Raw genomic sequence first — 55,731 nt, 5'->3', positions numbered from 1 at the left:
CCACGCAGAAATCGTCGCCGACTTCAGCGCGTACGGCCTTCAACACTTCCAGGCCGAATTTCATGCGGCCTTCGAAGCTGCCGCCCCATTCGTCGGTACGCTTGTTGACCCGCGGGCTCCAGAACTGGTCGATCATGTGCTGGTGAACGGCGGACAGCTCGACGCCGTCGAGGCCTCCGGCCTTGGCGCGCTTGGCGGCGCTGGCGTAATTGCCGATCACCCGCCAGATTTCCTCCGGTTCTATGGTCTTGCAGGTCGCACGGTGCACCGGCTCACGCACGCCGGACGGCGACATCAGCGTTGGCCAGTTGAAACCGTCCCAGCGTGAGCGACGGCCCATGTGGGTAATCTGGATCATGATCTTGGCGCCGTGCTTGTGCATGGCGTCGGCCAGGTTCTGGAAGTGCGGGATGATGCGGTCGGTGGACAGGTTCACCGAACTCCACCACTCCTGCGGGCTGTCGATGGCAACCACCGACGAGCCGCCGCAGATCGCCAGGCCGATGCCGCCCTTGGCCTTCTCTTCGTAATACTTCACGTACCGGTCGGTGGTCATGCCGCCGTCGGTGGCGTAGACCTCGGCGTGCGCGGTGCTGAGCACGCGGTTGCGGATGGTCAGCTTGCCGATCTGGATCGGCTGGAACATTGCTTCAAAAGCCATGGCGCAATCCTCGACTTACAACGGCTTGACGATGAACAGGCCGTCGTCGTGGCCTTCTTCCGAACCGCCATAGACCTGCTCGGCCACGGTGCGGATCTTGCTGCCGCGAGCGGCGAGGATCTGGTCCATCGCGCCGGCGAACCAGCCGGTGAACATGTAGTCGACCTTGCGCCCGACCTTGCCGTACACATAGACGAATGCCGAGTGTTCGAGCGTGACGCTGGCGGTGCCTTTGTCCAGGTCGATGTCCTGGATCTTGAACAGGCCCCAGCCACGCTGGGACAGGCGCTTCATGTAGTGCTCGAACACCGCGACGCCTTCCAGGCCGTGGCATTCAGCTTCTTTCTCGCACCAGTGCCAGGCGGATTTGTAGCCGGCCTTGTAGAGGATCTCGGCGTAGGCGTCGGCGCCCAGCACTTCCTCGATACCCATGTGGTTGTTAACGAAGAAGTGCCGCGGCACATACAGCATTGGCAAGGCGTCGGAGGTCCAGACACCGGTTTCGCTGTCGACTTCGATAGGCAGTTGCGGGGCGATCTTGGCCATGAAAATTTGACTCCGGATATTCGTGATGTGCCTGCGGCGCGAATGGCCGCAGGTAAAGGATTCAGTGATACAGCAGGGTTTATTCGCCCCAGACGTCTTTCAAAACGTTGACCCAGTTCTCGCCCATGATCTTGCGTACCACACGCTCAGGATGGCCGCGCTTGAGCAGCGTTTCGGTCAGGTTCGGGAACTCGCCCACGGTGCGGATGCCCAGGGGGTTGATGATCTTGCCGAAGCTGGTCAGGCGGCGGGCGTAGCCCTTGTCGTGGGTCAGCATTTCGAAGAAATCCTGGCCGTGACCCTGGGTGAAGTCGGTGCCGATGCCGATGGCGTCTTCGCCGACGATGTTCATGGTGTATTCGATGGCTTCGGCGTAGTCGTCGATGGTCGAATCGATGCCCTTGGCCAGGAACGGCGCGAACATGGTCACCCCGACGAAACCGCCATGGTCGGCGATGAACTTCAGTTCTTCATCGGATTTGTTGCGCGGGTGCTCCTTCAGGCCGGACGGCAGGCAGTGGGAGTAGCAGACCGGTTTCTTCGATTCAAGGATCACCTCTTCGGAGGTCTTGGAGCCAACGTGGGACAAATCGCACATGACGCCGACGCGATTCATCTCGGCAACGATTTCGCGACCGAAGCCCGACAGGCCGCCGTCGCGCTCGTAGCAGCCAGTGCCCACCAGGTTCTGGGTGTTGTAGCACATCTGCACCACGCCGACGCCGAGCTGCTTGAATATCTCGACGTAGCCGAGCTGGTCTTCAAAAGCGTGGGCGTTCTGGAAGCCGAAGATGATGCCGGTCTTGCCCTGCTCCTTCGCGCGACGGATGTCGGCGGTGGTCTTCACCGGGATCACCAGGTCGCTGTTCTCGCGGATCAGTTTCTGGCTGGCAACGATGTTATTGATGGTGGCCTGGAAACCTTCCCACACCGACACGGTGCAGTTGGCTGCGGTCAGGCCGCCCTTGCGCATGTCTTCGAACAGGTCGCGGTTCCACTTGGCAATGATCAGCCCGTCGATAACGATGCTGTCGGCGTGCAATTCGGCTGGGCTCATCAGGCAGTCCCCTTGTTAGCGATTCATGCGCCGAATCGTGTGCCGGCGCTTTGGGGCCAGCATATGCCTGAGGGCCGTCGCGACCGGGTGCAAAAACGACAGGGGAATTGCCGAAAGCGTCAATCCGCGACAATGGGCTGCGACAGGTCCACCCTGCCCGTCTGTTCTTTACCCGACGCTTGCGCCAGAATCCGCCGCATCACTGGTTTTTACTGGACTTGAGCGGCAACGCGATGAAATCAATCTTCCTGGCTTTGGCATTGATCAGCACCCTGGCACACGCAACCGAAGACACCGAGCCCAATCCCTGCGACGAAGTCGAAAACGACGTCCAGACCCTGGCATGCTCGGCCTACGGCAAAACCGCCGCCGAGCAATTGCTCAGCGAAAACCTGCAGAGTCTCCTTGAGCGCCTGCAAACCCGCTACGCCAGCGACAAGGCCCAGCTCAACGACATTACCGCCAAGGTCAAGGCCGCCCAACAACTGTGGCAAAAACAGCGCGACGCCGACTGCGCCATCGCCGCCTTCCCGGCCAAACCCGGCAGCGACGCCTACAAAATCGCCGAAAACGACTGCATGGCCCAGGTGAGCGATGACCGGTCGGAGTTTTTGGAGTCGATTGGGCAGGAGTGAGAGCAATATTCAGACATCTTTCACGCGTTGGCCCTGGACGGGATATAAGTCAGGATTCGCAAATCTTATAAAAGACTTATATCCTTCCATGAACACTATCCACTGGACCAGAAAAGCCGTTAAGCAGCTTTTGAAATTGCACTCCGTCCATCAGGTTCAGGTTCGGGACGCCGTTACGGCGCTCGCCCAGATGCCTGACGTGGTGAATGTCAAAGCACTTGTTGGCCATGGCTATGCGTACCGCCTGCGGGTAGGTAGCTATCGAGTCATGTTCGATTGGGACGGGGCGATCAAGGTCGTCAGCATTCAAGAGGTCAAGAAACGCGATGAACGAACCTACTGATATCCAGATCATCAACGACGCAGACGGGAACCCGGCATTCGTGGTCATTCCGTATGCAAAATACGTTGCGCAAAAACTAGAACCGGATCTGATTCCTCATGAGGTAGTCAGCCGTATCGTCGACGGTGCGACACCGATTCGCGCCTGGCGCGAACATCTGAGTTTGACCCAGGAGGAGGTTGCCCGTCGTCTGGGCATCTCCCAACCGGCGTTTGCCCAACAGGAATCAGTCGGCAAGCCGCGCAGGGCGACCCGCGAAAAAATTGCCGCTGCTTTTGGTATCCGTGCCGATCAGCTGGAACTGTAAAACCTCAAAAGCGACAAACCAGCAACGTCGTCTAAACTGGCTACATACCCGTCCGAGCCCGGCTGTACAGACGAGTCACACACGACGATCAAAAGGATTTTCGTATGCACTCTCTTACCGCCTTGCCCTTCTATGGGTTAGCCATCTTTATCGCCATCGTGCTCGGCATCGAAGTCGGTCGTCGGGTCGGCAACCGTCACTTGGCCCAGGACCCGGACGGCGCCCGCCAGGGCATCGGCGCCATTGAAGGCGCGGTGTTCGGCCTGCTGGCGCTGTTGATCGCCTTTACCTTCTCCGGCGCGGCCTCGCGCCTGGACCAGCGTCGCGCGCTGATCGTCGCCGAAACCAATGCCATGAGCACTGCCTGGCTGCGCCTGGCCCTCCTGCCCTCCAGTGAACAACCCAAGATCCGCCAGGCGTTCCGGGACTATGTTGATGCGCGTATCGAGTACTACCGCGACCTGCGCGAAGACGAAGTCGACGAGGCCGCTCATGACCGGGCCAATGGTTTGCAGCAGACCATCTGGGAACTCACCGTCGCCGCCCTGAAACAGATGCCCACCCCAACCCTGGGCACACCCGTGCTACAGGCGCAAAACGAAATGATCGACATCACCACCACTCGCGCCGTGGCCCACGAAACCCACCCGCCCCTGACCATTTACCTGATGCTGGTGACAATGACCCTAATCAGCGCCCTGCTGATCGGCTACGGCATGGCCGGTACAAAGCGGCGCAACTGGCTGCACAGCCTTGGATACGCGGCGGTGATGGTCTGCGTGCTGTATGTGATCCTGGATTTCGAGTACCCGCGCTTTGGCGTGATCCGTGTCGACTATTTCGACAAGATCATGCTGGACCTGCGCGCGAGCATGAATTGATCAAGGTGGATAGACTGAGGCTCCAGACATCCGGAATCCAAGGCCACTCATGATCATCTGCGGCATCGAAATCAAAGGCAGCGAAGCGATCATCGCCCTCGCCTCGCTGGATCAACAAGCGTTGAGCCACGTCCCATTGAGTATCAAGAAAATCGCCCTGGACGACGATGACGAAGCCGCCAACGTCAAGGCTTTCGCCGCCCAGGTGAGGGCATTCGTGGCGGACAACGGCATTGAACGCATCGCCATCAAGAAGCGCAGCAAGAAAGGCGAGTTCGCCGGTGGGCCGACCACGTTCAAGATCGAAGGGGTTTTCCAGTTGCTGGAAGGTTGTGAGGTAACGCTGCTGTCGCCGCAGACCATCAATGCACAGAGCAAGAAACATGACTTCGCCCTGCCGGCGACGCTGAACAAGTATCAGCACGAGGCCTATAAAGCAGCCTGCTCGGCGTTGATGAAGAAATAGATTCTCTACCAATGCCCAACCAGACACCGTGACTGTGGCGAGGGGATTTATCCCCGTTGGGCTGCGCAGCAGCCCCAACAGCAGCTATTAAATTTATCTGACACTCCCGAGTCGCCAGGTTTTGGGGCCGCTTCGCGCCCCAACGGGGATAAATCCCCTCGCCACAGGTTCTTTGCCCGAGGATTGGATGGTCTGGGTACCGGGTACGACTGCGCTTCCCATGTTCTTCAGCGCCTTGCCCACCGCCTCCAGCGTTGAATCGATGAAGGGTGCGAAAGGCTCGTTGTATAAAACCCTGTCAAACCACCTCTCGCTCATCCCCCTGCCGCCGCCGATCCTCCCGCGGACACCGCACAAATCTTGCCCGATAACTGCGGGTGAAATACGACGGCGACTCAAACCCGCAGGCGATGCTCACTTCCAACACACTCATGTCGGTCTGGCGCAGCAGTTGCCGGGCTTTTTCCAGGCGCAGGCGCAGGTAGAAGTTGCTCGGGGTGTCGTTCAGGTGCAGACGGAACAGGCGTTCGAGCTGGCGTCGGGTGACGCCGATGGATTCGGCCAAGGCCAAGGTGCTCAGCGGCGGTTCGCTGTGGGTTTCCATCTCGCCGATCACCTGCACCAGCTTCTTGTTGCGTATGCCATAGCGGCTGGCAACTTCCATGCGTTGGTGATCTTTGCGTGGACGAATCCGACCCAGCACGAATTGTTCGCTGACCTGGATCGCCAGTTCCGGGCCATGGGCCTGGCCGATCAGGTCGAGCATGAGGTCGATGGACGCGGTGCCGCCCGCGCAGGTGATGCGGCGGCGGTCGATTTCGAAGAGTTCCTGGGTCACGCTGAGCTGTGGATAGGACTCCTTGAACGCCTCGATCGCTTCCCAATGCAGCGTCACCCGATGCCCTTCCAGCAGTCCCGCCTCGGCCAGGACCACACTGCCGGTGTCGATGCCGCCCAGGATCACGCCTTCGCTGTCCAGCCGATGCAGCCAGCGCTCAAGCACCGGGCCGGCGTATTTCAACGGATCAAAACCCGCCACCACCCAGAGCGTCGCGCCTTTCTTCAGCGGCTCCAGCGCGGCATCCGCGTTGACCGACATGCCATTGCTCGCCAAAACCGCCCCACCATCGGCGCTCAACACGTGCCAGCGATACAGCTCGCCACGAAAACGGTTGGCGACCCGCAAGGGCTCGATGGCCGAGATGAAACCGATGGCCGAAAAACCCGGCATCAACAAGAAGTAGAAATCCTGGGACATGGCGCGCTCGGTGGTCGGGTAGCGTGCGGACCTTGATACGCCAGTTGCAACGCCCCTTCAAGAGGACAGGTCGCTGCAGTGCAAGAGCACGTCGCCGCTGTGCGCTTTGAGCAGGCCCTGGCTGCGTAACTTGGCATCACCGGCGCACAGACACCGGAACCCCCATAACAATAAAAACTGCCGAGGAACCCGACATGAAACGACTGATCAGCTCTTGCGTGCTTGCACTTAGCGGTACGACTCTCCTGAGCCCGTTCGCCATGGCAGCCGAGCCCGCCACATGCCAGAACGTGCGCCTGGGCGTGGTCAACTGGACCGACGTCATCGCCACCAGCGCCTTGACCCAGGTGATGCTCGACGGCCTCGGCTACAAGACCAAACAGACCAGCGCTTCCCAACAGATCATTTTCGCCGGGATCCGCGACCAGCGCCTCGACCTATTCCTGGGCTACTGGAACCCGCTGATGACCCAGACCATCACGCCGTTCGTCGAAGCCAAACAGGTCAAGGTGCTGGAGCAACCGAGCCTTAAGGACGCCCGCGCCACACTGGCCGTACCGACTTACCTGGCCGATAAGGGCCTGAAGACGTTTTCCGACATCGCCAAGTTCGAAAAAGAGTTGGGCGGCAAGATCTACGGCATCGAACCCGGCTCCGGCGCCAACACCCAGATCAAGGCGATGATCGCCAAGAACCAGTTCGGCCTGGGCAAGTTCCAGCTGGTGGAGTCCAGCGAAGCCGGCATGCTCGCCGCCGTGGACCGCGCCGTGCGGCGCAAGGAAGCCGTGGTGTTCTTCGGCTGGGCGCCGCACCCGATGAACGTCAACGTGCAAATGAGCTACCTCACCGGCAGCGAAGGCGCCCTCGGCCCGAACGAAGGCATGGCCACCGTCTGGACCGTCACCGCGCCGGACTATGCGCAGCGATGCCCGAACGTCAGCCAGCTGCTGAGCAACCTGACCTTCACCGCCGAAGATGAGAGCCGGATGATGCAACCCCTGCTCGATCACAAGGATCCGCTCGAATCGGCCCGGCAATGGCTCAAGGATCACCCGCAAGACAAACAGCGCTGGCTCGAAGGCGTCACGACGTTCGATGGCAAGCCGGCTGCCGACAACCTGAAACTCACCAGTAACTGACCAAACGTTAAACCCTCTGCGCAGCACTAAAGAGCTGCGCGGTGACTCATCACGCCTGAAGGAATCCGCACCATGAACCACGACGTCATCATCACCTGCGCACTCACCGGTGCTGGCGACACGACCGCCAAAAGCCCTCACGTGCCGGTCACCCCAAAACAGATCGCCGCGGCTGCCGTCGAGGCTGCCAAAGCCGGTGCGACCGTAGTGCACTGCCATGTTCGCGACCCACAGACCGGCAAGTTCAGCCGCGACGTCGCGCTGTACCGCGAAGTGATGGAGCGCATCCGTGAGGCGGACGTCGACATCATCGTCAACCTCACCGCCGGCATGGGTGGCGACTTGGAGATCGGTAGCGGCGAGAACCCGATGGAGTTCGGCCCCAACACGGACTTGGTAGGCCCGCTGACCCGTCTCGCCCATGTCGAGGCGCTGTTGCCGGAAATCTGCACCCTGGATTGCGGCACCCTGAACTTCGGCGACGGCGACACCATTTACGTCTCTACCCCAGCGCAACTGCGGGCCGGTGCCAAGCGCATCACCGAACTGGGGGTCAAGGCCGAGCTGGAGATCTTCGACACCGGTCACCTGTGGTTCGCCAAGCAACTGATCAAGGAAGGCTTGCTTGACAACCCGCTGTTCCAGCTCTGCCTGGGCATTCCGTGGGGCGCGCCGGCGGACACCACCACCATGAAAGCCATGGTCGACAACCTGCCAACCGACGCGGTGTGGGCCGGGTTTGGCATCGGTCGCATGCAAATGCCGATGGCCGCCCAAGCCGTGCTCCTGGGTGGCAACGTGCGGGTCGGGCTGGAAGACAACCTGTGGCTGGACAAAGGCGTGCTCGCCACCAACGGCCAACTGGTGGAACGCGCCGGCGAAATCCTCAGCCGCCTCGGTGCCCGGTTGCTGACCCCGGCAGAAGGCCGCAAGAAAATGGGCCTGGCCCAGCGCGGCTAACCAGATCAAACCTCGAATATGAATCATTGAACCCTCAGGAAATCACCATGCGTTTCATCACTGACATCAAAACCTTCGCCGCCTTGGGCAGCGGTGTGATCGGCAGCGGCTGGGTCAGCCGCGCCCTGGCCCATGGCCTGGACGTGGTCGCCTGGGACCCGGCGCCCGGTGCCGAGGCAGCCTTGCGCAAACGCGTCGCCAACGCCTGGGGCGCCCTTGAGAAACAAGGCTTGGCCGCCGGAGCCTCGCAGGACCGGTTGCGCTTCGTCGCGACCATCGAAGAATGCGTGCGCGATGCCGATTTCATCCAGGAAAGCGCCCCCGAGCGCCTGGACCTCAAACTCCAGCTGCACAGCCAGATCAGCGCCGCCGCCAAGCCCGACGCCCTGATCGGTTCAAGTACCTCGGGCCTGCTGCCAAGCGAGTTCTACGAGGGTTCAACCCATCCGGAACGTTGCGTAGTCGGGCATCCGTTCAACCCGGTCTATCTGCTGCCCCTGGTGGAAGTAGTGGGCGGGAAAAACACCGCGCCCGAAGCCGTGCAAGCAGCAATGAAAGTGTACGAATCCCTCGGCATGCGCCCATTGCATGTGCGCAAGGAAGTCCCCGGTTTCATCGCTGACCGTCTGCTCGAAGCGTTGTGGCGCGAGGCGTTGCACCTGGTCAACGACGGCGTAGCCACCACCGGGGAAATCGACGACGCGATTCGTTTTGGCGCCGGTCTGCGTTGGTCGTTCATGGGCACGTTCCTGACCTACACGCTGGCCGGCGGTGATGCCGGGATGCGCCATTTCATGGCCCAGTTCGGCCCGGCGTTGCAACTGCCTTGGACCTACCTGCCCGCGCCGGAACTGACCGAGAAACTGATCGATGATGTGGTGGACGGCACCAGCGAGCAACTCGGCCGCCACAGCATTTCGGCGCTGGAGCGCTATCGTGATGATTGCCTGCTGGCGGTGCTGGAGGCGGTGAAAGCCACCAAGGCCAAACATGGCATGGCCTTCAGCGAATAACTGATCACGCTCGGAGACAGCCATGCCCACCCTCACCACTTACCAAACCCGCATCCTCCCCGAATGGGTCGACTACAACGGCCATTTGCGCGATGCCTTCTACCTGCTGGTCTTCAGCTACGCCACCGACGCGCTGATGGACCAGCTCGGTCTCGACAGCCAGAGCCGCGAAGCCAGCGGCCACTCGCTGTTCACCCTCGAACTGCACCTGAACTACCTGCATGAAGTGAAGCTCGGCGCCGACGTCGAGGTGCACACGCAGATCATCGGCCACGACGCCAAGCGCTTGCATCTTTATCACAGCCTGCACCTGGCGGGTGGTGACAAGGAGCTGGCCGGCAATGAGCAGATGCTGTTGCACGTCGACCTGGCAGGCCCACGCTCCGCCCCCTTTACCGTACAGACCCTCGCCCGCCTCAAAGCCATGCTCGACAGCCAATCCGACCTGCCGTCCCCGGCGTACATCGGTCGGGTGATCGCCCTGCCACCGGCTCGTTGAGCTGCCTGGCGGGTGAATCAACCTTGCGCATCGACGGGATGGACCTGCGCCAACGAGGTCAATTTCTCCTGCAAGCAGGCAAAAAAATCCCCGATCAAGCCGTGACAGGATCGGGGCAGGAGCGTTACTGGAGGAGCTGTTGCGCGAGGGTGACCAAACCATCGTGATTCAGCTTGGGGTCAGTGTGCCCACTCCAGGGCCCGGCGAGTTAGCCGAAAACGACGCGCTCATAGTCATTCATGACACAACGACGATTTGCCCTTGCCGCCGCTTCGGACGGCTACCAGAATCCAGTCACGACCCCAATCCCTGAACAAGGAAAAGCGTCATGATGTACGCCGATTTGATCGACCAAGAAGACCTGTTGGGCCAGCTCAAGGCCTTGGGACTGCAGATACCCAGCGGCACCACCGCCGAGCAGGCCTGCGAGTGCGCGGTGCGCGGCCTGGACACGGCCCGGGCGAATGAGCTGCGCAAGATGGTCAAGGATATGTACACCAGCAGCGCGACCATCCTGCCGGCGGTGCGCCAGGCAATCGACAAGCAACTGTTACCGGCACTGGCGCAATACCAACAGAACCACAACTGACCCTGTGGCAAGGGAGCCTGCTCCCTCGCCCCAAAAGCCCTCTGTTTTAGAGTCTCACACTGGCAAACGTCGATTCGTTGCGCGCCTGGCTCAGGGCCGATAGCGGGCCGGACAGCGGCGACAGGACGAGGGCCTGCGGCAGCGGCATCATCGCCACCTGTTGCGTGGTGTTGGAGCCAACGCGCTCGTCGCGCGGTGGAATGCCGAAGTATTCGCGGTAGCACTTGGAGAAGTGCGGCGTGGAGACGAAGCCGCACACCGAAGCCACTTCGATGATCGACATCGGCGTCTGCTTGAGCAGCTGCCGCGCACGAATCAGCCGCAGCTTGAGGTAATAGCGCGACGGCGAGCAGTGCAGGTATTTCTGGAACAGGCGCTCGAGTTGACGCCGGGACACGGCGACGTACACCGCCAGTTCGTCCAGGTCGATCGGCTCCTCGAGGTTGGCCTCCATCAGCGCGACGATTTCCTGCAACTTCGGCTGGTTGGTGCCGAGCATGTGCTTGAGCGGCACGCGTTGGTGATCCTGCTCGTTGCGGATGCGCTCGTAGACGAACATTTCCGAGATCGCCGCCGACAGCTCACGGCCGTGATCGCGGCTGATCAAGTGCAGCATCATGTCCAGCGGCGCGGTGCCGCCGGAACTGGTGAAGCGGTTGCGGTCGAGGGTGAACAGGCGCGTGCTCATCGACACCCGCGGGAAGGCTTCCTGCATCGCCGCCAGGCATTCCCAGTGCACGCTGCAATCGAAACCGTCCAGCAGGCCGGCGCACGCCAGGGCCCAACTGCCGGTGCAGACCGCGCCGAGGCGACGGGACTGACGGGCCTGGCTTTGCAGCCATGAGACATGTTCGCGAGTGACGGTGCGCTGGATGCCGATGCCGCCGCACACAATGACAGTGTCCAAGGCCGGCGCTTTGTGCATGGAGGCATCCGGGGTGATCTGCAGACCGTCACTGGCCCAGACTTGCCCGCCGTCTACGGTAAGGGTGGTCCAGCGATACAACTCGCGACCGGAGAGCTGGTTGGCCATGCGTAGCGGTTCCACCGCGGACGCCAGGGAAATCAGCGTGAAATTGTCCAGCAGCAAAAAGCCGATGGATTGAGGCGCACGGTTCTGGGGTTGGGCCCCGGAGTTGGACGTCGTCATCGCGGTATCTCCTCACACAAAGCGGGTGATGGCCTCAGGCGGAGGCTCTTGTTATTGACCCATCAATCTCTTGCGCGAGACGGGGCTTTATCGGGATAGAGCAATTGCCATGCCTAAATTTGAATGCGTGTTCAATAAATCCTGAAAACGACATGGCGCCTGTCTATATAAGGCGCTCGTCGGGGCGAGGTTGAAGTGCCATCAATGGCGCCAGGCAAGCGCCACGGTGGGCTGTGAGCAGTTCGGTAGCACTTGTGGTTACTGGGCTGCGGGGTTTTCGCGGCGGTTGTCACCACCAGCGCGGGGACGGACGGTAGCGCGGCGGACAAAGGCGTGACCAATAAGTCACGCCTTATCTGTTTGCGACGCGCTAAAAGGTGGCGTGTTTTTATGCTGGTGTGCATTTTACGAGCGATTTTCTAGATACCCGTGGCGAGGGAGCTTGCTCCCGTTGGCTGCGAAGCAGCCCTGAGTCAGGCACCTTGATCGGGTCAGAAAAAAAGCAAAGGGGCGCTTCGCGCCCCAGCGGGAGCAAGCTCCCTCGCCACAGGATTTTGCGGCTCCTAAATCAGCACTCCACCGCACTCACCGCCAAGCCACCGCGCGATGTCTCTTTATATTTGTCATGCATGTCGGCACCGGTGTCGCGCATGGTGCGGATCACTCGGTCGAGGGAGATAAAATGCTGGCCGTCACCGCGCAGGGCCATTTGCGCGGCGTTGATGGCTTTCACTGCGGCAATCGCATTGCGCTCGATGCACGGCACCTGAACCAGGCCGCCGACCGGGTCGCAGGTCAGGCCAAGGTTATGCTCCAGGCCGATTTCCGCGGCGTTGCACAGCTGCTCCGGCGTCGCTCCGAGGATTTCCGCCAGCCCCGCCGCCGCCATGGCGCAGGCCGAGCCGACTTCGCCCTGGCAGCCGACTTCGGCGCCGGAGATCGAAGCGTTCTTCTTGCACAGGATCCCCACCGCCGCTGCCGCAAGGAAGTAATCCACGACGTTGGCATCGGTCACCACTTCACTGAATTTCATGAAGTAATGCAGCACGGCGGGAATGATCCCTGCCGCGCCATTGGTCGGTGCCGTGACCATTCGCCCACCGGCGGCGTTCTCTTCGTTTACGGCCAAGGCAAACAGGTTGACCCATTCCATGGCGCTCAAGGTCGAGCCGATCACGTTCGGTTTGTTCAGTTCCTGCAGGCTGCGGTGCAGCTTTGCCGCGCGCCGACGTACATTCAGACCGCCAGGCAGGATGCCTTCATGCTTGAGGCCTTGCTCGACGCAATCCTGCATGGCCCGCCAGAGTTTCATCAAGCCGCTGCGGATTTCTTCCTCGGAACGCCAGACTTTCTCATTCGCCATCATCAATTCGGCCACCCGCAGATTGTGCGTGCGACACAGGCCGAGCAGTTCTTCGGCACTGGAAAAATCGTAAGGCAACCGGGTGTCATCCAGATCCACCACGCCGCTGGACGCCTGGGCCTGGTCGACGACAAAACCGCCGCCCACGGAATAATAGGTGTCCCGATGCAGTTCGCCGCTTTCACCTTCGGCCACCAACGTCATCGCGTTGGGGTGGAACGGCAGGTTTTCATCGATCAGGCGCATGTCGCGGTCCCAGACGAAAGGCACCGGCAGGCGGCCGTCCAGCAAGAGGGTCTGGGTTTCGCGCAACAACTGGATGCGCGTGCCGATTTGCGACGGATCGATCGCGTCGGGCCATTCGCCCATCAGACCCATGATCACCGCGTTGTCGCTGCCGTGGCCGATGCCGGTGGCCGACAGGGAACCGAACAATTGCACCTCGACCCGGCGCACATCGTGCAGCAGCGCCTTGGCCCGAAGTGCTTCGACAAACAACGCTGCGGCGCGCATGGGCCCCACGGTGTGGGAACTGGACGGGCCGATACCAATCTTGAACAAGTCGAATACGCTGATGGCCATTGCCTTGGATCTCCAGAACGGGCACATCCGGGCGCGGGAGCGCCCGGTGGCGCAGCTGCTACGCTCAACGCCGGGATGGCCGCATCATCCGGCTTTTGAATCGGCTTTCGACGTCTGACACCGACGCAATCATGCCCACCAGCGCCGCGGCCCTTTTGCCCGGGTTAACGACGTTTTTTTGCGTGTCAGAAGCCAGCCGAGGGCAGAAAAAATCTGTAAACGACGTCACCAACACTGGATGCGACCCTCCCTGTACTGGATACGACGCACCCTGTAGGCGTCAGATTTGCACTGGTACATGATCGGTTACGGCTCGTTTGCAAGGCCGCGTGTCACCCAGAGTGCCCACGCGCCACCAACCGCAACTTAAAAAAAGCAAAAAAGCGCGGTTGTCCCGACCGGACACTGCCGATAAAACACCAGGAGTCCACCCATGAAAGGTTCCAAGCCGTTGTTGTTGGCCGCCATGCTGAGTCTTCCGATGCTGGCCAACGCTGCAGAACCCGCACAGTGCAGCACCGTCAACTTCTCCGATGTCGGCTGGACCGACATCACCGTCACCACCGCTACCACCAGCGTCGTCCTCGACGCCCTCGGCTACAAGACCAAGACCACGATGATTTCAGTGCCAGTGACTTACAAATCCCTGGCCGACGGCAAGAACATGGACGTCTTCCTCGGCAACTGGATGCCGACCATGGAAAACGACATCAAGGCCTACCGCGAAGCCGGCACCGTGGAAACCGTGCGCGCCAACCTGGAGAACGCCAAGTACACCCTGGCTGTTCCCGAAGAGCTTTTTAACAAGGGCCTGAAGGATTTCGCCGACATCGCCAAGTTCAAGAAGGAACTGGACGGCAAGATCTACGGCATCGAACCTGGCAACGACGGCAACCGCTTGATCCAGAGCATGATCGACAAGAACGCCTTCGGTCTCAAGGACGCTGGCTTCAAGGTCGTCGAATCCAGCGAAGCCGGCATGCTATCTCAGGTCGATCGCGCCCAGCGCCGTAACACCGCCGTGGTGTTCCTGGGCTGGGAACCGCACCCGATGAACACCCGCTTCAAGATGAAATACCTCACCGGTGGCGATGAATTCTTCGGTCCGAACTTCGGCCAGGCAACCATCTATACCAACACGCGCAAGGACTACGCCCAGGAGTGCGGCAACGTCGGTCAGTTGCTGAAAAACCTGGTCTTCACCCTCGACATGGAAAGCACGCTGATGGGCAACGTCCTGGACGACAAGATGAAGCCTGAAGCCGCCGCCAAGGCCTGGCTGAAGAAAAATCCACAGGTGCTCGACACCTGGCTCGCCGGCGTCACCACCATTGACGGCAAGCCTGGCCTGGAGGCCGTGAAAGCCAAGCTCGCGCAGTAACAAGCTTATGCCGGACGGGTTCGCCCGCCCGGGCTGTTTATTCCTTGCATGCGGAAGTTCACTACCATGCTTATTGATCAGAAAATACCCTTGGGCCAGTACATCGCGGGCTTTGTCGAATGGTTGACGCAAAACGGCGCCGACACTTTCGACGCCATCGCGATGTTTCTGGAAACGATGATTCACGGCGTGACGTTTGCGCTGACCTGGTTCAACCCCCTGGCCCTGATCGGCCTCATCGCCTTGCTGGCGCATTTCATCCAGCGCAAATGGGGCCTGACCGTTTTTGTCGTCGCCTCCTTCCTGCTGATCCTGAACCTGGGTTACTGGCAGGAGACCATGGAAACCCTCGCCCAGGTACTCTTCGCGACCCTGGTCTGCGTATTGATCGGCGTGCCGCTGGGCATTGTTGCCGCGCACAAGCCGATGTTCTACACCATGATGCGTCCGGTACTCGATCTGATGCAGACCGTGCCGACCTTCGTCTACCTCATTCCTACCCTGACCCTCTTCGGCCTGGGTGTGGTCCCCGGCCTGATCTCCACGGTGGTGTTCGCGATTGCCGCGCCCATCCGCCTGACCTACCTGGGCATCCGCGACGTTCCGGACGAACTGATGGACGCCGGCAAAGCCTTCGGCTGCTCCCGTCGCCAACTCCTCTCACGCATTGAATTGCCCCATGCCATGCCGAGCATTGCCGCCGGTATCACCCAGTGCATCATGCTGTCGCTGTCGATGGTGGTCATCGCGGCGCTGGTCGGTGCCGACGGCCTGGGCAAACCCGTGGTCAACGCACTGAACACCGCCGATATCGCCCTGGGCTTCGAAGCCGGCCTGGCGATCGTATTGCTGGCGATCATGCTCGACCGAATCTGCAAACAACCCGACGCCAAAGTAGGGGGTGACGCATGAGCATCATCCGCTTCGAAGAGGTCGACGTGATCTTCTCCAAAGATCCACGCGAAGCCCTCAAGCTGCTCGACAAGGGCATGACCCGCAACGAAATCCTGAAGCAGACCGGGCAGATCGTCGGCGTGGAAAAGGCCAGCCTGGATGTCGAAAAAGGTGAGATCTGCGTACTGATGGGGCTCTCCGGCTCCGGCAAGTCGAGCCTACTGCGCTGCATCAACGGCTTGAACACGGTGAGTCGCGGCAAGCTGTTCGTCGAACACGAAGGCCGGCAGATCGACATCGCCTCCTGCACCCCCGCAGAACTGAAGATGATGCGCACCAAACGCATCGCCATGGTGTTCCAGAAGTTCGCCCTGATGCCCTGGCTGACGGTGCGCGAGAACATCAGCTTCGGCTTGGAAATGCAGGGTCGACCGGAGAAGGAACGCAGGAAGCTGGTGGATGAAAAGCTTGAGTTGGTGGGTCTGACCCAATGGCGCAACAAGAAGCCCGACGAATTGTCCGGCGGCATGCAGCAACGGGTCGGCCTGGCCCGCGCCCTGGCGATGGACGCCGACATCCTGCTGATGGACGAACCGTTCTCGGCCCTCGACCCGCTGATTCGCCAAGGCCTGCAAGACGAACTGCTGGAACTGCAGCGCAAGCTGAGCAAGACCATCGTATTCGTCAGCCATGACCTGGACGAAGCCCTGAAACTGGGCAGCCGTATCGCGATCATGAAAGACGGCCGGATCATCCAGTACAGCAAGCCGGAACAGATCGTGCTGAACCCGGCGGACGACTATGTGCGTACGTTCGTCGCCCACACCAACCCGCTCAACGTCCTGTGCGGTCGCAGCCTGATGCGTACCCTGGACAACTGCAAGCGCATCAACGGTTCGGTGTGCCTGGACCCGGGCGGCGATTCCTGGCTCGACCTGGCCGAAGGCAACACCATCAAGGGCGCCCGGCAGAACGGCGTGGCCCTGGACCTGCAAAACTGGGCGCCGGGCCAAGCCGTCGAAGGACTCGACCGCCGCCCGACCCTGGTGGACTCCAACATCGGCATGCGCGACGCGTTGCAAATCCGCTACCAGACCGGCAACAAACTGGTGCTCCACGATAACCAGAAAGTCGTCGGAATCCTGGGCGACAGCGAGCTGTACCACGCGCTGCTCGGCAAAAACCTGGGCTAAGCAAGCCCACGCACACCAAAACGCCGCGAGATGATCGCGGCGTTTTTGTGTGTGCAAGACCAGCTACCAGGCGCATTCGGCCTACATGCCAACCAACGAGTGTTATAAAGACATCCCCAAAAGTCCTCGCCCCGGCAAATAGCGACGACATGTCATAGAACTTATTTTTTGTTGATTGAACGTTCAATCAAAACAAAATAGACTGGCCCTCACCATGGCGGACTGCACTCGTCTGTCTGTGGGCCTAAGGAGATGTGCTAGATGCCCAAGGTCGGTATGCAACCCATCCGCCGCCAGCAATTGATCGAAGCCACTTTGCAGGCTGTCGATCAGGTCGGAATGGGGGACGCCAGCATTGCGCTGATTGCCCGTTTGGCCGGTGTTTCCAACGGCATCATCAGTCACTACTTTCAGGACAAGAATGGCCTGATTGCAGCTACGGCCCAGTACCTGATGAGCGTCTTGAGCGAGAACGTCACCGCGCGGCGTCAAGCGCTGACGGACCCGAGCCCGCGATCTCACCTGAAGGTGATCATCGAAGGCAACTTCGACGCCAGCCAGGTCAACGGCCCGGCGATGAAAACCTGGCTGGCCTTCTGGGCCACCAGCATGCACCACCCGTCTTTGCACAGGTTGCAGCGGATCAACGATCACCGTCTGTATTCGAACCTGTGTTGCCAGTTCCGCCGCGTGTTGCCCGTTGACCAGGCACGCAGCGCGGCACGGGGCCTGGCCGCGCTGGTTGACGGTTTGTGGCTGCGCGGGGCGCTGTCGGGAGACGCGTTCGATACCGCCCAGGCACACCAGATCGCTTACGAATACATGGATTTCCAACTGGCCAAGGCAGGAGAACCAGAGCACGGAGAACCGCTCGACTCCTGAACCGCCACCGAACCGCGTAGTCAGCTATAAACGACACGCCCGGTGGCCAAGCCAACCACTTATGCACTTGCGAGGACTTTATGGCCCGTTTCGAACTGCAAAAACTCTACATCGATGGCGCGTACAGCGATGCCAGCGGCGACGCCACCTTCGAAGCCATCAACCCGGCCAACGGTGAAGTACTCGCCCTGGTGCAGCGCGCGACGAAAGAAGATGTCGAACGCGCCGTGGTCAGCGCCGAAAAGGGCCAGAAAATCTGGGCGGCGATGACCGCCATGCAGCGTTCGCGCATCCTGCGCCGCGCCGTGGACATCCTGCGCGAGCGCAACGATGAGCTGGCGGCCCTGGAAACCCTGGACACTGGCAAGTCCTTCTCCGAAACCAAATACGTCGACATCGTCACAGGCGCCGACGTGCTGGAATACTACGCTGGCCTGGTGCCTGCCATTGAAGGCGAGCAGGTTCCGCTGCGCACCACGTCGTTCGTCTACACCCGCCGCGAGCCCCTGGGCGTGGTGGCCGGCATCGGCGCGTGGAACTACCCGATCCAGATCGCCCTGTGGAAATCCGCACCGGCCCTGGCCGCTGGCAACGCAATGATTTTCAAGCCAAGCGAAGTCACCTCCCTGACCACCCTGAAACTGGCCGAGATCTACACCGAAGCCGGCGTCCCAGCAGGCGTGTTCAACGTACTCACCGGCAGCGGCCGCGAAGTCGGCACCTGGCTGACCGAGCACCCGCGCATCGAGAAAATCTCCTTCACCGGCGGCACCGACACCGGCAAGAAAGTCATGGCCAGCGCGTCGAGCTCATCGCTCAAGGACGTGACGATGGAGCTGGGCGGCAAGTCGCCGCTGATCATCTTCGACGACGCCGACCTGGATCGCGCCGCCGACACCGCGATGATGGCCAACTTCTACAGCTCCGGCCAGGTGTGCACCAACGGTACTCGCGTGTTCGTGCCGAGCCACCTGAAGGCTGCCTTCGAAGCCAAGATCACCGAACGCGTGGCGCGCATCCGCATCGGCAATCCGGAAGACGAAAACACCAATTTCGGCCCGCTGGTGAGCTTCGCCCACATGGAAAGCGTGCTGGGCTACATCGAGAAAGGCAAAGCCGAAGGCGCGCGCCTGCTGTGCGGCGGCGGTCGCTTGACCGATGGCGACCTGGCCAAGGGCGCATTCGTCGCGCCGACCGTATTCACCGATTGCACCGATGAGATGACCATCGTGCGCGAAGAAATCTTCGGCCCGGTGATGAGCATCCTCACCTATGACACCGAAGAAGAAGTGATCCGCCGCGCCAACGACACCGACTTCGGCCTGGCCGCCGGCGTCGTGACCCGCGACCTGAACCGCGCCCACCGGGTGATCCACCAGCTCGAAGCCGGCATCTGCTGGATCAACGCCTGGGGCGAATCGGCGGCGGAAATGCCGGTCGGTGGCTACAAGCAATCGGGCGTGGGCCGGGAGAACGGCATCAGCTCGCTGAACAACTTCACCCGCATCAAATCGGTACAGGTCGAAATGGGCGATTACGCCTCAGTGTTCTGAGGAGCTTCGAGCGGAAAGCTTCGAGCTGCGAGTAAAAGCAGTTCGGGTTTGCCGTTGCTCTCATATACACCGCTCGCTGCTTTTTCTTGCAGCTTGAAGCTTGGAGCTTGCAGCTCCCCGGAGAACCTATGACTACAGAATACGACTACATCATTGTGGGCGCCGGTTCAGCAGGCAACACATTAGCCACCCGCCTGACCGAAGACGAAGGCGTGAGCGTCCTGCTGCTCGAAGCCGGCGGCCCGGACTATCGCCTGGACTTTCGCACGCAAATGCCCGCCGCCCTGGCATTCCCGCTGCAAGGCCGCCGCTACAACTGGGCCTACGAGACCGATCCGGAGCCACACATGAACGGCCGCCGCATGGAATGCGGTCGCGGCAAGGGCCTGGGCGGTTCTTCGCTGATCAATGGCATGTGCTACATCCGCGGCAACGCCTTGGACTATGACAACTGGGCCAAGCTGCCGGGTCTGGAAGACTGGACCTACCTGGATTGCCTGCCATATTTCCGTAAAGCCGAAACCCGCGACATCGGCCCGAACGACTACCACGGCGGCGAAGGCCCGGTCAGCGTGACCACGCCAAAGCCTGGCAACAATCCGCTGTTCCACGCCATGGTCGAGGCCGGCGTGCAAGCCGGTTACCCGCGTACCGACGACCTCAACGGCTACCAGCAGGAAGGTTTCGGCCCGATGGACCGCACCGTGACGCCCAACGGCCGCCGCGCCAGCACCGCGCGCGGTTACCTGGACATCGCCAAGAAGCGCTCCACACTGACCATCGTCACCCACGCCCTGACCGACAAGATCCTGTTCGAAGGCAAGCGCGCGGTCGGCGTGCGTTACCTGGTGGGCGCCGCTGAGGAGCGCGTCGAAGCCCGGGCGCGCAAGGAAGTGCTGCTGTGCTCCGGCGCCATCGCCTCGCCGCAGATCCTGCAGCGCTCCGGCGTCGGTCCGGCAAAATTGCTCGAAAGCCTCGACATCCCGGTGGTCCACGACCTGCCGGGCGTCGGTGAAAACCTGCAGGATCACCTTGAGCTGTACCTTCAATACGCCTGCACCCAGCCGGTTTCGCTGTACCCGTCGCTGCTCTGGTACAACCAGCCGGCCATTGGTGCCGAATGGCTGTTCAACGGCACCGGGATCGGCGCCAGCAACCAGTTCGAGGCCGGCGGTTTCATCCGCTCCCGTCCTGATTTTGAATGGCCGAACATCCAGTACCATTTCCTACCGGTGGCGATTAACTACAACGGCAGCAACGGTGTGAAGGAACACGGTTTCCAGGCGCACATGGGCTCCATGCGCTCGCCGAGCCGAGGACGGATCCAGGCCAAGTCCAAAGACCCGCGCCAGCACCCGAGCATTCTCTTCAACTACATGGCCACCGAGCAGGACTGGCAGGAGTTTCGCGATGGCATCCGCCTGACCCGCGAGATCATGCAGCAACCGGCGCTCGACCCGTTCCGTGGTCGCGAGATCAGTCCGGGCATCGAAGTGCAGACGGACGAGCAACTGGACCATTTCATCCGCGAACACGCCGAAACCGCGTTCCATCCGTCCTGCTCGTGCAAGATGGGCACCGACGACATGGCAGTGGTGGATGGCGAAGGCCGTGTGCATGGCATGCAGGGATTGCGCGTAGTCGATGCTTCGATCATGCCGATCATCACCACCGGCAACCTGAACGCCCCGACGATCATGATCGCCGAGAAAATCGCCGACAAGATCCGTGGTCGCCAGCCCCTGCCGCGCAGTGCCGCACCTTATTACGTGGCGGGCGATGCGCCGGTGCGCGGCAAGCCATTGCGTGAAGTGGCGCCCGGCGCGCAGTAAGATGCTTGACCGCCATCGCGAGCCTGCTCGCGATGGCATCCAGGCTCCCCCGTCTTTGTTCCCTTCTGCCTTGATCCCTCCCAGCCCCAGGCCTACTCTAGAGCCGCCGCGTCAACGCGCCGCACCTCGCTGCACCGCCACTCCAGACAAGGAGGTTCCATGTTCGATTTCCACCCCCAGCTCAAGCAGCGGTTTGCTGCGCTGCGCACGGGCGCCGAGTTCTTCTCCTTGCGTTATGTCCGCGAGTCCGGCCAGCACCTGTCGGTGCGCAAGAATGTCGCCGAACCGCCCAGCCTGAGCCGCGACGAAGGCGCGATGCTCACCGCGCGAGTCAACGGCGTCGAGGCTTATGCGGCCACCAACGACTTGTCCCAGGCCGGTCTGCAAGCGGCGCTGGCACGGGCCGAGCAACAGGCCCGCCAGCTCAAGCCCCACGCCTTGCTCGACTTGCGCGAGCAATCGGTGTCCAGCGACCGCGCCGATTATTTCTCTCCTCATTTCGACCAGGCCTTCCCTCCACTGGGCGATTGCTTCCAGTTGCTTGGCGACGAGTCGGCGGCAGTGCCGGCGGACGAGCGCCTGGTGAACTGGCAAGTGAGCATTGGCCTGACCCAGGTCGAACAGATCTACCTCAACAGTGCCAGTGCCGAACTGCGCCAGGCCCAGCGTTACATTTACCCGGCTTTGGACGTGACCGCTTTCGACGGGCAAGACAGCCAGACCCGAACCTTGGGCCGCGAGAACTTCGGCCAGCAAGGCGGCTTCGATGTCATCCGCCGCTGCGGCCTGATCGGTGCCGGCCCGAAAATCGCCGGCCAGGCGCTGCAACTGCTGATGGCGCCGAACACCCCGCAAGGGCCGCGCGACCTGCTGCTCATGCCCGACCAGATGATGCTGCAGATCCATGAATCCATCGGTCATCCGCTGGAACTGGATCGCATCCTGGGGGACGAGCGCAATTACGCCGGCACCAGCTTCGTCAAGACCAGCGATTTTGGACAGCTGCAATACGGCTCCAATCTGCTGAACGTGACCTTCGACCCGGACATTCCCGAAGAACTGGCCAGTTACAGCCATGACGACGACGGCACCGCCGCGAGCAAGCAGTTCCTGATTCGAGAAGGCCTGTTGCTGCGACCCTTGGGCGGCGCGTTGTCGCAGTTTCGCGCCGGCCTCGACGGTGTCGCCAACAGCCGCGCCTGCGGTTGGAATCGGCCGCCCATCGACCGCATGGCGAACCTGAACATCGAGCCCGGCGACCAGACCCTGGAGCAATTGATTCAGGGCATCGAGCACGGTGTGCTGATGCGGACCAACCGCTCCTGGTCGATCGACGACGCTCGCAACAAATTCCAGTTCGGCTGCGAATGGGGCCAATTGATCGAGAACGGCGAGCTCAAGGGCGTGGTGAAGAACCCCAACTACCGAGGCATCTCCGCGCAATTCTGGAAGAGCCTGAAGGCGGTGGGCGATTCCAGCACGTCGCAAGTCCTGGGCACGCCAAACTGTGGCAAGGGCGAGCCGAACCAGGTGATCCGCGTCGGCCACGCGTCGCCGGCCTGTGTGTTCAGCAATGTCGATGTGTTTGGGGGAGACGCCTGATGAGTACGGTCACTAATGAGTCAGGGGCGTTCAAGGCGTTGGTCGATTGGTTGCGCAATGCGTTGCACGGCCCTGAACAATTCACCCTGGGCTATGCCGCCGAATCCTCGGCTTTCGTGCGTTTCAACCACGGCAAGGTTCGCCAGGCCGGACAGGTGCAGCAGGCCAACGTCAGTCTCAAGTTGATCGACGAGGGCCGTCATGCCGACTTGCAGATCACCTTGTCCGGCGACACCGAGACCGACCTGCAACGCTTGGCCGAGGGCTTGCAACAATTGCGCGACACCTTGCCTCTGCTGCCAGCCGATCCCTACCTGCTGCTCAATCACAATCACTGGCAGAGCAACAATGTGCAGGATCATTCGCTGCCCGAGACCGCGCAGGCCGTCGCTGAAATCACCCGCGCCGCCGAAGGCCTGGACCTGGTCGGTTTTTACGCCGCCGGCCCCATCAGCCGTGGCTTCGCCAGTTCCTCGGGGGCATTTGGCTGGCATCAGGCCAACAGCTTCAATTTCGACTTCAGCTTGTTTCATGACAACGGCCAGGCCGTAAAGGCAAGCTATGCCGGACACGCATGGAGCAGTGAGGAATTCGCCCGGCGCTTCGAGCAAGCCCGCGAACAATTGACGTTTCTTGGCCGGCCACTGCGCACGCTGCCGCCTGGCGAGTACCGCGCCTACCTGGCGCCGGCTGCGCTGGAGGAAATCATGGGCATGCTCAGTTGGGGTGGGTTCTCGGCGCGGGCAATCGCCAGCAAGCAAAGCCCGCTGCAGAAGTTCTATGCCAACGAAGCCAACTTCAGCCCCAACGTGTGGCTGACGGAGCAGGTCAGCGGCTCCTTGAGCCCGGCATTTTCCGACGAAGGCTATCCACGCGATGACCTGGCGCTGATTGCCAAGGGCACGGCCAATGCCCGGTTGGTCAATTCCCGCAGCGCCGCCGAATACGGCGTCACCGCCAACGGCGCCAGCAGCTACGAATACCCGACAGCGCTGGAAATGAAAGAAGGTCACTTGGAGCAAAGGCATGTGCTTGAGGAACTCGGCACTGGCTTGTACATCAGTAACCTGTGGTATCTGAATTATTCCGACCAACCGGCCGCGCGCCTGACCGGCATGACCCGCTTCGCCACGTTTTGGGTCGAGAACGGCCAGATCCAGGCACCGGTCAGCACCATGCGTTTCGACGACAGCGTCTACAGCCTGCTCGGTTCGCAACTCGAAGGCCTGACCCAGGAGCGGGAACTTCTTCTCTCGGCCAGTACCTACAGCCAGCGGGCGACGGCCTCGATGTTGTTGCCGGGGGCGTTGGTGAAGCGCTTGACGTTGACGTTGTAGCACCAAGAAGATGGCTTCACCCTCCTGTGGCGAGGGAGCTTGCTCCCGCTCGGCTGCGAAGCAGTCGTAATCCAGGCGACGCGATCTTTCAGGCATACCGTGTTGGCCGGTTGGGGGTGCTTCGCCCCCCAGCGGGAGCAAGCTCCCTCGCCACAAGAGCGTCCTTGCCACAGGTAATTGTTCAATTTTAATGCAAGAGGTCCCATGCCCAACCGCGCCCCACTCGACGCCGTCACCGCCCGCTGGCTTCCGTGGGTCGTGGCGATTGCTTTCTTCATGCAGTCCCTGGACGGGACCATCCTCAACACCGCCCTGCCTGCCATGGCCAGCGACCTGGCGGAGAACCCGCTGCGCATGCAAGGCGTGATCATCGCCTACATGCTCACGGTGGCCCTGCTGATCCCGGCCTCGGGCTGGATCGCCGACCGCTTTGGCACCAAGAAGATTTTCTTCGGCGCGATCCTGCTGTTCAGCTTCGGCTCGTTGCTGTGCGCCTTGTCCAATTCGTTGAGCATGCTGATCGGCGCCCGGGTCGTCCAGGGCCTGGGTGGCGCGCTGATGCTGCCGGTGGGCAGGCTGGTAGTTCTACGGGCGTACCCGCGTTCGGAGCTGGTGCGGATCATGGGTTTCATCACCATCCCCGGCCTGCTCGGCCCGCTGATCGGCCCGACCATGGGTGGCTGGATGGTCGAGTACCTGACGTGGCACTGGATTTTCATCATCAACCTGCCGGTGGGGGTAATCGGCTGCTATGCCGTCTGGAAATTCATTCCGGACCTGCGCGGCAGCGAGCGCACGCGGTTCGATGGGCTGGGGTTCCTGTTGTTCGGCGCGGCGATGGTGCTGATCACCATCGCCATGGAAGGCCTCGGTGAACTGCACTTGCCGCACCTGCGGGTGATGTTGCTGCTGTTTGGCGGCATGGCTTGCCTGGCGGCGTATTGGTTGCGGGCCGGGCATGTCGAGAACGCCCTGTTCCCACCGTCACTGTTCAAGACCCGGACCTTCGCCGTGGGCATTCTCGGCAACCTGTTCGCGCGCCTGGGCAGCGGCGCCCTGCCGTTTCTGGTGCCGCTGTTGCTACAGGTGGCGCTGGGCTATTCGCCGTCCCAGGCCGGGATGAGCATGTTGCCCCTGGCGGCGGCGGCGATGGTAGCCAAGTCCGTGGCCCGGCCATTGATCGAACGCCTGGGCTATCGCATCGTCTTGACCGGCAATACCGTGGCGCTGGGCGTGATGTTGGCGAGCATGGGCCTGGTCAGCGAACAGACGCCGTACTGGCTGCTGCTGGCGCAACTGGCGGTGTTGGGGGCGATCAACTCGCTGCAATTCACCGCGATGAACACCGTGACGCTGATCGACCTGGACGACGCCAGCGCCAGCAGCGGCAACAGCTTGCTGTCGGTGGTGGCGCAATTGTCCCTGAGCCTCGGCGTAGCCTGCGCCGGCGCCTTGCTCGGCGGCTTTACCGCCCAGGTCGGCAACGATGGCGTGGACACGGTATTGGGTGCGTTCCAACTGACGTTCGTGACGGTGGGGATCATGGCGATGCTGGCGGCGACGATTTTCTCCCAGTTGTCACGGGAAGACGGACGGCGGGTGAAGCGGCCGGATGAGCATATCGAGCACTAGCTTCGATAAAGCCAGATCGCCACAGGGAAATCTGTCCGCTTCGGAACTGCGCCGCAGCTCGTCCAGAACGTTCGAAGAAAGTGGCACGAGGCTGCTACACTGCGCGACATTTTGTTTTGCAGGCCAGTCCCGTGACCACCATTGCCACCGCTTTTAATACTTTGCCGCTGTCCGCCGCCATGCTGGCTAACCTCGAATCACTCGGTTATGCCCAGATGACGCCGATCCAGGCGCAAAGCTTGCCGGTGATTCTCAAGGGCATGGACCTGATCGCCCAGGCCAAGACCGGCAGTGGCAAGACCGCGGCCTTCGGCATCGGCCTGCTGAACCCGATCAACCCACGGTTCTTCGGCTGCCAGGCACTGGTGATGTGCCCGACTCGCGAGCTGGCCGACCAGGTCGCCAAGGAAATCCGTCGCCTGGCCCGCGCCGAAGACAACATCAAGGTCCTGACCTTGTGCGGCGGCGTCTCCTTCGGCCCCCAGATCGCCTCCCTCGAACACGGCGCTCACATCATTGTCGGCACGCCGGGGCGTATCCAGCAGCATCTGCGCAAGGGCTCGCTGGTGCTCGATGGCTTGAACACGCTGATCCTCGACGAAGCCGACCGCATGCTCGATATGGGTTTCTACGACGCCATCGAAGACATCATCCAGCAGACCCCGGAGCGTCGCCAGACCCTGCTGTTTTCCGCCACCTACCCGGTTGGCATCAAGCAACTGTCGTCCAAGTTCATGCGCAACCCGCAGCAAGTGAAGGCCGAGGCGTTCCACTCCGACGCGCAGATCGAGCAGCGCTTCTACGAGATCTCCCCGGAGGAGCGCATGGACGCGGTGGTCAAGGTGCTCGCGCATTTCCGTCCAGCCTCCTGCGTGGCCTTCTGCTTCACCAAGCAGCAAGTCCAGGAGACCGTTGACCACTTGACGTCCAAGGGCATCTCCGCCGTCGGCCTGCACGGCGACCTGGAACAGCGCGACCGTGACCAGGTGCTGGCGATGTTCGCCAACCGCAGCACCTCGGTGCTGGTCGCCACCGACGTGGCCGCACGCGGCCTGGACATCGACGCGCTGGACATGGTGATCAACGTCGAACTGGCCCGGGACTCGGAGATCCATATCCACCGCGTCGGCCGCACTGGCCGCGCCGGTGAGAAAGGCATCGCCATCAGCTTGGTGGCGCCGTCCGAAGCCCACCGCGCCCAGGCCATCGAGCAGTTGCAGAAATCTCCGCTGAGCTGGGACCAACTGGACAACCTCAAGTCCCAGGGCGGCGCCCCGTTGCTGCCAGCGATGAGCACCCTGTGCATCGGCGCCGGGCGCAAGGACAAGGTCCGCCCCGGCGACATCCTCGGCGCCCTGACCGGCGACGCCGGCATTCCCGGCGCCCAGGTCGGCAAGATCGCGATTTTCGATTTCCAGGCCTACGTGGCAGTGGAACGCGGGATCGCCAAACAGGCGCTGCAGCGGCTGAACGATGGCAAGATCAAGGGCCGCTCGTTGCGGGTGCGGATTCTCTGATTGCCGTTGATTCACCCTGTGGCGAGGGAGCTTGCTCCCGCTCGGCTGCGCAGCAGTCGTAATCCAGGCGATGCGATATTCCAGGTGCACCGTGTCGTCAGTTCGGGGCTGCTCGCAGCCCAGCGGGAGCAAGCTCCCTCGCCACAAAAGCTCCATACTCATCTGAATGTGAGGACACCGTTTTGCGCTCTACCGAAGTCGTGATCATTGGCGCTGGCGCCGCAGGGTTGATGTGCGCGCTGACCGCCGCCGGGCGCGGGCGGCAGGTGATGTTGCTGGACCACGCCAACAAGGCCGGCAAGAAAATCCTCATGTCGGGCGGTGGGCGCTGCAATTTCACCAACATGTACACCGAGCCTGGCAATTTTCTCTCGCAGAACCCGCATTTCTGCAAATCAGCCCTGGCCCGCTACACCCAGTGGGATTTCATCGCACTGGTGGCCAAGCACGGCGTGCCCTACCACGAGAAAAAACTCGGCCAGTTGTTCTGCGATAACAAATCCAGCGACATCCTCGCAATGCTGCTGGACGAGTGTGGCCAGGCCGGCGTGAGCTTGCACCTGGACACCTCAGTCCAACAGATCGAAAAAGCCGAAAGCGGCTATTTGTTGCAAACCACCCTTGGAACCATCAGCTGCCCATCCCTGGTGATTGCCACCGGCGGGCTGTCCATCCCAACCCTGGGCGCCACCGGTTTCGGTTATCAGGTAGCGAAACAGTTTGGCCATGAGCTGCTGCCGACCCGCGCCGGGCTGGTGCCGTTCACCATCACCGATCAGCTCAAGGCCCTTTGCACCGAGCTTTCCGGCACGTCGGTGGATTGCCTGGTCAGCTGCAACGAGCAGAGTTTTCGCGAGAACATCCTGTTCACCCATCGCGGCCTGAGCGGCCCAGCGATCTTGCAGATTTCGTCGTTCTGGGAGCCGGGCGACACGGTGCAAATCAACCTGCTGCCTGACCACGACGTGCCGCAATGGCTGCAACAGCAACAGGCCGAGCGCCCCAACAGCGAACTCAAGACGCTGCTCAGCGAGCTGTTCACCAAAAAAATGGCCAACCTGCTGGCCGATACCTGGTTCGTCTCCAAACCGATGAAGCAATACACCCACTCGGAGCTGGCCGACATCGCAGAGAAACTGGCGAGCTGGAACGTGATCCCTGCCGGCACCGAAGGCTATCGCACCGCCGAAGTCACCTTGGGCGGCGTCGACACGCGGGAAGTCTCGTCCAAGACCATGGAATCGCTCAAAAGCCCAGGGCTGTATTTCATTGGTGAAGTGCTGGACGTCACCGGCCATCTGGGCGGATTCAATTTCCAATGGGCCTGGGCTTCCGGCTATGCGGCGGCGCAGTACGTCTGATCCCACCTGTGTTGAGCCTGCCTCTGTGGCGAGGTGCGTCATTGCCTCCGGGAACACTTTTTGCTGTCGCAAGTGATCGTCGCCATTGCATCGGCGTCATTACTGCCTCAATTTAGCGTCATTGTCCGTCAGGCCCTTGCACTTCATGTCATCGACCTCGTTTAGCCAATCCTTGCGTCGCCTCTGGGCGTTGGACAAATTCAGTTATAGCGTGCGGGTGTTCATCGCCCTGACCGGCAGCATGGGGCTGTGCTGGTATCTGGATAAGATGGCGCTGCTGATCCCGCTGTTCCTGGGCATCATCGCCAGCGCCCTGGCCGAGACCGACGACAGTTGGCAGGGCCGCCTCAATGCGCTGGCCGTGACATTGGTCTGTTTCACTGTCGCCGCGCTGTCGGTGGAGTTGCTGTTTCCCTACCCAGTCCTGTTCATCGTCGCCCTGGCCCTGGCGGCTTTTGGCCTGACCATGCTCGGCGCCTTGGGCGAGCGTTATGGCGCAATTGCCTCGGCCACCCTGATTCTTTCCGTCTATACGATGATCGGCGTGGATCAGCGCGGCGGCGCGGTCACCGATTTCTGGCATGAGCCCTTGCTGCTGGTGGCCGGCGCCGCATGGTATGGCCTGCTCTCGGTGCTGTGGCATGCGTTGTTTTCCAACCAGCCGGTGCAGCAGAGCCTGGCGCGGTTGTTCCGCGAGCTGGGACGCTACCTGAAACTCAAGTCATCGCTGCTTGAGCCGATCCGTCACCTGGATATCGAAGCCCGCCGCCTGGAACTGGCCCAACAGAATGGCCGCGTGGTCGCCGCGCTCAATAACGCCAAGGAAATCATCCTGCATCGCGTCGGTAATGGCCGGCCGGGCTCGAAAGTCAGCCGCTACCTCAAGCTGTACTTCCTCGCCCAGGACATCCATGAACGCGCCAGTTCTTCCCACTACCCCTACAACGCGCTGGCCGAAGCTTTTTTCCACAGTGACGTGCTGTTCCGCTGCCAACGCCTGCTGCGCCAGCAAGGCAAGGCCTGCCAGGCACTGGCGGAGTCGATCCAGCTGCGCCAGCCGTTCGTCTACGACGACAGCTTCGCCGAAGCCTTGAACGATTTGCACGCGTCCCTCGAGCATCTGCGCATCCAGAGCAACCCGGCCTGGCGCGGCTTGCTGCGATCGTTGCGGGCCTTGTCGGTCAACCTCGGCACCATGGACCGATTGCTCAGCGATGCAAGCAACCCCGACGCCCTGGCCGACGCCACCGACAGCAGCCTGCTGGACCGCTCGCCGCGCAACCTCAAGGACGTCTGGCTGCGCTTGCGCACTCAACTGACGCCCACCTCGCTGCTGTTCCGTCATGCCCTGCGCTTGCCCCTGGCCCTGAGCGTGGGTTACGCCATGGTGCATCTGATCCACCCATCCCAGGGCTATTGGATCATTCTCACCACCTTGTTCGTCTGCCAACCCAACTACGGCGCCACCCGGCGCAAGCTCGGCCAGCGGATCATCGGCACCGCCATCGGCCTGACGGTGGCCTGGGCGTTGTTCGACCTGTTTCCCACCCCGCTGGTGCAGTCATGCTTCGCCATTGCCGCCGGGGTGGTGTTCTTTACCAACCGCACCACGCGCTACACCCTGGCGACAGCGGCGATCACCATCATGGTGCTGTTCTGCTTCAACCAGGTCGGAGACGGCTACGGGCTGCTGCTGCCAAGGCTGTTCGATACCTTGCTTGGCAGTCTGATCGCCGGGCTGGCAGTGTTCCTGTTCCTGCCGGACTGGCAGGGCCGGCGGCTGAACAAGGTGCTGGCCAACACGCTGACCTGCAACAGCATCTACCTGCGCCAGATCATGCAGCAGTACGCGGCGGGCAAAAGCGACGACCTGGCCTATCGCCTGGCCCGACGCAACGCCCACAACGCCGACGCGGCGCTATCGACCACGCTGGCGAACATGTTGATGGAGCCGGGGCATTTCCGGAAGGAAGCCGATGTGGGGTTCCGCTTCCTGGTGCTGTCCCACACCCTGCTCAGCTACCTGTCGGGGTTGGGCGCCCACCGGGGCACCGAGTTACCGGCGGAGGTTCGCGAGCAACTGATCAACGGCGCGGGCGTGAAGCTGGCGACGAGCATCGATGAAATCGCCCAGGGCTTGGCGAGCAAGCAACCGATTGCCATCCAGAGCGACGAAGAAGAAGCCCTCGCCAGTGAGCTGGAGCAGATGCCCGATGAAATCGACGAGGGCCAGCGGCTGGTGCAGACACAACTGGGTTTGATCTGCCGCCAACTGGGACCTTTGCGCACACTGGCAGCGCACCTGATGAAGGCCTGACGGGGCGAGCTTCAAGCCTCAAGCTGCAAGTCAAGCTGGTGGCGCCCTGCTTGCAGCTCGAAGCTTGAAGCTTGAAGCTGCTCTTACCCCTACATCCCGTGCGCCTTCAATAACTTCTGATAACTTCCATCCGCTTTCATCGCCGCGATCTCCCGATCGAACCCGGCAACGATCTGCGCATGCTCGGGATTCTTCAGGCTGACCAGGATACGCAGGCTGTTTTCACTCAACGGCTTGGGTAGAAATTCCACGGCATTACGCACCTTGGCGGATTCACGACTCAGGTAATAACGGGCGACGTATTCATCCTCCAGGGTCAGCTTCACCCGGTCGGCGACCAGCATGCGAACGCCCATCGCAAAGTTGTGCACAGGGACTTTCTGCACCTGCCCGTCCTCATCGAACGCTTTGGAATAGGCGTAACCGCGTACCACCGCGATGGGAAATTCGTACAGTTGCTGCAGGTTATCGAAGTCAATGTCCGCGTCCTTGCGCTTGATGAAGCGCACGCGATTGCGCAGGTATTCGGCCGAGAACTGGCCCACATGGGTGCGCTCCTCGGCGTACCAGGCGTTGATCAGCACGTCGTAGCGTCCTTCGCTGATACCCAGCATTGCCCGGGCCCAGGGCACCTGCTCGAAGTCGCTGGCATACCCCGCCCGCGCCAGCGCCGTGGTGACAATATCGGTCGCCAAGCCACCGTTGACCAGCGTCGAGTCGGTAAAGGGCGGCCAGGCATCGGCGACCAAGCGCAGCTTTTGCGCGCAGGCGTCGTGGCTCAGCAACAGCAACCCGACCAAAGCAACAGCTCGATGCAATCGCGGCATGCCAAACATCCTTGACGGGTTCAAAGCCCGGTTTGTTTTTAGCCCGATACTCAAGGGATATCCTGGGATATCCGGTCCTAACGTTAGCTTATCGAAGCCGCTGCGCAGTGCTGGATTGAAGATTACACAAAGAAGACAAGGTCGCGACACATCGATGATGGCATTTTGGCCTTTGTCACAGATTTTCCGACAAACCGCAGAAAGACATCCAAGGCCAGGGCGCCTAATATCGGCATCAAGTTCTCAAGGAAATTCAAAAATGGAAATCGAATGGGTCTGCAAACATCACAGTGACCTGAGTAAGGAACAGCTCTACGCCATTCTGAAACTGCGTGCCGATGTGTTCGTCGTCGAACAGAACTGCGCCTACCCGGACGTCGACGGACTGGATCTGGAGGGTGATACGTGCCACTTGATGGCATGGCAGGACAATCACTTGGTGGCCTACCTTCGCTTGCTCGATCCCCATTCGCAGAACAGCGATGTGGTGATTGGCCGGGTCGTCATCGCGCCCAACGCCCGAGGTCAGGGGCTGGGGCACATACTGATGGAGCAGGCCCTCAAGCAGGCCGAAAGGCACTGGCCTGGGACGTCGATCTCATTGTCGGCCCAGGCGCATCTGCAAGGGTATTACCGGCGGTATGGGTTTGAAGCGGTAGGTGTCGAGTACCTGGAAGATGGGATTCCACACATCGGCATGCATCGACCTTAAGGCTCGCGAAGGCGCCAACGCTGCCATCCGCCAATTCCTCAGGGATACTCCAGCACCGCTTTGATCCGATCCAGATTCTGCTCGATCCACCGCCGATCAATAGCGCCCCAATCGCGAATCCGGTAACGCCCGGCATGGTTCCGGGCGCCCTGCTCTTGCTCGAATTCGCAAGTGATATCCAGGTCAGCCAGTGCCGCGACAGTATCCTGGGCGGTGCGCCTGGGCATGCCGGTGGACTCGGTGAGGGCGGGAATGTTACTGGCCGTGTCGCTGTCGATCAGGTACGCCACATACAAGCGGCGGTAGAAGCTGCTCTTGGTCTTGCTGACGTCCATACGGTCATTCCTTGTCTTGTTGCAGATCCCGCCAGGTGAGGTAAACCCGCAAGTCGAATTCAACTTGGTGGTAGCCCGGCAGCATGTGCTCGCACAGCTGGTAGAAGGCCTTGTTGTGGTCCGACTCCTTGAAGTGGGCCAACTCGTGCACCACGATCATCTTCAGGAATTCAGGCGCCGCGTCCTTGAACAGCGAAGCAATACGAATTTCCTTCTTGGCCTTGAGCTTGCCGCCCTGCACTCGCGACACCGCCATGTGCAAGCCAAGTGCGCGATGAGTCAAGTCGAGGCGATTGTCGAACAGCACCTTGTCGATTGCCGGGGCGTTACGCAGGTACTGCTGCTTGAGGTCCAGCGCGTAACCGTACAACGCCTTGTCGCTCTGGATCGGATGGCGGCCGGGATAACGCTCGCGCAGGTATTCATCCAGTCGATCCTGGGCAATCAATTGTTGCACCTGGGCTTGCAGGGCGGTGGGGTACGCCTGGAGGTATTTGAGCACGGTCATCGGACGGCAACACAATCAATGAGGCCGCCAGTGTAGCGAATTCAGGCCTGCACCGCGCTCCAGTCGAACGGCCGGGCAAAGGCATCGGTGTCCTCGGCCATCAAGGGCCGCGCGACGAGGAAGCCCTGCACGTATTCGCAGCCATGGTCCTTGAGCCACTGATATTGCGCCTGAGTCTCGACCCCCTCGGCGATCACCCGCAAGCCTAGATGAATGCATAAATCGATCACCGAGGCGGCCAGCGCGGCATCCCGTGGCGAGTCCGGCAAACGGGCGATCAAATGCCGGTCCAGCTTGAGCGTATCGAGTTCCAAGTCGCGCAGATGCGTCAGCGAGCAGGGGCCGGAACCGAAATCGTCCAGCGCGACCCGCACCCCCAAGTGGCGCAACAGCCGCAACTGCTTATGGGTCTCGTCCGGGTTGCGCATCAGTGCATCCTCGGTCACCTCGACCTCCAATTGCCGAGGCTTCAACGCATGGCGCTCCAGAACCTGACGCAGTTCGGTCACCAGGTTGGGCATGCCGAACTGGGTGCTGCTCAGGCTCACCGCCAGCACCAGGTCATCGGCGAAAAAGCGTTCCCAGACTTTGCGCTGGGCCGCGCTGCGATGGTAAATCCAACTGCCAAGCCGACTGATCAGTCGCGCCTCCTCCAGCAAGGGCAGGAACAAGCCCGGCGGCACGTCCCCGACGCTCGGATGCTGCCAGCGCAACAGCGCCTCGAACCCGCGGATCCGCCCGTCGCGAATGTCCACTTGCGGCTGATAGACCATATTGAAGTCACGGTTCTCGATTGCTGAGCGCACGCTTTCTTCAAGCATCAACCGTGAACGGGCTCGACCGTTCATTTCGTGGTCGTAAAAACGATATTGCTGGCGACCGGCACGCTTGGCTTCGTACATGGCAATGTCGGAGGCGCGCAACAAACCATCCAGATTGGAGCCGCAGTCCGGGTAGGTCGCAATACCGATACTGGCGCCCAACGCCACGTCCATGCCTTCGATCTGCTGGCAGACCGAGACGCGCTCGATGAGCTTTTCGGCAATCTTGGCTGCTTGCTCGGGCACTTCCAGATCCAGCAAGGCCGTGAACTCATCACCGCCCAGTCGCGCCAGGATGTCGAACGGACGCAGGCAAGCTTTCAATTGTTCCGACACCCAGCGCAACACTCGGTCGCCGGCATCGTGTCCCAGGGAATCATTGACGCGCTTGAAGCCGTCGAGGTCCAGGTACAGCAGCACCCAGTTGCTCTCCGACCGTTCGCTGCGCATCAACAGGTTTTCCGCCGTCTGATAAAACCCCCTGCGGTTGAGCAAACCGGTCAGCGGGTCAGTAACAGCCTGGAATTCGAGTTGCTGATGTAGATGGCGGACCACCGACATGTCTTGGAGCGTCACCACCATGGCCTTTTGTTCCGAAGACAGCGGCGCGCAAGACAAGGCCACCGACACTTGCTGGCCGGGCGCGGTGCGCAACACGGCGTCGTGCAGGCGCCAGGTTTCGCCCCGCTGATAAGCCGTATGGATCTGCGAACCCACCCAATCGGGAATGTGGGGTTTTTGCAGGAAATCCAAGAACGCCCTTCCTTGCAACAGGTCGGCGGTGGCGTTGAGCAAACGGCACGTGGAAGGGTTGGCGAAACGGATGCACCCGCTCTCATCCACCACCAGGATGCCTTCGGCGGCGTTGTCCAGTACCGAGGCGTTGAAGGCCCGGGCGGCTTCCAGATCCTGGCTCAGGCGCTGCAAGGCCCGGCGGTTGCGCTGGTGCTCCAGCAAGGCATGAACCTTGGGCTTGAGGATTTGCGGGTCGAACGGCTTGAACAGGTAATCCACCGCGCCATTGGCGTAGCCCTTGATGACCGCGTCCTGGGATTGCTCATTGGCCGTCAGGAAAATAATCGGCGTAAGCCGCGTTCGCTGGCTGCCGCGCATCAGGCGCGCCACCTCGAAGCCGTCCATGTCCGGCATCTGCACATCCAGCAGCACCAGGTCGATGTCATGCTCAAGCAGCAGGTTCAAGGCCTCGACCCCGGAGGCTGCGGTCATGACCTGCCAATCCGGGCGCTGCAACAACGCTCGCATGCTGAGCAGGTTTTCAGGGTAATCATCAACAATTAACAGGACAGAGCTGTCTTCGCCAAACGGGGGTTGCGCGCATTCCATGCTGCTTCTCTTATCGGACGCCATGCCTGCCTTATAGAGCAAGGCGGACAAAATACAGTGATCTCACTCTAGACCGGCTTTCTGAAAAGCAGTAGATGTCAACACGCCATCATCCAGGCAAAGCCCGAAATAGCCGACTAACGGTCACCCTTCTCAGGCACAGAAACTGCAATGACCCATTCGACGAACAATTGACGTCAAACATTCGCCGAACGGTCAACAAGAAAAAGCCCCTCTCCAGCGTTTCGACACGCTTCAAAGGGCGGTTTAAAGCCTCCCGACACGGCGTACCCACTCTTACATCCGATACGCAGGACCTAGACATGATCGATCTCGCAACCTGGAACTTGAGCATTCCTGAAGGCGCACCACCGGCGACCATCCAAACCTCGCAACTGGTACAAGGTTTCAAGAACCAGTACTTCAACGCTGAAACCGGCACCGTGTTTTTCTGGGTCCCCGTCACGGGCGCCACGACGGCCAACGCCATTTACCCTCGCAGCGAGCTGCGCGAAACCAACAGCGACGGCACGTTGCGCAACTGGTTATACCCGGCTGCGGATAACAAGCTGGCCGCCACCCTGACCGTCGGCCAGGTGCCGAGCACCGGCAAGCTGGTGATTGGCCAGATCCACGCCAAGGACAGCACCAGTCCCATGGTAAAGCTGGAATACCAGTACAAGACCTACAGTTCCACCGGCAACATCGTCGCCAAGGTGCGCATGCGCCCTGATGATGCAGCGGGCCAGGTCATTACCATTGCCACGGGCATCAAGCTCAACCAGCCGTTCTCGTACCTTATCCACCTCAACCGTGCAGGTCTCTTGACCATCAGCGGTGCCGGTTATCAGTGGAGTGGCACAGTCAACAGCACCTGGAGCAACAAGCCGCTGTACTTCAAGGCAGGTGTCTACGTGCAGGACAACACCGGCTACGCCACTGAAGGCGGGAAAGCGACCTTCAGCCTGCTGGATATCGATCACAACCTCTAAGCTCGCCCCCCGAGCAGCAGCATGGATCGCTGCTTGCCCGCAGCCGACTCGCTCCCCTTCGATCAACGTTGCAAGGGCACCGCCAAAAAGCCATCGTTCAATAAAAATTTGACGCTACCGACCAACGGTCAATTATCTGCGGCACAAAATCGGTAATCCCTACTCTGACGGACTGCTGACGCCAATCCTCCGCCGAACGAACGTGCCAAATGTTTGTCCGCGCGCCTGCCGGCGTCCGCAGAAAGCGCGTCTTAGAGCCTCAGGCTGTGGCGTAAATCATTTCTTCTTCTCAGAAAGGATCCGAACATGGTCGACCTTGCAACCTGGAACCTGAGCATCCCCGAAGGCAGCCCGCCGAAGACCATCGAAACACCTCGATTGGTGAACGGGTTCAGGGACAAGTATTTCAACTCCGAAGGCAGCACGGTCTATTTCTGGTCACCCGTCACCGGTTCCAAGACTGAAAATGCGATCTATCCGCGCAGCGAATTGCGCGAAACCTACAGAGACGGCACCCTGCGCAACTGGCTGTACCCCGAGGCCGACAATCAATTGCGCGCGACGCTGGTGGTCAATCAGGTTCCCAGCAGCGGCAAGATTGTCATTGGTCAGATCCATGCCAAGGACAGCAACAAACCGATGGTGAAGCTGGAATACCAGTTCAAGGACGCCACCAACACCGGCAACATCGTCGCCAAGGTGCGCATGCGCCCCGATGACAGCAAAAGCCGGGTCATCACGGTGGCGACAGGCGTGAAGCTTGACCGGGCCTTTTCTTATCGGATACACCTTGATCGCACCGGCGACCTGGGCATCACCGCTGCGGGTAATAGCTGGTACACCACGGTCGGCGGCGCCTGGCGGGTCAAGCCGCTGTACTTCAAGGCTGGGGTGTATGTGCAGGACAACAGTGGCTATACCAGTGAAGGCGGCAAGGTGACGTTCAGCAAGTTGGACATCGATCACAACACCTGAGATTTCACTTCCGAAAATCTCGTAGGAAAACACCCTCTTGTGGCGAGAGGATTTATCCCCGCTGGGCTGCGAACCGGCCCCTCTTCTCGCCAGACCTACCGCATGCACCGTTTTACGGGGGCTGCGCCCCCGAGCGGGAGCAAGCTCCCTCGCCACAGGGGCGGTGCGTCCTACAGGGTCGATTTTGGCCTCGAAAATTTCCTCTATAGTTCGGCGGGTCTGCTGGCTTTGGTCAGTGGACGAGGGTTTCGCAGCCCGTGTGAGTTAGAATCACGACCGTCAGAAATCGACATAGGCCTCTCCTGCCGACGTCGGCTTTTCATGGCGGCTGTGTGTGGGAGATCTTCGGGTCTGCCGGGCTTCTAACTCCTCGGTCTGCGAACCCGCACATGGCTGCCACCCAATTTGTTTCGCAGCGAACGGTGGCAAATACTTTTTCTTGAGTTAGAGGTTTGTCATGAAAGCCGAACAATTGCTCAGCCGCTTCACTCCGCTCACGCCGATCGCCACCACCCACCCCGTCCTGTTCATCGATAAAACCGCCCCACTGACCGAGCTTCACGCCTGCGCCAGCGAGCGCCTGCACGCGACTCTCGACTACTTGACGCTCATGGCCTGCGCCACCCTGCGCGATTCGGCTGCCGGTGACTTCAACACCCTCGCCAATGTCGCTCGGATTCTGGTCCAGGATGTCACCGACGTGTTCGGTGTCATTGAACAACATGTCCTCGAAGACCAATAAAGCCCTCGCGGTGGGAGACGATCCTCAGTGGGGGCGAGCTTGCTCGCGATAGCGGTGGGTCATTGACAGGGATGCTGGCTGACACAGCGCTATCAAGTTCTGTGTGCATATCTATTACTGCGGTAACGGATATATACCCAAATCCCAAACATAAAAAACCCGCATCACTGCGGGTTTTTCAACAACGCTAAACCATCAATTAACCTTAGCGTTCAACTCGCCCTTCAAATACCGCTGATACATCGCTTCCAACGAGATCGGCTTGATCTTCGAAGCATTCCCCGCCGTACCAAACGCCTCATAACGCGCAATGCACACATCACGCATCGCCGTCACGGTCGCACCGAAGAACTTACGCGGGTCAAACTCGCTCGGGTTGGTCGCCATCAAGCGACGCATGGCACCGGTAGAAGCCAAACGCAGGTCGGTGTCGATGTTGACCTTGCGCACGCCGTACTTGATGCCCTCGACGATTTCCTCAACCGGCACGCCGTAGGTTTCCTTGATGTCGCCGCCGTACTGGTTGATGATCGCCAGCCACTCCTGCGGCACCGAGGACGAGCCGTGCATCACCAAGTGGGTGTTAGGGATGCGCTTGTGGATTTCCTTGATGCGGTCGATGGCCAGGACGTCGCCGGTCGGCGGCTTGGTGAACTTGTAGGCGCCGTGGCTGGTGCCGATGGCGATGGCCAGGGCGTCGACCTGGGTTTTCTTGACGAAGTCGGCGGCTTCTTCCGGATCGGTCAGCATCTGGCTGTGATCTAGCACGCCTTCGGCGCCGATGCCGTCTTCTTCGCCAGCCATGCCGGTTTCCAGGGAGCCGAGGCAACCCAGCTCACCTTCCACCGAAACGCCGCAGGCGTGGGCCATGGCGACGGTCTGCTGGGTGACGCGCACGTTGTATTCGTAGTCGGTCGGGGTCTTGCCGTCTTCGCCCAGGGAACCGTCCATCATCACCGAGCTGAAGCCCAGTTGGATGGAGCGCTGACAGACGTCAGGGCTGGTGCCGTGGTCCTGGTGCATGCACACCGGGATGTGCGGGAATTCTTCGATTGCCGCCAGGATCAAGTGACGCAGGAACGGCGCGCCGGCGTATTTGCGGGCACCGGCCGAAGCCTGGACGATCACCGGGGAGTCAGTCTTGTCAGCGGCTTCCATGATGGCGCGCATCTGCTCAAGGTTGTTGACGTTAAAGGCTGGGACGCCGTAGCCGAACTCGGCTGCGTGGTCCAGCATCTGACGCATGCTGATAAGTGCCATTGTGTGTGTCTCTCCCGGTCGAGGGTCGTTAATCGTGCCAGCCTGCCGGAGCGGCGGCGGCTATTCAAGTCATTGCGAGGTCGGGAAACCCGGCCTGCGTGTTCGGTGTTGCAAGAATCGTAGCGCGGGCCCAAAGCTTGGAATCAGCTTATTGAGCCTTGCAGCCACGCCCAATCAAGTCATTGGTGGCGACCCAATACGCCAGGCCTTCCTCGCCTTTTACGTGAAACGCCAGCATGTCATCACTGTACAGCGAACCTTCAGCGCCCGGTTCCAGCTTGAGGTGATAGACCTTCTCGGCGCCTCCCAGGCGTACGTCGACTTCCTTGTGAGCAGCATCGGCATAACGCCAGAGCACCTTGGCCTCGCTGTCACACGTCCAGCTCGTCCAGCCCTCTACGGCAGGCTCGGACGACTGGAAAAAACCCAGTTGCGAGCAACCGGCCAACAACGCCAATGCCACAACGGCGATAAAGCCTTTCATCCGTGTTCCTCGGCTGACGGCCCGCGCCGCCCGCCCTGAGTTAAAGAGTCTGACCCGTCAAGGGCAACCATGTTCCTTGACCGGCGCTTGCGTCTCGTATTTATCCAGGCCGTCCGGGCCGGATCGCTTGTTCAGCACCGGGTTGGTCTCGGCCTGCCAGTCAGCCTGGTAGCAGCCATCCTCGGGCGTTGGCGCCGCGGTATCGGGCGCCGTGGCTTTCGGGCTGCTCGCGCAGGCCGCCAGCAATGTCGCGGCCATCAGCGTCATGAACGTCTTGACCATCGGAACACTCCTTTGCCTGGTCAACGCTGCCTCAGGCCTTGGCCCGGCTTTCCAGGACTTCCACGGCCGGCAGCACTTTGCCTTCGACGAACTCGAGGAACGCGCCGCCACCGGTAGAAATGTAGGAGATCTGCTCGGCCACGCCATATTTATCGATGGCCGCCAGGGTGTCTCCGCCGCCGGCGATGGAGAACGCGTTGCTTTCGGCGATGGCCTGAGCCAGCACCTTGGTGCCGTTGCCGAACTGGTCGAACTCGAACACACCGACCGGACCGTTCCACAGGATAGTCTTGGAAGATTTCAGCAGTTCGGCAAAGTTGGCGGCGGTTTGTGGGCCGATGTCGAGGATCATGTCGTCCTCGGCCACGTCGGCGATCAGCTTGACGGTGGCGGTGGCGCTCTCGGCGAACTCCTTGGCGACGACCACGTCCACCGGCAGCGGCACGCTGACCTTGCCGGCGATTTCACGGGCGGTGTCCAACAGGTCCGGTTCGTACAGTGACTTGCCGACTGGGTGACCGGCGGCGGCGAGGAAAGTGTTGGCGATGCCGCCGCCGACGATCAACTGGTTGCAGACCTGGCTCAGGCTGTTGAGCACGTCCAGCTTGGTGGAAACCTTGGAGCCGGCAACGATAGCAGCCATCGGTTGGGCCGGAGAGCCCAGGGCCTTGCCCAGTGCGTCCAGTTCGGCCGCCAGCAGCGGGCCGGCAGCGGCGATTTTGGCGAATTTCGCCACGCCATGGGTCGAGCCCTCGGCACGGTGAGCGGTGCCGAACGCGTCCATCACGAACACGTCGCACAGGGCGGCGTATTGCTGGGCCAGCTCATCAGCGTTCTTTTTCTCGCCCTTGTTGAAGCGCACGTTTTCGAACAGCACGACGTCGCCGGCCTTCACGTCGACGCCGCCCAGGTAATCGGCCACCAGCGGCACGTCGCGGCCCAGGGCCTTGCTCAGGTAGTCAGCGACGGGCTTGAGGCTGTTTTCGGCTGAGAACTCTCCCTCGGTCGGGCGGCCCAGGTGGGAGCAGACCATCACGGCCGCGCCTTTTTCCAGGGCCAGCTTGATGGTCGGCAGCGAGGCCAGGATACGCGCGTCGCTGGTGACAACACCGTCCTTGACGGGGACGTTGAGGTCTTCGCGGATCAGTACGCGCTTACCTTGCAGATCGAGGTCGGACATCTTCAACACGGTCATGGGTCGCAATTCCTGGGTAACTGTTTAGAGAGCAGGTTTATTGGAAGCTATTTGCAGGTAATGCTCGGCAACGTCCAGCATTCGATTGGCAAAACCCCACTCGTTGTCGAACCAGGCCAGGATGTTCACAAGCCTGGGCCCGGAAACACGGGTCTGGCTGGCATCGACGATGGCCGAATGTGGGTCGTGGTTGAAATCACAACTGGCATGAGGCAACTCGGTGTAGGCCAGGAGGCCTTTGAGCGGGCCGCTGGTGGCGGCTTCGCGCAGGATCCGGTTGACCTCGGTGGCGTCGGTATCGCTCACGGTCTGCATCGTAATGTCGAGGCAGGACACGTTGACCGTCGGCACCCGCACGGCTTTGGCCTGAATTCGTCCCGCAAGTTCCGGCAACAGCCGTTCGATGCCGCGCGCCAGACCAGTGGACACCGGGATCACCGACTGAAAGGCCGAACGGGTACGACGCAAATCCTCATGATGATAAGCGTCGATCACCGGCTGGTCGTTCATCGCCGAGTGAATAGTGGTAATCGACACGTACTCCAAGCCAATGGCCTGGTCCAGCAGGCGCAACAGCGGCACGCCGCAGTTGGTGGTGCAGGACGCGTTGGACACCAGCAGCTCTTCGCCGGTCAGGCAATCCTGGTTCACCCCGTAGACGATGGTGGCATCGACATCCGCTTCGCTGGCCATCGGCTGGGAGAACAGCACCCGTGGCGCGCCAGCTGCGAGGAAACGCTGGCCATCGTCGCGGGTGTTGTAGGCACCGGAGCATTCAAGCACTAGATCAACGCCCAGGGACGCCCAATCAATGCCTTCAGGAGTGGCGCTGCGCAGGACTTTCACGCAATCGCCATTGATATGCAGACAATCGCCCTCGACCCGCACTTCGCCGGGGAACCGGCCGTGGGTGGAGTCAAAGCGTGTCAGGTATTCGATGCTGGCCATGTCAGCCAGATCATTGATCGCCACGATTTCGAAACCGGCCGAGGCCCCTCGCTCGAACAACGCACGCAAGACGCAACGACCAATGCGGCCGTAGCCGTTGAGTGCAACTTTGTAGGGACGCGGTTGGGGCATGGGGTTCTCTGATCGGGTTGAACCACTAGGGCAGCGTCGTCTGGGCCAGCGCTATCGCAGGCAAGCCCGCTCCCACAAGACCGGTAGAACCGTGTGGAGGGCGAGCTTGCTCACGATAGCGTCTGAACAGGTAGCCTGTTTACGGATCAGTCTTCCAGCAGTTCTTCAGCCTGACCCAGGATATTTTCCAGGGTGAAGCCGAATTCCTCGAACAGCGCCGGCGCAGGGGCCGACTCGCCGTAGGTGGTCATGCCGATGACGCGGCCTTCCAGGCCAACATACTTGTACCAGTAATCGGCGTGGGCGGCTTCAATGGCAATCCGCGCGCTGACTTGCAGCGGCAGCACGGCCTGCTTGTAGCCGGCATCCTGGGCATCGAACACGCTGGTGCACGGCATGGACACGACGCGCACGTTGCGGCCCTGCGCGGTCAGCTTGTCAAACGCCTGAACGGCCAGGCCCACTTCCGAACCGGTCGCGATCAGGATCAGTTCAGGCTCGCCGATGCAGTCCTTGAGCACGTAGCCGCCGCGGGTGATGTCGCTGATCTGGCCGGCATCGCGCTCCTGATGCTGCAGGTTCTGACGCGAGAAGATCAGCGCTGACGGACCGTCGTTACGCTCGATGGCGTATTTCCAGGCCACGGCCGATTCCACGGCGTCGCATGGGCGCCAGGTGTCCAGGTTCGGCGTGCAGCGCAGGCTCGCCAGTTGCTCGATCGGCTGATGCGTCGGGCCGTCTTCGCCCAGGCCGATGGAGTCGTGGGTGAACACATACAGGATGCGTTTTTTCATCAGCGCCGACATGCGCACGGCGTTGCGGGCGTATTCCATGAACATCAGGAAGGTCGCGCCGTAAGGCACCAGGCCACCATGCAGGGCAACGCCGTTCATGATCGCGCTCATGCCGAACTCACGAACGCCGTAGTACATGTAGTTGCCGCTGGCGTCTTCGGCGGTCACGCCCTTGCAGCCTTTCCACAGCGTCAGGTTGGAACCGGCCAGGTCTGCCGAACCGCCGAGCAGTTCCGGCAACAGCGGGCCAAAGGCGTTCAGGGTGTTCTGGCTGGCCTTGCGACTGGCGATGGTCTCGCCCTTGGCCGCGACTTCAGCGATATAGGCAGAAGCCTTCTCGGCGAAATCGGCCGGCAGCTCGCCGCTGAGACGACGCACCAGCTCGTTGGCCAGCTCAGGGAATTCGGCGGAATAGGCCGCGAAACGCTGGTCCCACTCGGCTTCGGCCGCGCGGCCTTTTTCCTTGGCGTCCCATTCGGCATAGATGTCGGCCGGGATTTCGAACGGACCGTGCTCCCACTTCAGCGCGGCGCGGGTCAGGGCGATTTCCTCGGCACCCAGTGGCGCGCCATGGCAATCTTCCTTGCCTTGCTTGTTCGGCGAGCCGAAACCGATGGTGGTCTTGCAGCAGATAAGGGTCGGCTGGGTGCTCTTGCGAGCGGTCTCGATGGCGATCTTGATTTCTTCAGGGTCGTGACCGTCGACGTTGCGGATCACCAGCCAGTTGTAGGCCTCGAAACGCCTCGGGGTGTCGTCGGTGAACCAGCCTTCGACTTCGCCGTCGATGGAAATCCCGTTGTCATCATAGAACGCGATCAGCTTGTCCAGGCCCAGGGTGCCGGCCAGGGAAGCGACTTCATGGGAAATACCTTCCATCATGCAGCCATCACCCAGGAACACGTAGGTGTGGTGATCGACAACGTTGTGACCTGGACGATTGAACTGCGCGGCCAGGACTTTTTCTGCCAAGGCAAAACCCACGGCATTGGCCAGGCCCTGGCCCAATGGACCGGTGGTGGTTTCCACGCCCGGGGTGTAGCCGTATTCCGGGTGGCCCGGGGTGCGGCTGTGCAGCTGGCGGAAGTTTTTCAGGTCATCGATCGACAGGTCATAACCGGTCAGGTGCAGCAGCGAGTAGATCAACATCGAGCCGTGGCCGTTGGACAGCACGAAGCGGTCACGGTCAGCAAACGCTGGGTTGCTCGGGCTGTGCTTGAGGTAGTCGCGCCACAGCACCTCGGCGATATCCGCCATACCCATGGGGGCACCGGGATGGCCGCTGTTGGCCTTTTGCACGGCATCCATGCTGAGGGCACGAATGGCATTGGCACGCTCACGACGGCTGGGCATCGCTGATCTCCTGGGTTTTGAATAACGAAACTGAAAAAAGGCGAGCATTTTCCCTCACCCACCCGCCTTGGGCAATCAGATAGTCGTCCAAAGGCGATATTTGCGGCGGATAACGTCGCATTAGCTGGGTGAAACCTTTCCGCTGATGGTGGGTAGAGTCACGCCTCCTTCGGGAAGTGCCATTTATCGAGCAATATCAAAACTTTTTGATATTGCCCTTGCGATGGGCCAGACCGGTCACTAGACTGCCGCCCATGAATTTACGCGTGCCTTCCATTCGCCATGACGATTGCGATGAGCTGGCGGCCCTTTGCAAGGCCGGCGGCGATCCGTTGCGGCTCAATGTATTGCGCGCCCTGGCCAACGACTCGTTCGGCGTTCTGGAACTGGCGCAGATCTTCGGCATCGGCCAATCCGGCATGAGCCATCATCTGAAGGTGCTGGCCCAGGCCGACCTGGTGGCGACGCGCCGTGAAGGCAACGCCATTTTCTACCGCCGCGCCCTGCCCCACACCGAGCTGCTGGGCGGCAAGCTGCATGCAGCGTTGCTGGAAGAGGTGGACGAGCTGGACTTGCCGCTGGACGTGCAGGCCCGGATCGCCCAGGTGCACGGGCAACGAGCCGCCGCCAGCCAGGACTTTTTCGCCCGGGTGGCGGAGAAATTTCGCGCCCAGCAGGACCTGATCGCAGGACTGCCGCAATACCGTGACAGCGTCGTGGCGCTGCTGGACAAGCTGAGCTTCGAGCCCACCGCCACGGCGATGGAAGTCGGCCCCGGCGACGGTGCATTCCTGCCGGAACTGGCGCGGCGCTTCAGCCAGGTGACCGCCCTGGACAACAGCCCGGCGATGCTCGAACTGGCCCGCCAGGTGTGCGAGCGCGAGTCCCTGGCGAATGTCAGGCTGCAACTGGCCGACGCCCTGAACGGCGTGAGCCTGCAGGCCGATTGTGTTGTATTGAACATGGTGCTTCATCATTTCGCCGCACCGGCCGATGCGCTCAAGCACATGGCCAATCTGCTGCAACCGGGCGGTAGCCTGTTGGTGACAGAGTTATGCAGCCACAACCAGAGTTGGGCCAAGGAGGCCTGCGGTGATCTATGGTTGGGGTTTGAACAGGACGATCTGGCCCGTTGGGCCACCGCTGCGGGCCTCGTGCCCGGGGAAAGCCTCTATGTGGGCTTACGTAATGGTTTCCAGATTCAGGTCCGCCATTTTCAGCGACCGGCTGGCGACACTCACCATCGGTAACTTGTAGGAAAACATCGAGATGAGCGAATACTCCCTTTTCACCTCCGAGTCCGTGTCTGAAGGGCATCCGGACAAAATCGCCGACCAGATTTCTGATGCGGTGCTGGACGCCATCATTGCTGAAGACAAGTTCGCCCGCGTGGCGTGCGAGACTCTGGTGAAAACGGGCGTGGCGATCATCGCCGGCGAAGTCACCACCTCGGCCTGGGTCGACCTGGAACAGATCGTTCGCGATGTGATCCTGGGGATCGGCTACAACAGCTCCGACGTCGGCTTCGACGGCGCGACTTGCGGCGTGATGAACATCATCGGCAAGCAGTCCCCCGACATCAACCAGGGTGTCGACCGCGCCAAGCCGGAAGACCAGGGCGCCGGCGACCAGGGCCTGATGTTCGGCTACGCCAGCAACGAAACCGACGTGCTGATGCCTGCGCCGATCACCTTCTCGCACCAGCTGGTGCAGCGTCAGGCCGAAGCCCGTAAATCCGGCCTGCTGCCTTGGCTGCGCCCGGACGCCAAGTCGCAAGTGACTTGCCGTTACGAAGGCGGCAAGGTCGTCGGTATCGACGCCGTTGTGCTGTCGACCCAGCACAACCCGGAAGTATCCTACAAAGACCTGCGCGAAGGCGTGATGGAACTGATCGTCAAGCACGTGCTGCCTGCCGAACTGCTGTCCAAGGACACCCAGTTCCACATCAACCCGACTGGCCAGTTCATCATTGGCGGCCCAGTGGGCGACTGCGGCCTGACCGGTCGCAAGATCATCGTCGACAGCTACGGCGGCATGGCCCGTCACGGTGGCGGCGCGTTCTCCGGCAAGGATCCATCCAAGGTTGACCGTTCGGCCGCTTACGCCGGTCGTTATGTCGCCAAGAACATCGTGGCCGCCGGCCTGGCCGAGCGTTGCGAGATCCAGGTTTCCTACGCCATCGGCGTCGCCCAGCCTACGTCGATCTCACTGAATACTTTCGGCACCGGCAAGATTGGCGATGACAAGATCATCAACCTGGTCCGCGAAGTGTTCGACCTGCGTCCATACGCGATCACCACCATGCTCGACCTGCTGCACCCGATGTACCAGGAGACCGCAGCCTATGGCCACTTCGGCCGCACGCCGCAGACCAAGACCGTGGGTGACGACACGTTCACCACGTTCACCTGGGAAAAGACCGACCGCGCTGACGCCCTGCGCGCCGCTGCTGGCCTGTAACACCCCGCCGCATTGAAAAAGCCCCTGGCGACTGAGTCGCCAGGGGCTTTTTTTACGCCTTCGTGGCGAGGGAGCTTGCTCCCGCTGGGGTGCGAAGCGCCCCCCCCTTCAAACCTCAGGGTGTATCAAGCTGTTCAAGTCCGCCGCGCCACCAACAAAAACGAAGCCGCGCTCGCCAGTAACCCCGCGCACATTCGGTTGAAGAACCGCTTGCCACTCGGCCGGGCGAACAGCCGCCGGGCATAAATACCCATGTAGCAATACAAGCCAATGGCAACGCATTCCAATGCCAGGAACAGCCCGCCCAGCACCGCGAACTGCTGGGTGACGGTGCCCGCGCGGTCAACGAACTGTGGCAGGAAAGCGGTAAAAAGCAGGATTGCCTTCGGATTGCCGATCGCCACGAGGAATTCCTGGCGCGCCAGGCTGGCCATGCTCATCGAACTGGCCTCTGCCTCGCCGGCGGCTTCAGGTTGCGCACGCCACAACTGCACAGCGAGATAAAAAAGATAACCGGCACCGACGAGCTTGATGCCCAGGAACAACAGCTCCGAGGTGTGCAGCACCGCCGTCAGCCCCACCGCCGCCAGGGCAATCATGATCGCAAACGCCAGCAGGCGGCCGATGCCACCGCTGCAGGCGCGAACGAAACCATAGCGCGAGGCGTTGCTGATCGATAGCAGGTTGTTCGGGCCCGGCGCCATGTTCAGCGCAAAGCAGGCCGGGATAAAGACCGCGAGCGTGGTCAGGTCCATCGGTTGCACTCCTGGCAGAGCGGATCGAGCGTCCATTCTGCACCGCTCAGTGACGCGTTCAAGGCACAGTTGCCCGGGCAAATCGCTCCCGACTGTACCGCCACAGCTTCGCCATCGCGCTTGGCAAAACCCGGTAACGCACTGGACCTCGCGCCTTTTGCAACACTGACTAGCCTTCCAGTACTTCACCTGGCAAGGATGCTTCGATGCTGTCGTTACTGCGTGCACTTGTAGGCTTTTTACTGACCATGCCCGTCCTCGCGGCCCCCTGCCCGAGTGGTCCAACCGAAGGTGTCCAGGCACAGGTCGACGTCCTCCAGCAACAGATCGATGACTGGGACGATGCCTATCACCGCCTCGGCCACTCCCTGGTGGCCGATGAGCTTTACGATCAGTCCCGAGCGCAACTGGAATATTGGCGCAACTGCCTTGGCCTCGGGTCGCCAGGCACGCCCTTGCGCTCCGCTGGCGGGAAAGTCCCCCACCCGATCGCTCATACCGGCCTGGATAAACTCAAGGACGCCGATGCCGTGCGCAGCTGGTTGGACAGTCGCGACGACGTATGGGCCCAGCCGAAAGTCGATGGCGTAGCGGTTACCCTGGTTTATCGCGGTGGACACCTGCACCAGGCGATCAGCCGCGGCGATGGCATCCAGGGACATGACTGGACCAACACTGCACGAAAGATCCGCGACATCCCCCAACGGTTGCGCGAACCTGCGGACCTGCTCGTCCAGGGCGAGCTCTACTGGCGGCTCGACGATCACGTACAGGCCGTCAGCGGCAGCCTTAACGCCCGATCAATCGTGGCGGGATTGATGGCCCGCAAGGACCTGAGCGCGGAACAGGCGTCTGGCATCGGCCTGTTCGTGTGGGAGTGGCCGGAAGGGCCGGCGACCCTGCCTGAACGGATTGCCGAGCTGAAAGAGCTGGGTTTCGCCGATGCGACCGTTTATAGCCAGCCCATCCAGGCATTGGCCGATGCGCAACACTGGCGCAACCACTGGTACCGCACGCCGCTGCCGTTCGCCAGCGACGGGGTCGTCTTGCGCCAGAGTCGTCGCCCGTCCGCCGATCGCTGGCGAGCCCGGGCGCCCTCCTGGAGCGTGGCATGGAAATACCCACACGCCCAGGCGCTGGCCGAGGTGCGCGATGTGCGTTTCAAGATCGGCCGCACCGGGCGTATTACGCCGGTGCTGGAGCTTGCGCCGGTGATGCTCGACGACCGCAAGATTCGCCGGGTAAGCGTCAGCTCACTCAAGCGCTGGGAAGGCATGGATATCCGCCCCGGCGACCAGGTCGCCATCAGCCTGGCCGGGTTGACCATTCCGCGGCTCGACAGTGTCGTGCTGCGCAGTGTCGAACGCCAGAGCCTCGACATCCCCGCCGCTGCCGATCATCACTTTTTGAGCTGCTGGCAACCGACGCCTGGCTGTGAAAGCCAGTTCCTCGCGCGCCTGAACTGGCTCAGCGGCAAGCACGGGCTCGCCCTGCCCCATGTTGGCCCCGGCACCTGGGAGCAACTGCTGGCCGCCGGCCAGCTGGACGGATTGCTGGATTGGTTGGCCCTTGATGCCGCCGAGCTTGCTAACATTGCCGGTTTCGGCGAACGCAACAGCGCACGTCTGCTCGCCAGCCTGGACAGCGCCCGGCAGCGCCCCTTCCGTCAATGGCTCAAGGCGCTTGGCGTGCCGCCCACCGGAGGGGCAAGGCTCGAGGAACGCTGGGATGTCCTGGCTGAACGCGACACTGAACAATGGCAAGCCGAAACGGGTATCGGGCCGGGACGCGCCGCGCAACTGAGCGCTTTTTTTCGCGACCCGCAGGTACTGGCCTTGAGTGAAACATTACGCACCGCAGGGGTCGATGGCTTCTAGTCCGGCCCGTGCGGTTGAACCCAAGAGACGGGAGGCGCTCCAACTGCGCATCTGTCTCGACCGCTCGTGAGTTTTTATACGGAGTTGCTATGAATTTCCTGTACCCCGTTGCTCTGCTGGCCTTATGCGGTGCCATGGCCGCCCCCTTGATGGCGGATGAACAGAGCCCGGAACTGACCGGTTGCGCAGCCAAGCGCCAAGGCATCATCAACCAGATCGAACTGGCCAGGTCCCGAGGCAATCAGGACCAGCAGGCCGGGCTGGAAACAGCCCTGGCCGAAGTCACCACCCACTGCACCGATGCTTCCCTGCGCAAGGAGCGTGAAAACAAGGTGCTGGAGGCCAAGCATGAAGTCAGTCGCCGTCAGGCCGACCTGGAAAAGGCCATGAAAAAAGGCGACGCGGAGAGAATCAACAAGCGCAAGGACAAGTTGGCGGCGTCCCGCAAGGAGCTGCAGGAAGCGGTGGACGAGCTGGATAAATAAGCACCGGGATGGGTTTCAATAGTCCCGGAATTCCTTATGACAGGCACTGCACGCATCCTCGACCTTCTGCACCGCCGGCCCCAGGTTACTGGCCCGGTAGGGCTGGACCCGACTGGCGGTCACCAACTCGGCGGTCGCCGCTTCGAGACTGCGGGCCAGTTCCTGGAAACGCGCCTGCTTCTGCCAGACTTCGTCCCGGGCACTGGTGTGATCCTGCTCACGCACCTGCGGAAAATGTTTCCACGGTTCATGGGAAAGTTGATCCAGTTGCACCGCGCCTTCGGCGAAACGCGCGCCATCGAACGGGACACGACCACGCAACATGCCACCCAACTCTTCGTTGGTCTTGAGCATCTGCTTGAAAATCGTCTTGCGCTGGCCCAATGGTGAGTTGGGATCGACACCACCACAGGCGGACAGCATCAGGCAGGCCAGCACTGCCATGGAAAATCGTCTTACAAACATTTTGGCCTCTGGACAGAAAACGACCGCTAGTATCCCCGGGTCGTCGGAAAACACCAATGGCCCTATCAACAATACGGGTGCCAGGCGCATGACAGCGCCTGGACGACCGCAAAGGAAATATCATGAACAGCCGCTTCAAGTCCTGGCGCACGGGCCTGGCGTTGACCTTACCGCTGATTGCACTGCTGGCCGGCTGCAACCGCGGCGAAAAGGTCGAGGAGCCTCAGACTCATGCCCTCGCCACCTACGTCAGCGCGCCCTGGGAGGCACTTCCGTCGGTAGCCGATGAAGACCTGCTGGCCGGCTTCGGCGCCTGGCGCAGCGCCTGCACCCGCCTCAAGGCCGATGCGGCCTGGGGGCCGACCTGCGCGGCGGCGGCCAATGTGCCGCAAACCGCCGCGGCTGTACGCAATTTCCTGAAACAGAACCTCGACGTCTATGGCCTGCGCTCGGGCGAAAACAGCCCCAACGGCCTGATTACCGGCTACTACGAGCCGGTCTATCCCGGCAGCCTCACGCAGACCGCCACGGCGAATATCCCGGTCTACGGTGTGCCTGAAGACATGATCGTCGTGGCGCTGGACAGCCTCTACCCGGAGCTCAAGGGCAAGCGCCTGCGCGGGCGTCTCGAAGGCCGCGTGCTGAAACCCTACGACGACGCCAGCACCATCGAGGCCAACGGCGTGAAGGCGCCGGTCATCGCCTGGCTCACCGACCCGATGAACCTGCAATTCCTGCAGATCCAGGGTTCGGGACGCATCCGGCTCGATGACGGCCGCCAGTTGCGCATCGGTTATGCCGACCAGAATGGCCACCCCTACCGGCCCATCGGCCGCTGGCTGGTGGAACAGGGCGAGCTGAAAAAAGAAGACGTGACCATGGGCACCATCAGTGCCTGGGCCAAGGCCCATCCGGAGCGGATCCCCGAGTTGCTGGGCAGCAACCCCAGCTATGTGTTTTTCAACCGCAACCCCGACAGCAACGAAGGCCCGCGAGGCTCGTTGAATGTACCGCTTACCGCCGGCTACAGCGTGGCGGTGGATCGCAAGGTGATTCCGTTGGGCAGCCTGCTGTGGCTGTCGACGACTCGCCCCGATGGCAGCGCCCTGAACCGTCCCGTCGCCGCCCAGGACACAGGGGGCGCGATCTCTGGCGAAGTCCGAGCGGATCTGTTCTGGGGCACCGGGGACGCGGCCGGGCAACTGGCCGGAGACATGAAACAGCAAGGTCAGATCTGGATGTTGTGGCCCAAGGGCATGGCACTGCCGCAAGTGCCACAGGTGGCGAATGCGGTCAACGCCAATCCTTGAGGAATGAGCTGACAGTGCAATCCCTTCGCGAGCCTGCTCGCGAAGAGGCCCGCACAAATATCAAATATTCAACAAACAGCCTCAGACCGAAACAAAGAAGAAACTCAGTACCAACCCTACCCCCACGAACCACACCAGCGAACGCAGGATCGCCCAGTCCGCCAGGTAGCAAATGATGTAGAGCAGGCGGCTGGTGATGAACAGCACCGCCAGCACATTGATGGTGACCAGCTCGGCATTGCCGGCCAGATGCGCGACGATCACGGCGGCGGCAAAAAACGGGGCGATTTCAAAGCTGTTCAATTGCGCGGCGTAGGCACGGCGGGGAGCGCCTTCGAGCGAGTCGAGAAAATCCCGGGGGTCGTGGTTATCTTGCAATCTGTATCTGCCGCCGGCCTTGGCGATGCCGATACACAGGTAAGGCAGGATAAAAGCAATCAAAACGCACCACAGGGCTACCGTCATACCGCATTTCCTTATTGAGTTTTATCGAGAATCGAGCGTCAAGCACCGCTAGAGCTTCATCACAGCATGCCAGCCCGCAGGCTAAGAGTCGCGGCCGGCCGAAAGGTTCTTTCAGCTAGCGCATGCCGAAAAGCACCACCACCGTTATACTGCACCCGACCACGCCGCACTCAGTTGCGCATAGATCAATTCCAATAATTCTGCTGCTGCCCGTTCATTCGAACCAAGGCATCGGCATGCGTATGCCTGATCAGAGCGTCAAGACTACAGACAGAGACCTTGCGCATGCCACTCGCCTTGCTTGCTTTGGCCGTCGCCGCTTTCGGCATCGGCACAACTGAATTTGTCATCATGGGGCTGTTGCCCGATGTCGCCCGTGACCTGGCCGTAAGCATTCCCCACGCAGGGTTGCTGATTACCGGCTATGCGCTGGGGGTGGTATTCGGCGCACCGATCCTGGCGATCGGCACCGCGAACATGCCGCGCAAGGCCACGCTGCTGGGCATGACGCTGATGTTCATTCTCGGCAACGTGCTCTGCGCCCTCGCACCAAACTACGTCACGCTGATGGCTGCCCGAGTCATTACCGCGCTCTGTCACGGGGCCTTTTTTGGCATCGGGTCGGTGGTGGCCGCCGGGCTGGTGTCACCGAACAAACGGGCCCAGGCGATTGCAATGATGTTCACCGGCCTGACCCTGGCGAATGTGCTGGGCGTGCCGCTGGGCACGGCCTTGGGTCAATACGCCGGCTGGCGATCGACGTTCTGGGCGGTAGCGGTCATCGGCGTGATTGCAGCCATCGCCCAATGGGTGTGGCTGCCCAAGGAAATTCCCATGGACAAGGCCAACCTCGCCAGTGAGTTCAAGGTGCTGGGCAAGGCCAATGTGCTGCTGGCGCTGGGCATGAGCGTGCTGGCTTCGACCAGCCTGTTCAGCGTGTTCACTTACATCGCACCGATCCTGCAGGACATCACTGGCGTGAGTCCCCACGGCATCACCGTCATGCTGTTGTTATTCGGCGTGGGCCTGACGGCGGGGAGTTTCCTGGGCGGACGCCTGGCTGACCGGCGCTTGCTGCCGTCCCTGGTGGGCATGGCGCTGGCCGTGGTGCTGGTGCTCGCCGCGTTCAGCCAGACCAGCCAATCGGTGATTCCGGCGGCGATCACCCTGGTGTTGTGGGGCGTCTTTGCGTTCGCCCTGTGCCCGATCCTGCAATTGCTGATCATTGACCAGGCCCACGAAGCCCCCAACCTGGGCTCGACCCTGAACCAGAGCGCCTTCAACCTGGGCAACGCGGCCGGCGCCTGGATCGGCGGCTTGGTGGTCGCCAGCGGCGCCGACCTCGCCGACTTGCCGTGGACCGGCGCCCTGGTCGGCGGGCTCACCGTGCTGACCGCGCTTTACTTCATTTATCGGCAACGTCACGTCGGCGCGGCGGCAGACCTTGCCGACTGAGGGGCGTATTGGTTTCGCTGCGCACCTGGGCGTGGCTGATCAGAGCAAAGATGAAGCTGCCGCCGATGATGTTTCCCGCCAGGGTCGGCGCGGCGAACACCATCCAGAAGTCCTCCCACGACAGCTGCCCGGCAAACACCAGGTAAGACACCTCGGCCGATCCCACGACGATGTGGGTGAAATCCCCGAGCGCCATGAGGTAGGTGATGAGGACAATGATCCACATCTTGGCGTTCTCCATGGAGGGGATCATCCACACCATGGTTGCGATCATCCAGCCGGAAATGATGCCTTTGGCGAACATCTGGCCGGTGTCGTTCTCCATCACCTTGCGGCCAATCTCCAGAAAGGCCAGGTCGGTGCGCCGGTCAAAGATCGGCAGGTGCAGCATCACATAGGCCACCAGCAAGGTGCCGCACAGGTTGCCCACCAGCACCACGCCCCATAACCGGAACAACCGGCCGAAGTTGCCCAGCGTGGGTTTGCTCATGATCGGCAGCACCGCCGTCAGGGTGTTTTCGGTGAATAACTGCTGCCGCGCGAGGATCACGGCCAGGAAGCCGGCGCAGTAGCCAAGACTGGCGATGACCTTGAAGCCTTCATGGTCCGGCAACCGGGAGTTGAGCAGCCCCATCGCCATCAGCGACAAGCCCATCGTCAAACCGGCCGCCAGGGCCGACCACCACAGGGCGGCGACACTGCGCTCCAGCTCCTGATCACCCTGGGTGCGAATGATTTCATGCAATACCGCCGCCCGTGGCGGCTGGTTGCGGTCGACCTCGTGCTGCTCCTCTGCCGAGAGGTCAGGGGTCTTGCCGTCTTTATGAGTGTCCATACAGCTCCTGAACCGGTGGCGTGATGTACCTACGACACGCGGCGCTCGGAGCTGTTCAGTGGTGCCAGGAAATGACCGGCGCCGGTAATGCCGCCTTCGCGAGCCTGCTCGCGAAGAACACAACGCCGACCCTATTCCACGGTATCGTCCTTAAACTGATCCTTGACGTACTTGATCTCGGTCCGGCCATGGGGCGCGGGCAAGCCGTCTTCGCCGAGGTTGACGAAAACCATCTTTTCCACCGTCAGGATGCTCTTGCGAGTGATCTTGTTGCGCACTTCGCAGGTCAGGGTGATGGACGTGCGGCCGAACTCGGTGGCGGTGATACCCAGTTCGATGATGTCGCCCTGGCGCGAGGCGCTGACAAAGTTGATTTCGGAGATGTATTTGGTGACCACACGCTGGTTACCGAGCTGGACGATGGCATAGATCGCCGCCTCCTCGTCGATCCAGCGCAGCAGGCTGCCACCGAACAGCGTGCCGTTGGGGTTGAGGTCTTCGGGCTTGACCCATTTGCGGGTGTGGAAATTCATGATCACTCCTGAGCTGCAAGCTTTAAGCTACAAGCGGCAAGAAAAGAGCTTTTGCGCTTCTAACTTGCCGCTTGCAGCTTGCAGCTTGCAGCTTGTCGCTGCGCACTTGCAACTATCCAGTCAAAGCCAGTTATAATCGCCACCGCTTTACCCGGTCCAGCCTTTGGACCGTTCCCGCCACCTGTCCGAGGGGCGCTGCAGCAGGCTCGACCTGTCAGGCTCGGATGGGGCGTTGTTTGTACGGGGCTCCCCGCACAGGCACTAAACGCACAACGGCGCCCATTCGCATACATTACGAATGGAGGCTCTTCATGAGCGCTGTTATCACGCCTGCTGCTTTTACCGACTACAAAGTCGCCGACATGTCCTTGGCTGCCTGGGGCCGTCGCGAAATCATCATTGCCGAATCCGAGATGCCAGCCCTGATGGGCCTGCGTCGC

General features: G+C 61.3%; 54 protein-coding genes and 1 riboswitch (2 of these 55 only partly in view). Of the genes, 33 read left to right on the top strand and 21 right to left on the bottom strand.

Translation table 11 applies throughout. The annotated features are described in order from the left end of the window. From dgcA to J3P95_RS02440, 3 genes are all read right to left on the bottom strand, one after another. A protein-coding gene (gene dgcA, locus J3P95_RS02450) for a dimethylglycine demethylation protein DgcA (RefSeq protein WP_434560442.1) crosses the window boundary here: on the bottom strand, positions 1–661 show its 5' end (the start). Its footprint begins 1,400 nt before the window's first position; the window shows 661 of its 2,061 coding nt (coding positions 1–661); the start codon lies at positions 659–661; its stop codon lies beyond the left edge, outside the window. 15 nt (positions 662–676) lie between these two features. Then, a complete protein-coding gene (locus J3P95_RS02445; protein WP_434578856.1) occupies positions 677–1,207 on the bottom strand; it encodes a DUF5943 domain-containing protein in 531 nt (176 codons plus the stop codon). A gap of 79 nt (positions 1,208–1,286) precedes the next feature. Further along, entirely contained in the window at positions 1,287–2,264 is a 978-nt protein-coding gene (locus tag J3P95_RS02440; protein ID WP_186634465.1) for a dipeptidase, read from the bottom strand. Between the two features lie 233 nt (positions 2,265–2,497). On the opposite strand from J3P95_RS02440, the gene J3P95_RS02435 reads away from it, so the two are divergent. From J3P95_RS02435 to J3P95_RS02415, 5 genes are all read left to right on the top strand, one after another. Continuing rightward, the gene (locus tag J3P95_RS02435) at positions 2,498–2,899 is read left to right on the top strand and encodes a lysozyme inhibitor LprI family protein (protein WP_434563670.1); all 402 of its coding nucleotides are present in this window, start codon (positions 2,498–2,500) and stop codon (positions 2,897–2,899) included. 88 nt (positions 2,900–2,987) lie between these two features. After that, entirely contained in the window at positions 2,988–3,242 is a 255-nt protein-coding gene (locus J3P95_RS02430) for a type II toxin-antitoxin system RelE family toxin (RefSeq protein WP_186634314.1), read from the top strand. Next, complete coding sequence (locus J3P95_RS02425; RefSeq protein WP_186634311.1) at positions 3,226–3,549, top strand: helix-turn-helix domain-containing protein; 324 nt, start codon at positions 3,226–3,228, stop codon at positions 3,547–3,549. The genes J3P95_RS02430 and J3P95_RS02425 overlap by 17 nt, the downstream gene beginning before the upstream one ends. 104 nt (positions 3,550–3,653) lie before the next feature. After that, positions 3,654–4,430 (top strand): DUF4239 domain-containing protein, encoded by a 777-nt coding sequence (locus J3P95_RS02420; RefSeq protein ID WP_434560436.1) that lies wholly within the window; start codon positions 3,654–3,656, stop codon positions 4,428–4,430. Between the two features lie 49 nt (positions 4,431–4,479). After that, complete coding sequence (locus J3P95_RS02415) at positions 4,480–4,896, top strand: DUF3010 family protein (RefSeq protein ID WP_434560434.1); 417 nt, start codon at positions 4,480–4,482, stop codon at positions 4,894–4,896. A 298-nt stretch (positions 4,897–5,194) separates the two neighbouring features. Here J3P95_RS02415 and J3P95_RS02410 read toward each other — a convergent pair whose 3' ends face one another. After that, positions 5,195–6,154: a GlxA family transcriptional regulator gene (locus J3P95_RS02410; protein WP_434560432.1), complete on the bottom strand. Its 960-nt coding sequence runs from the start codon at positions 6,152–6,154 to the stop codon at positions 5,195–5,197. A 194-nt stretch (positions 6,155–6,348) separates the two neighbouring features. On the opposite strand from J3P95_RS02410, the gene J3P95_RS02405 reads away from it, so the two are divergent. The 5 genes from J3P95_RS02405 to J3P95_RS02385 all read left to right on the top strand — a co-directional run bounded on the left by J3P95_RS02405 (position 6,349) and on the right by J3P95_RS02385 (position 10,354). After that, the gene (locus J3P95_RS02405; RefSeq protein WP_434560430.1) at positions 6,349–7,293 is read left to right on the top strand and encodes a choline ABC transporter substrate-binding protein; all 945 of its coding nucleotides are present in this window, start codon (positions 6,349–6,351) and stop codon (positions 7,291–7,293) included. A gap of 72 nt (positions 7,294–7,365) precedes the next feature. Continuing rightward, positions 7,366–8,253, top strand: a complete 888-nt coding sequence (locus J3P95_RS02400; RefSeq protein ID WP_434560428.1) for a 3-keto-5-aminohexanoate cleavage protein — start codon at positions 7,366–7,368, stop codon at positions 8,251–8,253. Between the two features lie 47 nt (positions 8,254–8,300). Continuing rightward, the gene (locus J3P95_RS02395; RefSeq protein ID WP_434560426.1) at positions 8,301–9,266 is read left to right on the top strand and encodes an L-carnitine dehydrogenase; all 966 of its coding nucleotides are present in this window, start codon (positions 8,301–8,303) and stop codon (positions 9,264–9,266) included. A 22-nt stretch (positions 9,267–9,288) separates the two neighbouring features. Continuing rightward, positions 9,289–9,765: a thioesterase family protein gene (locus tag J3P95_RS02390; RefSeq protein WP_434560424.1), complete on the top strand. Its 477-nt coding sequence runs from the start codon at positions 9,289–9,291 to the stop codon at positions 9,763–9,765. A 328-nt stretch (positions 9,766–10,093) separates the two neighbouring features. Continuing rightward, a complete protein-coding gene (locus J3P95_RS02385) occupies positions 10,094–10,354 on the top strand; it encodes a hypothetical protein (RefSeq protein ID WP_434560422.1) in 261 nt (86 codons plus the stop codon). Positions 10,355–10,400: 46 nt separating this feature from the next. Here the strand turns inward: J3P95_RS02385 and J3P95_RS02380 are convergent, their stop codons facing one another. Together J3P95_RS02380 and J3P95_RS02375 are read right to left on the bottom strand one after the other, a co-directional pair. Beyond that, complete coding sequence (locus J3P95_RS02380; RefSeq protein ID WP_003177576.1) at positions 10,401–11,504, bottom strand: GlxA family transcriptional regulator; 1,104 nt, start codon at positions 11,502–11,504, stop codon at positions 10,401–10,403. Positions 11,505–12,072: 568 nt separating this feature from the next. Then, positions 12,073–13,449: an L-serine ammonia-lyase gene (locus J3P95_RS02375; protein WP_434560418.1), complete on the bottom strand. Its 1,377-nt coding sequence runs from the start codon at positions 13,447–13,449 to the stop codon at positions 12,073–12,075. A 433-nt stretch (positions 13,450–13,882) separates the two neighbouring features. Here J3P95_RS02375 and J3P95_RS02370 point away from each other — a divergent pair, with 433 nt between their 5' ends. The 12 genes from J3P95_RS02370 to yccS all read left to right on the top strand — a co-directional run bounded on the left by J3P95_RS02370 (position 13,883) and on the right by yccS (position 30,950). Beyond that, positions 13,883–14,830, top strand: a complete 948-nt coding sequence (locus tag J3P95_RS02370; protein ID WP_434578861.1) for a choline ABC transporter substrate-binding protein — start codon at positions 13,883–13,885, stop codon at positions 14,828–14,830. 66 nt (positions 14,831–14,896) lie between these two features. Continuing rightward, complete coding sequence (choW, locus tag J3P95_RS02365; RefSeq protein WP_186634273.1) at positions 14,897–15,742, top strand: choline ABC transporter permease subunit; 846 nt, start codon at positions 14,897–14,899, stop codon at positions 15,740–15,742. Continuing rightward, the gene (choV, locus tag J3P95_RS02360) at positions 15,739–16,917 is read left to right on the top strand and encodes a choline ABC transporter ATP-binding protein (protein ID WP_434578863.1); all 1,179 of its coding nucleotides are present in this window, start codon (positions 15,739–15,741) and stop codon (positions 16,915–16,917) included. The genes choW and choV overlap by 4 nt, the downstream gene beginning before the upstream one ends. A 261-nt stretch (positions 16,918–17,178) precedes the next feature. After that, the gene (gene betI / locus J3P95_RS02355; RefSeq protein WP_434578864.1) at positions 17,179–17,799 is read left to right on the top strand and encodes a transcriptional regulator BetI; all 621 of its coding nucleotides are present in this window, start codon (positions 17,179–17,181) and stop codon (positions 17,797–17,799) included. An 80-nt stretch (positions 17,800–17,879) separates the two neighbouring features. Then, positions 17,880–19,352: a betaine-aldehyde dehydrogenase gene (betB, locus tag J3P95_RS02350; protein WP_434560410.1), complete on the top strand. Its 1,473-nt coding sequence runs from the start codon at positions 17,880–17,882 to the stop codon at positions 19,350–19,352. 128 nt (positions 19,353–19,480) lie between these two features. Then, complete coding sequence (gene betA, locus J3P95_RS02345) at positions 19,481–21,184, top strand: choline dehydrogenase (RefSeq protein ID WP_434578866.1); 1,704 nt, start codon at positions 19,481–19,483, stop codon at positions 21,182–21,184. A gap of 159 nt (positions 21,185–21,343) precedes the next feature. Then, the gene (locus J3P95_RS02340) at positions 21,344–22,786 is read left to right on the top strand and encodes a TldD/PmbA family protein (RefSeq protein ID WP_434578868.1); all 1,443 of its coding nucleotides are present in this window, start codon (positions 21,344–21,346) and stop codon (positions 22,784–22,786) included. Then, positions 22,786–24,123, top strand: coding sequence for a TldD/PmbA family protein (locus J3P95_RS02335; RefSeq protein ID WP_434578869.1), 1,338 nt, complete (start codon positions 22,786–22,788; stop codon positions 24,121–24,123). Before J3P95_RS02340 ends, J3P95_RS02335 begins: the two co-directional genes overlap by 1 nt. Positions 24,124–24,327: 204 nt before the next feature. After that, entirely contained in the window at positions 24,328–25,755 is a 1,428-nt protein-coding gene (gene mdtD, locus J3P95_RS02330; protein ID WP_434560402.1) for a multidrug transporter subunit MdtD, read from the top strand. A 179-nt stretch (positions 25,756–25,934) separates the two neighbouring features. Then, complete coding sequence (gene dbpA, locus J3P95_RS02325) at positions 25,935–27,272, top strand: ATP-dependent RNA helicase DbpA (RefSeq protein ID WP_283557418.1); 1,338 nt, start codon at positions 25,935–25,937, stop codon at positions 27,270–27,272. A gap of 182 nt (positions 27,273–27,454) precedes the next feature. Beyond that, a complete protein-coding gene (locus J3P95_RS02320; protein ID WP_434560400.1) occupies positions 27,455–28,633 on the top strand; it encodes an NAD(P)/FAD-dependent oxidoreductase in 1,179 nt (392 codons plus the stop codon). A 145-nt stretch (positions 28,634–28,778) separates the two neighbouring features. Beyond that, the gene (yccS, locus tag J3P95_RS02315) at positions 28,779–30,950 is read left to right on the top strand and encodes a YccS family putative transporter (protein WP_434560398.1); all 2,172 of its coding nucleotides are present in this window, start codon (positions 28,779–28,781) and stop codon (positions 30,948–30,950) included. 89 nt (positions 30,951–31,039) lie between these two features. On the opposite strand, the gene J3P95_RS02310 is transcribed toward yccS, so the two are convergent. Next, the gene (locus J3P95_RS02310) at positions 31,040–31,777 is read right to left on the bottom strand and encodes a substrate-binding periplasmic protein (RefSeq protein WP_434578871.1); all 738 of its coding nucleotides are present in this window, start codon (positions 31,775–31,777) and stop codon (positions 31,040–31,042) included. Between the two features lie 259 nt (positions 31,778–32,036). Here J3P95_RS02310 and J3P95_RS02305 point away from each other — a divergent pair, with 259 nt between their 5' ends. Then, on the top strand, positions 32,037–32,489 hold the full coding sequence (locus J3P95_RS02305) for a GNAT family N-acetyltransferase (protein WP_434560394.1): 453 nt from the start codon (positions 32,037–32,039) through the stop codon (positions 32,487–32,489). Positions 32,490–32,527: 38 nt separating this feature from the next. On the opposite strand, the gene J3P95_RS02300 is transcribed toward J3P95_RS02305, so the two are convergent. Genes J3P95_RS02300 through J3P95_RS02290 form a run of 3 tightly spaced genes read right to left on the bottom strand, consistent with a single transcriptional unit; the run spans position 32,528 to position 35,497 of the window. After that, entirely contained in the window at positions 32,528–32,824 is a 297-nt protein-coding gene (locus J3P95_RS02300; protein ID WP_434560392.1) for a winged helix-turn-helix domain-containing protein, read from the bottom strand. 4 nt (positions 32,825–32,828) lie between these two features. Next, positions 32,829–33,332, bottom strand: coding sequence for a M48 metallopeptidase family protein (locus J3P95_RS02295; protein WP_434578874.1), 504 nt, complete (start codon positions 33,330–33,332; stop codon positions 32,829–32,831). 41 nt (positions 33,333–33,373) lie between these two features. Next, positions 33,374–35,497, bottom strand: a complete 2,124-nt coding sequence (locus tag J3P95_RS02290; RefSeq protein ID WP_434578876.1) for a putative bifunctional diguanylate cyclase/phosphodiesterase — start codon at positions 35,495–35,497, stop codon at positions 33,374–33,376. 323 nt (positions 35,498–35,820) lie between these two features. Here J3P95_RS02290 and J3P95_RS02285 point away from each other — a divergent pair, with 323 nt between their 5' ends. From J3P95_RS02285 to J3P95_RS02275, 3 genes are all read left to right on the top strand, one after another. Next, positions 35,821–36,489 (top strand): polysaccharide lyase family 7 protein, encoded by a 669-nt coding sequence (locus J3P95_RS02285; RefSeq protein ID WP_434560386.1) that lies wholly within the window; start codon positions 35,821–35,823, stop codon positions 36,487–36,489. Positions 36,490–36,795: 306 nt separating this feature from the next. Beyond that, a complete protein-coding gene (locus J3P95_RS02280; protein ID WP_434560384.1) occupies positions 36,796–37,464 on the top strand; it encodes a polysaccharide lyase family 7 protein in 669 nt (222 codons plus the stop codon). A 457-nt stretch (positions 37,465–37,921) separates the two neighbouring features. Further along, positions 37,922–38,206 (top strand): fructose-bisphosphate aldolase, encoded by a 285-nt coding sequence (locus tag J3P95_RS02275; protein ID WP_434578878.1) that lies wholly within the window; start codon positions 37,922–37,924, stop codon positions 38,204–38,206. A 195-nt stretch (positions 38,207–38,401) separates the two neighbouring features. Here the strand turns inward: J3P95_RS02275 and fba are convergent, their stop codons facing one another. The 6 genes from fba to tkt form a co-directional block, all read right to left on the bottom strand. Continuing rightward, a complete protein-coding gene (gene fba / locus J3P95_RS02270; RefSeq protein ID WP_003177554.1) occupies positions 38,402–39,466 on the bottom strand; it encodes a class II fructose-bisphosphate aldolase in 1,065 nt (354 codons plus the stop codon). A 148-nt stretch (positions 39,467–39,614) separates the two neighbouring features. Next, positions 39,615–39,950 carry an MliC family protein gene (locus tag J3P95_RS02265; protein WP_434560380.1) on the bottom strand — a complete coding sequence of 112 codons (336 nt, stop codon included), beginning with the start codon at positions 39,948–39,950 and terminating at the stop codon, positions 39,615–39,617. Positions 39,951–40,007: 57 nt separating this feature from the next. Further along, the gene (locus J3P95_RS02260) at positions 40,008–40,232 is read right to left on the bottom strand and encodes a hypothetical protein (RefSeq protein ID WP_434560378.1); all 225 of its coding nucleotides are present in this window, start codon (positions 40,230–40,232) and stop codon (positions 40,008–40,010) included. Between the two features lie 31 nt (positions 40,233–40,263). Further along, positions 40,264–41,427 (bottom strand): phosphoglycerate kinase, encoded by a 1,164-nt coding sequence (locus tag J3P95_RS02255; protein WP_434560376.1) that lies wholly within the window; start codon positions 41,425–41,427, stop codon positions 40,264–40,266. 24 nt (positions 41,428–41,451) lie between these two features. Further along, positions 41,452–42,507 carry an erythrose-4-phosphate dehydrogenase gene (gene epd, locus J3P95_RS02250; RefSeq protein WP_434578881.1) on the bottom strand — a complete coding sequence of 352 codons (1,056 nt, stop codon included), beginning with the start codon at positions 42,505–42,507 and terminating at the stop codon, positions 41,452–41,454. A 146-nt stretch (positions 42,508–42,653) separates the two neighbouring features. Beyond that, positions 42,654–44,651: a transketolase gene (gene tkt / locus J3P95_RS02245; protein WP_434560374.1), complete on the bottom strand. Its 1,998-nt coding sequence runs from the start codon at positions 44,649–44,651 to the stop codon at positions 42,654–42,656. Between the two features lie 254 nt (positions 44,652–44,905). On the opposite strand from tkt, the gene J3P95_RS02240 reads away from it, so the two are divergent. Together J3P95_RS02240 and metK are read left to right on the top strand one after the other, a co-directional pair. Next, positions 44,906–45,901, top strand: a complete 996-nt coding sequence (locus tag J3P95_RS02240) for an ArsR/SmtB family transcription factor (protein WP_434560372.1) — start codon at positions 44,906–44,908, stop codon at positions 45,899–45,901. Between the two features lie 19 nt (positions 45,902–45,920). Continuing rightward, entirely contained in the window at positions 45,921–47,111 is a 1,191-nt protein-coding gene (metK, locus tag J3P95_RS02235) for a methionine adenosyltransferase (protein WP_186612016.1), read from the top strand. 134 nt (positions 47,112–47,245) lie between these two features. Here the strand turns inward: metK and J3P95_RS02230 are convergent, their stop codons facing one another. Next, on the bottom strand, positions 47,246–47,866 hold the full coding sequence (locus tag J3P95_RS02230; protein WP_434578884.1) for a LysE family translocator: 621 nt from the start codon (positions 47,864–47,866) through the stop codon (positions 47,246–47,248). A gap of 206 nt (positions 47,867–48,072) precedes the next feature. On the opposite strand from J3P95_RS02230, the gene ligB reads away from it, so the two are divergent. Both ligB and J3P95_RS02220 read left to right on the top strand, forming a co-directional pair. Next, positions 48,073–49,743: an NAD-dependent DNA ligase LigB gene (gene ligB, locus J3P95_RS02225; RefSeq protein ID WP_434560368.1), complete on the top strand. Its 1,671-nt coding sequence runs from the start codon at positions 48,073–48,075 to the stop codon at positions 49,741–49,743. A gap of 89 nt (positions 49,744–49,832) precedes the next feature. Further along, entirely contained in the window at positions 49,833–50,228 is a 396-nt protein-coding gene (locus J3P95_RS02220; RefSeq protein ID WP_434560366.1) for a DUF1090 domain-containing protein, read from the top strand. 15 nt (positions 50,229–50,243) lie between these two features. On the opposite strand, the gene J3P95_RS02215 is transcribed toward J3P95_RS02220, so the two are convergent. Further along, the gene (locus tag J3P95_RS02215) at positions 50,244–50,693 is read right to left on the bottom strand and encodes a c-type cytochrome (protein ID WP_434560364.1); all 450 of its coding nucleotides are present in this window, start codon (positions 50,691–50,693) and stop codon (positions 50,244–50,246) included. Positions 50,694–50,815: 122 nt separating this feature from the next. Between J3P95_RS02215 and mltA the strand changes: the two genes are divergently transcribed. Beyond that, positions 50,816–52,003 carry a murein transglycosylase A gene (gene mltA, locus J3P95_RS02210; RefSeq protein ID WP_434578886.1) on the top strand — a complete coding sequence of 396 codons (1,188 nt, stop codon included), beginning with the start codon at positions 50,816–50,818 and terminating at the stop codon, positions 52,001–52,003. A gap of 81 nt (positions 52,004–52,084) precedes the next feature. Here the strand turns inward: mltA and J3P95_RS02205 are convergent, their stop codons facing one another. Beyond that, positions 52,085–52,468, bottom strand: coding sequence for an MAPEG family protein (locus J3P95_RS02205; RefSeq protein ID WP_249877090.1), 384 nt, complete (start codon positions 52,466–52,468; stop codon positions 52,085–52,087). Between the two features lie 285 nt (positions 52,469–52,753). On the opposite strand from J3P95_RS02205, the gene J3P95_RS02200 reads away from it, so the two are divergent. After that, a complete protein-coding gene (locus tag J3P95_RS02200) occupies positions 52,754–53,923 on the top strand; it encodes an MFS transporter (RefSeq protein ID WP_434578889.1) in 1,170 nt (389 codons plus the stop codon). Here the strand turns inward: J3P95_RS02200 and J3P95_RS02195 are convergent. Together J3P95_RS02195 and J3P95_RS02190 are read right to left on the bottom strand one after the other, a co-directional pair. Beyond that, positions 53,874–54,758, bottom strand: a complete 885-nt coding sequence (locus tag J3P95_RS02195) for a formate/nitrite transporter family protein (protein WP_434578891.1) — start codon at positions 54,756–54,758, stop codon at positions 53,874–53,876. The two genes, J3P95_RS02200 and J3P95_RS02195, sit on opposite strands and share 50 nt — an antisense overlap. Before the next feature lie 131 nt (positions 54,759–54,889). Beyond that, positions 54,890–55,291, bottom strand: a complete 402-nt coding sequence (locus J3P95_RS02190) for an acyl-CoA thioesterase (protein WP_030137870.1) — start codon at positions 55,289–55,291, stop codon at positions 54,890–54,892. 181 nt (positions 55,292–55,472) lie between these two features. Continuing rightward, a riboswitch (S-adenosyl-L-homocysteine riboswitch) is annotated at positions 55,473–55,579 on the top strand. Between the two features lie 23 nt (positions 55,580–55,602). Here J3P95_RS02190 and ahcY point away from each other — a divergent pair. Then, a protein-coding gene (ahcY, locus tag J3P95_RS02185; protein ID WP_434560356.1) for an adenosylhomocysteinase crosses the window boundary here: on the top strand, positions 55,603–55,731 show its 5' end (the start). It continues 1,281 nt past the right edge of the window; 129 of the gene's 1,410 nt are visible here — the first part of the coding sequence; the start codon lies at positions 55,603–55,605; the stop codon falls past the right edge of the window.

Origin of the sequence: Pseudomonas sp. Z5-35 (genome assembly GCF_051131945.1) — a bacterium.
In the GTDB taxonomy this organism is placed as follows: domain Bacteria; phylum Pseudomonadota; class Gammaproteobacteria; order Pseudomonadales; family Pseudomonadaceae; genus Aquipseudomonas; species Aquipseudomonas marvdashtae.
This window is presented reverse-complemented; position numbering and strand designations above follow the sequence as displayed.

What these genes read in the sequence shown, in the direction of transcription:
- J3P95_RS02390 (WP_434560424.1), top strand. Translation starts at nt 9,289, where the DNA reads ATGCCCACCCTCACCACTTACCAAACCCGCATCCTCCCCGAATGGGTC.
- J3P95_RS02305 (WP_434560394.1), top strand. Translation starts at nt 32,037, where the DNA reads ATGGAAATCGAATGGGTCTGCAAACATCACAGTGACCTGAGTAAGGAA.
- yccS (WP_434560398.1), top strand. Translation starts at nt 28,779, where the DNA reads ATGTCATCGACCTCGTTTAGCCAATCCTTGCGTCGCCTCTGGGCGTTG.
- J3P95_RS02275 (WP_434578878.1), top strand. Translation starts at nt 37,922, where the DNA reads ATGAAAGCCGAACAATTGCTCAGCCGCTTCACTCCGCTCACGCCGATC.
- J3P95_RS02340 (WP_434578868.1), top strand. Translation starts at nt 21,344, where the DNA reads ATGTTCGATTTCCACCCCCAGCTCAAGCAGCGGTTTGCTGCGCTGCGC.
- mltA (WP_434578886.1), top strand. Translation starts at nt 50,816, where the DNA reads ATGAACAGCCGCTTCAAGTCCTGGCGCACGGGCCTGGCGTTGACCTTA.
- J3P95_RS02260 (WP_434560378.1), bottom strand. Translation starts at nt 40,232, where the DNA reads ATGGTCAAGACGTTCATGACGCTGATGGCCGCGACATTGCTGGCGGCC.
- J3P95_RS02215 (WP_434560364.1), bottom strand. Translation starts at nt 50,693, where the DNA reads ATGTTTGTAAGACGATTTTCCATGGCAGTGCTGGCCTGCCTGATGCTG.
- fba (WP_003177554.1), bottom strand. Translation starts at nt 39,466, where the DNA reads ATGGCACTTATCAGCATGCGTCAGATGCTGGACCACGCAGCCGAGTTC.
- J3P95_RS02380 (WP_003177576.1), bottom strand. Translation starts at nt 11,504, where the DNA reads ATGACGACGTCCAACTCCGGGGCCCAACCCCAGAACCGTGCGCCTCAA.
- J3P95_RS02285 (WP_434560386.1), top strand. Translation starts at nt 35,821, where the DNA reads ATGATCGATCTCGCAACCTGGAACTTGAGCATTCCTGAAGGCGCACCA.
- J3P95_RS02410 (WP_434560432.1), bottom strand. Translation starts at nt 6,154, where the DNA reads ATGTCCCAGGATTTCTACTTCTTGTTGATGCCGGGTTTTTCGGCCATC.
- J3P95_RS02400 (WP_434560428.1), top strand. Translation starts at nt 7,366, where the DNA reads ATGAACCACGACGTCATCATCACCTGCGCACTCACCGGTGCTGGCGAC.
- J3P95_RS02415 (WP_434560434.1), top strand. Translation starts at nt 4,480, where the DNA reads ATGATCATCTGCGGCATCGAAATCAAAGGCAGCGAAGCGATCATCGCC.
- J3P95_RS02190 (WP_030137870.1), bottom strand. Translation starts at nt 55,291, where the DNA reads ATGAATTTCCACACCCGCAAATGGGTCAAGCCCGAAGACCTCAACCCC.
- betA (WP_434578866.1), top strand. Translation starts at nt 19,481, where the DNA reads ATGACTACAGAATACGACTACATCATTGTGGGCGCCGGTTCAGCAGGC.
- J3P95_RS02290 (WP_434578876.1), bottom strand. Translation starts at nt 35,497, where the DNA reads ATGGAATGCGCGCAACCCCCGTTTGGCGAAGACAGCTCTGTCCTGTTA.
- J3P95_RS02230 (WP_434578884.1), bottom strand. Translation starts at nt 47,866, where the DNA reads ATGGACCTGACCACGCTCGCGGTCTTTATCCCGGCCTGCTTTGCGCTG.
- J3P95_RS02435 (WP_434563670.1), top strand. Translation starts at nt 2,498, where the DNA reads ATGAAATCAATCTTCCTGGCTTTGGCATTGATCAGCACCCTGGCACAC.
- J3P95_RS02370 (WP_434578861.1), top strand. Translation starts at nt 13,883, where the DNA reads ATGAAAGGTTCCAAGCCGTTGTTGTTGGCCGCCATGCTGAGTCTTCCG.
- J3P95_RS02200 (WP_434578889.1), top strand. Translation starts at nt 52,754, where the DNA reads ATGCCACTCGCCTTGCTTGCTTTGGCCGTCGCCGCTTTCGGCATCGGC.
- J3P95_RS02375 (WP_434560418.1), bottom strand. Translation starts at nt 13,449, where the DNA reads ATGGCCATCAGCGTATTCGACTTGTTCAAGATTGGTATCGGCCCGTCC.
- J3P95_RS02395 (WP_434560426.1), top strand. Translation starts at nt 8,301, where the DNA reads ATGCGTTTCATCACTGACATCAAAACCTTCGCCGCCTTGGGCAGCGGT.
- J3P95_RS02240 (WP_434560372.1), top strand. Translation starts at nt 44,906, where the DNA reads ATGAATTTACGCGTGCCTTCCATTCGCCATGACGATTGCGATGAGCTG.
- J3P95_RS02420 (WP_434560436.1), top strand. Translation starts at nt 3,654, where the DNA reads ATGCACTCTCTTACCGCCTTGCCCTTCTATGGGTTAGCCATCTTTATC.
- J3P95_RS02255 (WP_434560376.1), bottom strand. Translation starts at nt 41,427, where the DNA reads ATGACCGTGTTGAAGATGTCCGACCTCGATCTGCAAGGTAAGCGCGTA.
- tkt (WP_434560374.1), bottom strand. Translation starts at nt 44,651, where the DNA reads ATGCCCAGCCGTCGTGAGCGTGCCAATGCCATTCGTGCCCTCAGCATG.
- ligB (WP_434560368.1), top strand. Translation starts at nt 48,073, where the DNA reads ATGCTGTCGTTACTGCGTGCACTTGTAGGCTTTTTACTGACCATGCCC.
- J3P95_RS02440 (WP_186634465.1), bottom strand. Translation starts at nt 2,264, where the DNA reads ATGAGCCCAGCCGAATTGCACGCCGACAGCATCGTTATCGACGGGCTG.
- choW (WP_186634273.1), top strand. Translation starts at nt 14,897, where the DNA reads ATGCTTATTGATCAGAAAATACCCTTGGGCCAGTACATCGCGGGCTTT.
- J3P95_RS02335 (WP_434578869.1), top strand. Translation starts at nt 22,786, where the DNA reads ATGAGTACGGTCACTAATGAGTCAGGGGCGTTCAAGGCGTTGGTCGAT.
- J3P95_RS02195 (WP_434578891.1), bottom strand. Translation starts at nt 54,758, where the DNA reads ATGGACACTCATAAAGACGGCAAGACCCCTGACCTCTCGGCAGAGGAG.
- choV (WP_434578863.1), top strand. Translation starts at nt 15,739, where the DNA reads ATGAGCATCATCCGCTTCGAAGAGGTCGACGTGATCTTCTCCAAAGAT.
- J3P95_RS02205 (WP_249877090.1), bottom strand. Translation starts at nt 52,468, where the DNA reads ATGACGGTAGCCCTGTGGTGCGTTTTGATTGCTTTTATCCTGCCTTAC.
- mdtD (WP_434560402.1), top strand. Translation starts at nt 24,328, where the DNA reads ATGCCCAACCGCGCCCCACTCGACGCCGTCACCGCCCGCTGGCTTCCG.
- J3P95_RS02220 (WP_434560366.1), top strand. Translation starts at nt 49,833, where the DNA reads ATGAATTTCCTGTACCCCGTTGCTCTGCTGGCCTTATGCGGTGCCATG.
- J3P95_RS02265 (WP_434560380.1), bottom strand. Translation starts at nt 39,950, where the DNA reads ATGAAAGGCTTTATCGCCGTTGTGGCATTGGCGTTGTTGGCCGGTTGC.
- betB (WP_434560410.1), top strand. Translation starts at nt 17,880, where the DNA reads ATGGCCCGTTTCGAACTGCAAAAACTCTACATCGATGGCGCGTACAGC.
- epd (WP_434578881.1), bottom strand. Translation starts at nt 42,507, where the DNA reads ATGCCCCAACCGCGTCCCTACAAAGTTGCACTCAACGGCTACGGCCGC.
- betI (WP_434578864.1), top strand. Translation starts at nt 17,179, where the DNA reads ATGCCCAAGGTCGGTATGCAACCCATCCGCCGCCAGCAATTGATCGAA.
- J3P95_RS02310 (WP_434578871.1), bottom strand. Translation starts at nt 31,777, where the DNA reads ATGCCGCGATTGCATCGAGCTGTTGCTTTGGTCGGGTTGCTGTTGCTG.
- J3P95_RS02280 (WP_434560384.1), top strand. Translation starts at nt 36,796, where the DNA reads ATGGTCGACCTTGCAACCTGGAACCTGAGCATCCCCGAAGGCAGCCCG.
- J3P95_RS02430 (WP_186634314.1), top strand. Translation starts at nt 2,988, where the DNA reads ATGAACACTATCCACTGGACCAGAAAAGCCGTTAAGCAGCTTTTGAAA.
- J3P95_RS02385 (WP_434560422.1), top strand. Translation starts at nt 10,094, where the DNA reads ATGATGTACGCCGATTTGATCGACCAAGAAGACCTGTTGGGCCAGCTC.
- J3P95_RS02295 (WP_434578874.1), bottom strand. Translation starts at nt 33,332, where the DNA reads ATGACCGTGCTCAAATACCTCCAGGCGTACCCCACCGCCCTGCAAGCC.
- J3P95_RS02300 (WP_434560392.1), bottom strand. Translation starts at nt 32,824, where the DNA reads ATGGACGTCAGCAAGACCAAGAGCAGCTTCTACCGCCGCTTGTATGTG.
- J3P95_RS02425 (WP_186634311.1), top strand. Translation starts at nt 3,226, where the DNA reads ATGAACGAACCTACTGATATCCAGATCATCAACGACGCAGACGGGAAC.
- J3P95_RS02405 (WP_434560430.1), top strand. Translation starts at nt 6,349, where the DNA reads ATGAAACGACTGATCAGCTCTTGCGTGCTTGCACTTAGCGGTACGACT.
- dbpA (WP_283557418.1), top strand. Translation starts at nt 25,935, where the DNA reads ATGCTGGCTAACCTCGAATCACTCGGTTATGCCCAGATGACGCCGATC.
- J3P95_RS02445 (WP_434578856.1), bottom strand. Translation starts at nt 1,207, where the DNA reads ATGGCCAAGATCGCCCCGCAACTGCCTATCGAAGTCGACAGCGAAACC.
- metK (WP_186612016.1), top strand. Translation starts at nt 45,921, where the DNA reads ATGAGCGAATACTCCCTTTTCACCTCCGAGTCCGTGTCTGAAGGGCAT.